Origin of the sequence: Gilvibacter sp. (assembly GCF_013214815.1) — a bacterium.
Lineage (GTDB): Bacteria > Bacteroidota > Bacteroidia > Flavobacteriales > Flavobacteriaceae > Gilvibacter.
In genome coordinates, this window is record NZ_JABSPU010000005.1 from 1 (window position 1) to 51,177 (window position 51,177).

Below are 51,177 nucleotides of genomic sequence, written 5' to 3' on the forward strand. Positions count from 1 at the left end.
ATAATAGCTCACTGCAAGCTTTGATGGAAAGGCCGTGCCATTGTCGGGCAGAGCCGTTAAAGAGCTTACTACCTTTAGGGAGATCCAGACCTTTGACCTTTGCATCAAAATTGGCTTTTTCAATCCCTTTTAAAGCGCGATTTAGCAATACTGCAAAACCTAAATTCTGGCGGTAAAGTAAAGAGGAACTATCAATCCATTGCCGTTCACTAGGCCAACCAGCTACAGAAGGAGGTGCAAACAGAACTTGCCCTAAGGAGCGTTGGGCCATAAGCAGGCCAAAACCAGAGTCTGATTTTAAATCAAATCCCTGGCAGACGCCTACTAATAATTCTATGGGGGATTTTATCCGTGCAGCTTGATGCTCCTTATTGTAGAACCAATCGGATCGGAAGATCTCTTGCAACAATTGACCTATATGCAAATCGCTGCGGCTAAACGATTCTGTCAAGGCCTGTCGCTTAGCCTGATCCAATTGAGGTCCGACTATAAAATTGACGATCTTATCCACTATGAATTTTGCAGTTTGCGGCTGTTGCAAAACCAGATCGATCACTTCCTCGCCTGTAAAACTTTTGCGCTTTCCAAAAACGGTCTTGGAACCGTAATCATGCTGAAATCGCACAAAACGAAAAGCACCCTGACGATCGGTTTTCCAACCGGTAAATGCTCGGGCGGCTTCTTTAATATCTGTTTCTGTATAGTGTCCCTCGCCTAAGGTGAACAATTCAAAGAGTTCCCTTGCAAAGTTTTCATTAGGTGCTGATTTTTTGTTCTGCTGATTGTTTAGAAACAAAAGCATAGCTGGATCTTTAGCTACGGCGTGCAACAGATCTCCAAACTTGCCCAAGGCATGTTTGCGCAATGTATTGTTGTGGATGGCGGCTAAAACGGGCAACTTGGCTTTAACTCCAAAATGATCGTGCCAAAAAAAGCACATCTTTTCTTGCAATGGCGAGGTAGACTCGGCCATCCCGATAAGCCACTCCAAATTCATAGCCGCTGTCTGTTCCCGGATCTTGGATTTATCCACCTTGGACATATCCGATCCTGTTCCTTTAGGAAGGCTAATTGAGAAATCATTGGTTTTAAGAAGTGATGGCAGGGCATCTTCTGGAGTCTTCCAACCCAGTTGGTCAAGCATCTCAGGTTGTGCTCCAAAGCCAGCGCGCAATAAAAGGTGTCTCAATTTGGGATCCATAGTTGTGTATTGATGAACACTTCTTGGACTCCAGATACGACCAATGGTTTAGTTGATCTCGATTTTGTAGGCTAATGTTCGCGCTCTCGCGGTTTTATGATCATGCGGAAGTATTGATCTTTATAAATATAATATCCGATCCAATTGTAAAAGGTACGGACACGGTTCTTAAAGTTCACCAAGCCCATAATGTGAATGAAGATCCAGATCAGCCAAGCAAAGAACCCTTTAAAAGTTGTTTTTTGACCCGGAGTATCCATGACCGCTTTATTACGACCTATAATGGCCATCGCCCCCAAATCCTTATAGGTAAAACGCTTCCAATTCTCTCTTGGACGTTTAAGATTAGCAGCTAAATTCTTGGCTTGTTGCAAAGCGGGCTGCGCCAATTGCGGGTGGCCTTTAGGATATTCCGCGTCATCGGCAATGAAGGCGCAATCGCCTAGGGCAAAAATATTTTCAAAGCCCTCTACTTGATTGAACCCGTTGGTTTTCATACGTCTTCCCGGACCGAGCACCTCGGTAGGTATCCCTTCAAAGGTTTTGGCGGAGACACCAGCGGCCCAGATCAAATTAATGGATTCGATGGTAGTTCCATCCGAGAGGTAAACCACATTGTCTTTAAAATCATCCACACGGGTATTCAATCGAATCTGCACGCCGAGTTCTTCCAATTTCTTGTGAGTATAGCGCTGCGATTCCGAAGACATTGGCGCTAAGACCGTATCGTTTCCATCCAACAAATAGATCTCTCCCAAATCTTCTTTGGTCAATTCCGGATAATCCTTTTGCAGAATGTGCTCGCGCATCTCGGCGAAAATACCAGAAAGCTCTACCCCTGTTGGACCAGCCCCAGCAATAACAAAGGTCAAGTGACGCTTGCGATGCACCGGGTCTTTCATACGCGTAGCTCGATCCAAACGCGTAAAGATCACATTGCGCAGCGATAGGGCATCACTGATGGTTTTCATGGGCAAACTGTATTTGGCAATATTCTCATTACCAAAATAATTGGTTTGCGCACCAGTGGCTAAAACCAAGTGATCGTAAGGCAGTTCACCATTGTTTAGCAGTATTTTATTCTCCTCTGGATGGATGGCTTGCAATTCTCCCAAACGGAAGCGCGCATTCTTGTGCTTTCGCAGAATTTTCCGAAACGGATAACTGATCGCAGAGGGCTCCATAAATCCAGCAGAAACTTGATAGATCAGCGGAGGAAAAAAGTTGTAATTATTGGCATCGACAAGAATGATTTTGTAGCGTTTGTCGTTGCTTAAACGCTTGATGAGTTCCAGGCCGGCAAAGCCTCCACCCACTATGACGACGGTTTGGGTATCGTCCATAAAGTAGTCCTTTGTTTGGACAAATAAAGATACGAAGAATCGGGCGTTTTCTTATGAAAATTCGCCCGATTTAGATAGAATTTAACGCTTGAAAGCGCGTGTGTTTTTAAGTCCTTAAATGCTTGTTGAAAAACGCCAAGGTGCGTTCCCAAGAAAGTTGGGCCGCAGGCTCATCATAACGGGGCGTCGTATTGTTGTGAAAGCCGTGATTAACGCCTGGGTACATATGTGCAGTGTACTCAATATTGTTCCCCTTAAGTACGGCCTCATAGGCAGGCCATCCCGCATTTACGCGAGTATCCAGTTCAGCGTACTGCAATAATAAAGGAGTCTTTACTTTGGCAGCGTCCTCATCGCTGGGTTGTCTGCCGTAATAAGGCACGGCTGCTGCCAAGTCTGGCACACGCACGGCCATCATATTAGAAATATATCCTCCAAAACAAAAACCAACCACGCCGATCTTCCCACTGCAATTAGGATGCTGTTTCAAATATTCAAAAGCGGCAATAAAGTCCTCAAGCATTTCCCCCCGATCTCTCTTTCGTTGCATAGTCCGACCGTCGTCATCATTTCCTGGATAACCTCCGAGTGGCCATAAGGCATCCGGAGCGATGCTTATAAAATTGGCTTTAGCCGCACGACGCCCGACATCTTCAATATATGGGTTCAATCCGCGGTTCTCATGCACCACCACAATACCGGGCAGTTTCTCATCGGCATCTTTAGGAATTGACAACAAACCTCTAATGGTTCCACCACCCTTGGGTGAATTATACTCTACATAGTCCGAATTCAAGTCAGGATCATCTGCAGCAACCACTTGGGTATTGCGGTAGTTGGGTTCCATAAAGCTCAAGAGCGAGCCAACGGTCACCGATCCCGCGGCATACAGCCCCAAGCGCTGCACAAAGCCGCGTCGGTCTATTTTATCATGGGCGTAATCATCATAGAGATCAAATACTTCCTGAGGGATATCTTCTTTTTTGAGAGGTTTGTTGGTTTCCATGTACTGTTCTTTAAAATTTTAATACTTCCAGACTAAGCCCTATTCCTAGGAAATACGACTCTTAATAAACTTAAATTGCCCGTTGTGATTGGATTCGTGTTCCACCACATGAAACCACTTACAATAATTATTAGTAGGTCCCCACGGCCAATCTTGATCAACGCTTAACAACCAGTCGTCATCCCGTTTGGCCAATTCAATTAATGAATGCTCACGGACACGGTCTAGTTTTTCCATATAAAACTCCAGCGGATTGCCTTTAATGCTGGCTCTAGCAGCGTCTCCAAGTCCCATGGCAACACCAAACTCTTCAGCATCTGCAGCGTCCCAATCGTCCCAGGCGCGGTTCTCAAAAGTGTCGACTTGATAAAATCGCTCCGTCGCAGCTAAATGATACAACATAGCACCAATAGTCTTTGCTTTATCATCTACCAAATAGTCCAAGTCCTTGGTGCTCATTCCCTGAACAGGTCTTAAGATCACGTAGCGCATCCAATTCATCATGGAAACCAAGGTTCCCACTTGTGGACTATAACCGTCTTTTGGCCCTACAATGTTAATGTCATTCAAGCTACCTCCAGAGGGCTGCAAGGGCGGCGTACTCCAAGATAAGAGCGCCCCAGAAGCCAGGGTAGCCAGGGATGCCTGCTTGATAAATCTTCTGCGGTCTACTGCATTACTTTTTTGTTCCATGATTGTATTGTGTATAGTTTGTTATTGATTGAATCTTTTGATCATATGATAGGAAAAGGTCACGATCTCTAAATAATTTTCTTTGCTGATCTTCTCATCGATTCCGTGGAATCGAGTCAAACTAGTAGGATCAAGTCTGATGGGGTAAAAGCGATAGACATCATCAGAAATATCATAAAAGTACCGAGCGTCTGTTCCTCCTCCCACTAAACCAGGCACTACGATGCTGTTGGGATAGATATCCCGTATAGTTTGTTCCAGAATTTTAAAGTTCTCCGATTCTACACTGGAAACCGGAGATGGGTTGGTCAAAAAGCCAACAGACTCTACCCGCACTTTGTCAGAGACCGTAGCAATGATATGTTCTTTAACAGACTCAATGGTCTCTCCGGGGAGTATTCTAAAATTGATAGTCGCTTCTGCTACCGTAGGAATCACATTGTTTTTCACTCCACCCTCAATAATAGTTGGCGCAGTGGTGGTATGGGAATTCAAGGCCTTTAAAATTGGTTTCTTAAATAGCCAAGGATTGGCAAAGGCCACGCGTTGCATAAAAGGCAATTCTGGCCCCATATATTCTAATTGATAATCAACTGGGTTTACGAGTTTGTACGGACGCTGATTGTCCTCTAGGTCAACAATTGCTTGAGCTAGGATTCCTATGGTATTCTCTTCTGGTGGAGCCGAACTATGCCCACCGTTGGTCTCTACAATCAGTCTAAAGGAGGCGAAACCCTTTTCAGACAAATTGATCATGGCAACAGGGCGATCAATACCTGGCACCAAACCTTCTGCTAGGAAACCACCTTCATCAATGGTTATGGCCGCTTGTACTCCTTTGCTTTTTAGACGAGCAGCGATTTGTTTTGCTCCTCTGGGCCCTCCGACTTCTTCATCGTGACCAAATGCCAAATAGATGGTCCGTTTAGGACTAAAGTTTTCTTCTAACATCTTTTCAATGGCTTCCATTACAGCCATCAAGGTTCCTTTATCATCCATAGTCCCGCGACCAATGATGTCCGTCTGGGTAATGGCTCCTTCAAAAGGGCCAGCCTCCCAATCTGATAGCGTAGGCTCATCCACAGGGACTACATCCATATGAGACATTAAAATCATCGGCTTTAAAGAAGAATCACTGCCCTGCCAAGTGTATAACAGACTGTAATCATTGATCTTTTCTAGTTCGAGCTGATTGTGAATGCGTGGAAATGTTCGCTCTAAAAAACGGTGAAACCCAAAGAAAGCCGTGGAATCTGGAGGAGTATCCTCGCTGAATGAAATGGTTTTGTAAGTCACGGCATCGGCAAGGTTTTGAAACACATCGTCAGACACTGAGACTGACTCGATGCTTCCTGCCGGCACTTGTCTAGAACCTAAGCTAAAAGTCTTTATAAGCACTATGGCGATCAATACCAATAAGGCAAGACCGAGGAAACGGAAAAATTTCTTCATGTAATTGAATGGTTGTTAGTGAAATGTAGGATTCCTAAGGTACTAAATTTAAATGCGCTCCGGCGATTTTTAACGTATGGTTCTGTCTTTTAACACGGTTCCCACACAGCAAAAACTTGCAATTCGATCTAAAATGTATCTTTGAATCTAGCAATCCTGTTTTATGGCCATCTCTAAACTCCGCAATTTTCTCTTTGCATCCATTGACCCGAGCGCCTTGGCAATCTTTAGAATTGTATTTGGCGCATTCATGATGTATCAAACTATTTACTATTTGAATATTGACTATGCGCGCCAGTTTATGAGCGGCCCAGAGTTTTTGTTTGCCTATGAAGGTTTAGCATTTATAAAACCGATGTCTTATGGGATCCTCAAGGCCATAAATATTGGAATGATTGTCGCGGCTGGTCTAATTGGTTTAGGGTTTCTATACCGTTGGGCTAGTATCTTTTTCTTCTTAGGATTTAGCTATTTCACCCTGATTGACAAAACCATCTACAACAACCATCTTTATTTGATCATGCTTCTGGCTCTGGTGATGATTTTTATGCGTGCGGATGAAAAATACAGTCTTAAACGGATAATCAAAAAATCATCGGTCAAGGCCATACCAGCCTGGAATCAATATCTGTTGGCCTTTTTAATTGGACTGCCCTATTTTTTTGGAGGTATTGCAAAGCTTTCTCCAAACTGGCTACAAACCGATCTGGTAAACCAAATCGTTTCTAAAACTCAAGACACTTTTATAACGGGAATATTTTCAGACTCAATTTTGATTCCCTTCTTTAAATACGGGGGCCTCGTTTACGACCTTGGTATAGTCTTTTTATTGTGCTTTAGAAAAACACGGTGGTTTGCCTTTGGCTTGGTGGTCCTTTTTAACTTGACCAATCACGCAGTTCTTTTTAACGATATAGGACTGTTTCCCTTCTTGATGATCTTCAGTACTGTTTTATTCTTTGATGGTGCTCGATTAGGAGCTTATTTGGATAAGCTTTTAGCCAAATTAAAGTTTAGTGGCGTCTCAGAGCTCCAACATTCTACAAGCAGCAATGCAGGAAATGGATTGACCTTTGGCTTGTTGCTTTTCTTTATAATCTTTCAATTACTATTTCCTTTAAGGCATCATTTACTGACCTATAACCCAGAGTGGACTGGCGTGGCGCAACGCTTTTCTTGGCGCATGAAGTTACAGTCTAAAACGCCCGTAGTTATGCAAATGGAACTCCAGGATCCCACTACAAAACAAGTTATACCTGTAGATGTTCAAACCTTTATGACCGCTAACCAACGCATCCACTTTTTGGAGGATCCGTTCAATGTGGTGGCCTTGGCCAAATACATCAAAAGCAAGGCAGAAGAGCAAGGCGTTGGAAAGGGTTTACAACTAAAAGCTGATATTCAAGTGATCTTCAATGGCAAAGCTATTCAGCCTTATATTGAACCCAATAAGGACTTAACTGCCATTTCCAACAGTAAAATTGGAAACGATGATTGGATAAAGCCCTTGAGGTAATTTCCAAGGAAGTTTCTAGGCTGAATTACGAGCCGCGTTAATATTTCCGAATAGTGAACGCGTCACCATCTTTTCAAAAACTGCCAATTCGTTTTCATCGGCTCCAGATGCTCTGAGATTTTGAATTTCCCGTAAGGCAAACTGCTGAATAGTCAAGAGCGGTAAAACGATCTTTTCTCGCATGCCTATGGAAGCTCTCATCACAGGAGCATCTTCCATGAGTTGCTTCATTCCTGTTAAGTCAAGAAGCAGATCACGGGTACGCTCAAACTCCTCATAGATCATTTTCCAAAAGGCGCCAAATGCTGGATCGTCTTGCATATAGGCCGTTAACGGGAAGAAGGATTTAGACATACTCATCATGGCATTCTCTACCAAGGTTTTAAAGAAAACTGAGTTTTTGTAAAGAGATTCTGCTGCCTCCCATTGCCCTTCTTGTTTGATGGCCTCAAGAGCCGTTCCGAGCCCATAGAATCCTGGAACATTCTGTTTGAGTTGACTCCAACTCCCTACAAACGGAATGGCACGCAGATCGCTAAAGACCAGCTCGGATTTTCCTCCCCTTTTAGAAGGACGGCTACCGATGTTCGTCTTAGCGTAGTACTTGAGCGTACTCATTCGCTCTAGATAAGGCAAAAAGCTCGGATGGTTTTTAAAGGCTTGATAAGCCTCATAACTGCGCTGCCCCAATTGCTCCATGGTTTCTCTATCTGCCTCAGAGATCAAATTCTTATCTGCAGCAAAGACCTCTCCACTGATTCCAGAACTAAGTAGCTGTTCTAAGTTGTATTGACAACTCTCTGGCGTTCCAAAGTTTGAGCTGATTGTCTGGCCTTGAATGGTCAATTCCACCACATTGTGTTCAATATTTGGACCGAGAGATGCATAGAATTGATGCGTTTTTCCACCTCCGCGAGCTGGAGGTCCTCCGCGACCGTCAAAGAAAGAAACACTGATCCCGTGCTGTCTGGAAACACGTGTAATATTTTCCTTAGCACGATAAATAGACCAATTCGCCATCAAGTAACCACCGTCTTTAGTACCGTCACTAAAGCCCAGCATCACGGTTTGTTTCATGCCGCGACGCTTTAAATGTGCTAAATAATCAGGATGTTGATATAAAGTGGCCATGACTTCATCAGCCATAGCAAGATCGTCTATGGTTTCAAAAAGGGGAACTACATCCACTGTTGGGGTTGGCCAATCACACATAAACAACATGGCAAAGGCTTCCATTACGTTGAGTACTGAGCCGTTATTTGAGATGATGTATCGGCTACATCCTACCTCGCCATTGGCCTTTTGGATGGTCTTCATCGCGTAAATGGCACCGAGTGTTTTCTGAGCCATTTCATCCTCTAATTGCTGCGGATCGACTTGCGCTTGGATCTGTACGAGCGCCTCGATTTTTTGCGCATCGCTCAAAGCGGCATAATCTTCTGGCAATACTCCCGTAGTCTGCGTGGCAATAGCTTCTACTACCCGCGAATGCACTCTGGAATCCTGGCGAATATCCAAGCTCGCAAAATGACAGCCAAATAAACGCACCTTCCCAATAAAGGCATCGAGCTGATCCAAATACAAGCTTTGGTGTTGTTCTATTAGAATGGAACGTACTGCGTTGAGTTCACTGAGCAAATACTCAGGAGTCAGCGTGACTTGATCATGAGGTAAAAAGATATGATCGTAAAGGGCCTGCTGCAGCTCTGCGGTACGCGCATCTATCCCTTTAAAGGTCAACCTGCGTCTTAAAGCACGCATATCTCGGTAATAATTCTTGAAGAGGGTACTGCGCAAGCGCTGTGCTACATCGAGGGTTGTTTGCGTGGTGACAAAGGGATTTCCGTCTCTATCACCACCCGGCCAAAACCCGACAGAAACTATAGGGTTATCCAAGGTCTCCCCTTCAAAGATGTGGGTATTGATGTATTTGTAAATATTGGCCACTGAAGGATAAAAGACATTCTCTAAATACCAAATAAGACGCACAGCCTCCTCATAAGGTGTGGGTTTTTCTTTTTTAAAGAATGGGGTCTTGCCCAATTGTCCCAACAATTTTTGGATATCGTCTAAGGCGTTATGCTCAATAGCCTTGGCCAAATCGGTGATGATGCCTAAAACTTGCCCAGGATAGAACTGCGTAGGGTGCGCAGTTAGTACAGTGCGTACCTGAAAGCCTTTCATATACTCCTTCAAAGCCTCCGTGGCATAGGTCTGCTGGGCTTCTTCTTTAACGCCTCTTAATGTTCCGCGGCCGTCAAGGTTGTAAATTACAGGAAAGGCAGCATCCTCAATTGCATCAAAAAGCACCACTTGACGCTCAATATATTGAATGAACCTAAAGAGTAGATCCAAGCGTTGCTTATCGTTAAGGTCTTCTGCATAGCGCGCAAAAAAAGTCGCTACGATCTCAGTAGGGTTCTTTTTATGCGCATAACCCTGCTCACAGATCTTAGCGAAAAGTGGCAACAACACCCCAGTGTTGGTGATCAAATCAAAAGGTAGGGTGGTAAATATACTGTTGTAAACGTTGTAGCGAGATCTAACATAGGTGTCAAACCGCTCCATTTTGGTCTGTTGCATAAGCCGAGATTTAACACTTAAAATTACGGAATTCTAAGCACAGCACCCCTATCTGCAATGCAGCAACAAAGAAAGAATCTACGCGAACGTTTTCGTGAGATCTACTCGGTCTCTTTTACCTTACAGGTATTTAATCCAAACGGCAAGTAAAGTGGACAAAAGGCTACAAAGCTTGTAAGTAAAAAGACCGCGGCTAGAACCATAACGGCTATTCCTAAGGTTCCACTGACTACATCAAAATAATACAAGGCTACTGCAGCAGCTGCAAGAACAAAACGCAATAGACGATCAAGGCTTCCCATGTTTTTTTTCATGACGAGAGATTTTAGTTGTTGAAAAATTCAATCAGTAAGGCCAATAGATAAAAGATGCCTAGACAAATAGCGCATACCATTAAAAGTTTGACCCACTTCTTATTCATCTGTGAAAAGTATTGATTTTGAACGTTTTGAAAAGTGACCTAGGTCACATTCGGGAAGAATCTACCTAAATAAACACGGTCCTATTCCAAAAACATAAAGCGACGCTTGGAGCGCGAATCGCTGATCATGATAAACTTTCCATTGACATAGGCGCCATATCTGGGTAGGTAAAAGTCGTCTTTGTTATCCTGGATCTTTTGTACTTTCTGAGTACCATCTAAGGTATAAACGACGCGGTATAGTGCCGAGCCCTCTAAGAAACCTTGCCTCAAGTTGGGGTCGCCATTCTTGGTAGTATCGTAATTCCTTCCTCCATTAACTAAGATATTCAGCTGATCATTTTCAATAAAAGCATTGTAAGCTCTTGGGGAAGATGCTACGCCTTTTTCAACATGATCTGCCCATACCACCTTACCGCTATTATCAATGTAAAACACCAAGAGGTCTGAATAGATTGTGCGCGTAGTAGAACCGGCCATACCGTTGACACCTCCACCGGACATGGTGACAATTATTTCTTTCAGCTCGGCCAAGACAAAATACCCCTTATCTGCTGCGGGTACTATATAGTTAATATTAAACTCGCCTAAACCCTTGCTCTTCTTTTTCTTTCGATTACCTCGTTCTGTTCCAAAAAAGGCCTTATAAACTCCTTGATCAAAGGTATAGACCAATTGCTCAGAGGGCGTAAAACTGCTTCTATCAAATACCGTGGTCTCAATTTGATTAACACCTCCAGTCTCTGCCTCTATAAAGGTATTCATGTAAATGGAAGTGTCCGTAGCAATAGGTTGGATTCCGTTGGGAAGCGCTTTTTCAATCTCAAATTCCTTAGAGACAATTCCGTTTTCATCAATGACATCTAAAGTGGCGACGTAGAAAGCCTTATCCGACTTTTTAGCTTGCAAGGATTCTGCGGTAAACTGACCGATTACCTCTAATTGCCCTTGCTGGTTCAGCAGTACGTCCAAAATGACATAATTTCGAAGATCTTGTCTTTGTAAATCCTGTGAGTAAAGCTTTTCCAGGGAATTGGCGTCAAAGGTTATAAAGCTGTATTGGATCAAATCCTTACGCTTAAAGGTAGTTACAATACTGAATGTGGCTTTCGCATCATCAATGATAAATTCTGAGTTTTTCTTGGTAGAAAACAGCCCCAATCGCTTATCTATGGGAGTTGCGATTAATTCTTTCTTATCGAGTTTTTTGGTGTTGATATCATAGACATAGGCATAAAGCGTACTGAAGCCACGACCGGCAAAGGAGTGGGTCAAGGCTATAACACGATCGCCTAAAATATACTCGCCCAAATAGACCTCCTTCTGGCTTTTTTTGACCTTTTGATCGTCCACCAGATTCATTGAGGTGTTGAAAAGATTAAAGGAGATATAACTCTTTTGCGCACGAATTAAGACCGCTTTTTGACTGGAGTGAAACTTCAAAGCGGTAATGCTGTCTGCCTTGACTTTATCGTAATAGGGCCTGGTAGTTGTTGCCTTAAGGTTTTGAAATTCTTGTCCTATTACAGGAGTTGACAACACAATAATAAAAATAGAACAAGGCTCTTTAAATTTAAAAATCGATTTAAATCCATTCGAGACCAAATTTATGATTGATGCGTTAGTTGATCATAATATCTTTTTAAAAGCAGATCTCCGAATCCGTATTGAGGTTCCTGTTGCATGAAGGCTCGAAAGACGGACGGAAAATCATTCAAAGCTGGATCTGCGATCAGTCTTTCAAGTACTTCTAAATAATGCTCCTCATAAAACTGCTGCATAAAAGACGGCAAGTTTTTCAACCCAGGTACGGCGATAGATAACATCGTGGAAAGAGTATTGACCTTTTTCTTATCGGCTTTTCGCGCAGCCTTCCACAACTCTTGAATGGAAGCCATGAGCAGGGCCGAAATGGGAATCGCATTTTGTTGTAGCGATTCAAGTTCCGAATTCTTCAATCCTGAAAAACCGTATTGATGCGGCTCTGGCGGCAACACTAAGTAATACTCACAACCTGAGCTGGTATCCATAAGGGAAGCGCAAAACCAAAAGTTGAACTGACAGAACAGATCCGCCTCAAACCAAAAATATACCTTGGATTGTTCGGGAATGTTCATCATCAATTCAAACTGAGGCAGCACTGCTTCTAAATAAAACTCACCTCCGGGATCGTCATAAGAAACATCTAAATAAGCCATCCGATTGGCAAAGAAGGTCTCTGGATTCCTTCCCTGCAAAGGCCCGTCAATAAGACATTCTCTGCAGATTAAAAGATCTCCCGAAATGCTTTCTGGAAATCGCTCCAGTAAAGCATCGCCGTTAAGTATGTGTACCGCACACATTAGAACAACTGACTGATTTGTGACTTCGCTTGCTCGTATTCCGTGATCATTTCTGTAACGATCTGCCCAGCAGGTTTTATCTGGTGGATGAGCCCTGAGATCTGCCCGATCTCGAGTTCTCCCTCTACCATATCCCCTTCAAACATGCCGCGCTTTGCGCGAGCACGTCCTAACAATTCTTTGAGTTCTTCTACAGTGGGTCCTGTTTTGTATAAGTCTTTAACGTCCTGATAGAATTTGTTCTTAAGCAGGCGAACAGGGGCCAATTCTTTGAGCGTGAGCTCTGTATCACCTTCCTTAGCTGCCACGACGGCTTCTTTAAACAACTGATGCGCTGAAGATTCTTCTGAGGCTACAAAACGACTGCCGAGTTGTACGCCATCGGCTCCAAGAACCATTGCAGCCAACATGGCTTTACCAGTGGCAATCCCACCAGCTGCAATGAGCGGCACCTTCAAATGTTCTTTAACCATAGGGATCAAAGTCAAGGTTGTGGTTTCTTCACGGCCGTTGTGTCCTCCTGCCTCAAAGCCCTCAGCAACCACAGCATCTACACCTGCATCTTGAGCCTTCAAGGCGAATTTTACGCTGCTGACCACATGAACAACGGTAATTCCTACTTCCTTTAAACGGGCGGTATAGGTCTTCGGATTTCCCGCTGATGTAAAGACGATGGGAACCTTTTCTTCAATGATGATTCCAACGATCTCTTCAATATCGGGATACAACATAGGTACGTTCACCCCAAAAGGTTGATCTGTTGCATTCTTGCACTTCTGAATGTGTTCCCGCAGCACCTCGGGATACATACTTCCTGCCCCAAGCAGGCCCAAACCTCCGGCATTACTTACCGCACTGGCCAAACGCCAGCCGCTGTTCCAGATCATTCCTCCTTGGATTAGTGGGTATTTAATTCCGAATAATGAAGTGATTGCGTTACTCATCTGCAGTTTAATTTTACCTCAGAAAAGTACGAATATTTAAGCCGAATTCAGGCGTAAAAATTTAAGAAATAACACCGCTACCAAGCAGTTCTTCTTGATGATACCAAGCCACAAACTGGCCTTCAGTAATGGCGGATTGCGCTTCTTCAAAGATGACATAAAGCCCGTGCTGGGTTTGATGCAAAGTGGCCTTTTGAAGCGGTTGACGATAGCGAATGCGTGCCATCACCTCTAGGCTTTGATCGGCCTGCAAACGCAAATCCTCACGCACCCAATGCACTTCGGGTTGTTGTACAAATAGGCCTTTACGGAACAGCCCTGGATGGTCTTTCCCTTGCCCGGTATAAATGATGTTGTTGGTCACATCAGTATCAATAACAAAAAGTGGTTCTTTGGTTCCACCAACAGCCAATCCTTTGCGTTGCCCTTTGGTAAAATAATGCGCTCCTTGATGATTGCCCACTACCTTGCCGTCGGTAAGTTCATAGGCATGCTTTGCAACCAAAGCCTGCAAGGTATCTTCGGTTTTAAGCGCCTCTTCGTAGACTGGATGATCCGCTGGCACTTCCACAATTTGACCCTCTTTTGGCGCCAATTGTTGTTGTAAAAAGTCCGGCAAGCGCACTTTACCAATAAAGCACAAGCCTTGAGAATCGCGCTTCTCTGCGGTGATCAAATCTTGCTCGGCTGCTATTTTGCGCACATCTGCTTTTTGAAGTTCTCCAACAGGGAAGAGCGTTTTAGCCAATTGCTCTTGAGATAGCTGACACAAGAAATAGGATTGATCCTTATTCGGATCTGCTCCAGAAAGCAAGGAGTAAACCTCTTGTCCGTCAATGACTTGCGTGCCTTTCCTGCAGTAATGACCCGTAGCGACATAGTCGGCACCGAGATCCATCGCGATCTTTAAAAAGACATCAAACTTGATCTCTCTGTTGCAAAGCACATCCGGATTGGGCGTGCGGCCCATCTCATATTCGCGGAACATATAGTCTACAATACGCTCTTTGTATTGCTCACTCAGATCTACCGTTTGAAAAGGAATTCCCAGCTTATCGGCAACCAGCATGGCGTCGTTGGAATCTTCCAACCACGGACATTCATTAGAAATGGTCACACTATCGTCGTGCCAATTCTTCATAAAGATACCAATGACCTCATACCCCTGCTCTTTGAGCAAGTAGGCTGCTACACTGGAATCCACTCCACCACTAAGTCCTACGACAACGCGTTTCATCTCAAAAAATTCTGGGGTGCAAAAATACGAAAAATAGGCAGATAACTACTGCCCGTTGGGTTTTGGAAAGCGTTCCTCTTTGACCAGCTTTCCTCCTTCAAAATACTGCCAAAGCCCGTGTTTGGCGTCATTCTTATAGTTACCACTGATGATCAGGTTACCTTTAGCATCATAGTATTTGACCGGACCGTTGAGCATATCGTTGGCATAAGTAAAGAATTTGATCTCTACCCCGCTTGGTGAATAATAGCGGCTCTCTCCTTCTCTTTTACCTTGCTTATAGATCAAGGTTTCAGTTTTGTTGCCATTGGCGTAGAAGGTAGTCATTTGGCCCTCTAGTTGATCATTGACGTAGTTCTCTTCCGTCATGACCGTTTTACCGTCCTTGTGAAAATAGATCCAAGTTCCAGTCTTCATCTTACCGCGCATCTGGCCTTGACTGATGGGTTTTCCTCCTTTGTCGTAATAGGTGAGTTGAGCCAGATCAGATCCCGCTTCAAACTCCTTGACCAGTGCAGGTTGGGATCCGCAGTCCTCACAATAGAACTTAAAGGTTCCTACCTCTTTTCCATGTTCGAAGGAGCCTTGATAACGCAACTGTTTGCTGTTGGGAAAGTACTTTTTCCAAGTGCCGTGGCGCTTGCCGGTTTCATCAAATTGATTGACGGCATCCTGAGCCCAAAGGGAACCGGAAACAAATACTGCTAAGACAAAATAGATCGCTTTCATTCGCATGGAATCACTTTTTATAGCAAACGCAGTATTGAACGATTTGTTATGCTATTTCTTCTTTCCTCGCTGTTGCTGTTGTGCCTCAGCCTGCTCCATCATTTCTGACATCTTGCGTTGGAAACGGTTTTGTTTCTTTGGCTTCTTCTTGTTTTCTTGAATCTTCGCGTGGATCTTATCCTCATCAATAATATAATTTTTGATCACCAACATAATTCCAATAGTGATCAGGTTAGAGATGAAGTAATAGAGCGAAAGACCACTCGCATAATTGTTAAAGAATACCAACATGAATAGCGGCGAGATGTACATGATGAATTTCATGTTAGGCATCCCGGGCTGCTGCTGTTGCATGGTCTGTCCCGTGGTCATCGTCATATAGAAAAAGATCGCAATTGACGCAAGGATCGGGAACAAACTGATGTGATCTCCGTAAAGTGGAATGGAGAAAGGCAGTTCGTAGATGGTATCATAGCTAGAAAGATCTTCTGCCCATAAGAAGCTTTTTTGGCGCAACGCAAAAGCCGATGGGAAGAACTGGAACAAAGCGTAGAACACCGGTAATTGCAGCAAGGCTGGAATACAACCCGCCATTGGGCTAGCCCCTGCTTTACGGTATAAGGCCATAGTTTCTTGCTGACGCTTCATGGCGTTGTCCTTGTGCTTCTCATTGATCTCTGTGATCTCTGGACGCAGCACTTTCATCTTTGCTTGAGACAAATAGGACTTATAAGTGACCGGGCTCAATGCCAATCGCACTAAAATGGTCATGACAATGATCGCGATACCATAAGGCAAGAATGACGATAGGAATCCAAAGAGAGGAATGAACAAATAACGGTTGATCCATCCAAAGATACCCCAGCCCAATGGTACGACCTCATCCAAGTTGCGGTCATAGGCGTTTAAGATCTTATAATCGGTTGGTCCGTAGTACCAATCCATATCGTAAGAAAGCTCCCCACCTGAGTATGCCAAAGGCAATTCAGCCTTGAATTTCTTGGTGTAAAGCGTGTCAATATCTTCATCATCTACCAAGTTCTCGCTGACAAAACTGGCCGTTTTCCACGGTTTGTCCGTCAATAAGATCGAAGTAAAAAAGTGCTGCTTAAAGGCTACATAGGTCACATCTATGGACTCGTCAGTAGTGCGCTGTTGCTGGCCGAGGTAATCATCCTTTCCACCTTCATATTCCCAAATAAGCTCCGTATAACGGTTTTCATAGGCGACACTCTTTGCGCGACGGTAACCCGCCAATTCCCAGTGCAGCACGGCATCGTTAGAAGTATCCATAACGTTGGAAAGCCCTTGCGTACGCACCGAGAAATCCATCATATAATCACCCGGCTTAAGCGTATAGCGATACTCCAAATACTGAGTAGGTGAAATTTTAAGCTTCATGGAAAGCACCTTGTTGTCGCCTTCCTTACTTACCGTAGGCTCAAAGAATAATTCTTTGGAATGCAAGGTTCTGTTCTGATGATTGAATACCAAATCCAATGAGGCATTCCCATCTTTGATCAAGTAAACCGGAACATCTTTGTAAGTAACAAACTCTTTGAGTCGTGCTTCTGTGATATAACCTCCTTGATTGCTGACCTTAAGCTCCAAGACATCGTTCTCAAAAACGGTAACCTTATCTGTTGCCGATGGCAATCCAGCAGAATAAGCAAAGGCACCCAAGGCGTTTTGAGCTGCTGCAGTTGCTGCAGAATCCGCGGGGTTAGCCACAATGGCTTCTTGGGTATTTGAGAGGTCAAGGGTAGGCTGACCGGTTTCTTCTTCCTCTTGGTCAATTTGCTCTTGTTTAGCACGCTCCAGCAATTCTTCTTCAGTTGGCGCATTTTGATAGAGCATATAAATAATGATGATCCCTATCAGGATAAAACCGATCAACGAGTTTAAGTCAAACTTCTTTTCTTCCATATGGTGTCTCCCAATTTGGGATGTTTAATTAGTTTTTGGTCGTCTGTGGTATAGCAATTACTTGGCCGAAAGCGGCATTTATGCCATACTGACATCTTTTTTTGCCGATGCGTATCTGTAAGCAGCAGCTACAAAGGCAACAAACAAAGGATGCGGATTTGCTACTGTACTCTTGTATTCCGGGTGGTATTGCACTCCAACGTACCACGGATGTGTTGGCAATTCCACGATCTCTACCAAGCCAGTATCGGGATTCAATCCAGTAGCCTTGAGCCCAGCATCTTCAAGGGCTTGACGGTAGTTATCGTTGTACTCATAACGGTGTCTGTGACGTTCTTCTATCAAAGAATCGCCGTAAACTCCATGCGCAATACTGTCTGGAGTCAATTCACATTTCCAAGCGCCTAAACGCATGGTACCGCCCATATCTGTGATGCTTTTTTGAGCTTCCATCAGGTCAATGACCGGATGGGCTGTGTCAGGATTCATTTCTGTAGAATTGGCACCTGCTAAATTCAGTACATTTCTGGCGTATTCAATAACCGCCATCTGCATCCCCAGACAAATTCCTAAGAACGGAATGCCATTCTCACGAGCCAGGCGAACGGCTTCAATCTTCCCTTCTATTCCACGCTCTCCAAATCCAGGAGCCACAAGGATACCGTCTAAGTTTTCAATCTTTGCGGCAACGTTCTCGGCGGTGATGTGTTCTGAATGAATGGAATGTACTTTGACCTTCAATTCATTGGCAGCTCCTGCATGAATAAAGGATTCCAAAATAGATTTATAAGAATCTTGCAATTCCACATACTTTCCAATAAGACCGATATGTACGGTGTCTTTTGGGTTTTTGTGTCTACTCAAGAATTCGTTCCAACGTTCCAAGTTTGGAGCGCCAGGAGCATCTAAGTTTAATTTTTTCAAGGCGACGCGATCCAAACCTTCTTCCAACATTAGGTTAGGTACGTCATAAATGGTAGAGGCGTCAATCGATTGAATGACCGCTTCAGTCTCCACATTACAGAACAATGCAAGTTTACGCTTGAGATCTTCAGAAAGCTCGTGTTCTGTGCGACATACTAAGATATCCGCTTGGATACCACTTTCCATCAAGGTCTTTACAGAATGCTGTGTAGGCTTGGTCTTCAACTCCCCTGCCGCGGACAGATAGGGAATCAAGGTTAAGTGAACCACCAAGGTATTTTCTTTACCAAGGTCCCACTTTAACTGACGCACAGATTCAATATAGGGTAAAGATTCAATATCACCCACGGTTCCACCGATCTCTGTGATCACAATATCGTAATTGCCAGATTTACCCAACATCTGAACACGCTCCTTGATCTCATTAGTGATGTGCGGAATAACCTGCACGGTTTTCCCAAGGAATTCCCCTTTGCGTTCCTTCTGAATTACGCTTTGATAAATACGGCCAGTAGTCACATTATTATCCTGTGAGGTCGGTACGTTCAAAAAACGCTCGTAATGGCCTAGATCGAGATCAGTTTCGGCACCATCATCAGTCACATAACACTCCCCGTGTTCATAGGGATTTAATGTTCCAGGATCTACATTAATGTAGGGATCCAATTTTTGAATAGTGACTCGAAATCCTCTGGCTTGTAGTAATTTAGCCAAAGATGCCGCAATGATTCCTTTGCCTAATGAGGAAGAAACTCCGCCCGTAACGAAGATATATTTGGTGGTGTCCATGTTTGTGGTGGGTATAACAACTCTACGGGATGTAAAGGTAAGATTTTATTCCCAATCCCAAGGAGTTTTTTACGCTTTCTCCCACTGCGTAATTTATCCTGCCAAAGCGCTTAAATGGATTGCAGTTTTTCTAAGGTTTGATCCTTATAACTTCTGCTGATGGGAATGGATTTACGCCCAATGGTGATTTGTTCATGCGTATAAGAATCAATATGCCTGATATTCACTAAAAACGACCGATGACATCTCAAAAAATCACGCTCAGGCAATTGCTGCTGCATCTGGGCCATAGTTTCACGGGTGACTAAGGCCTGATCTGAGGTGTGAATCTTCAAATAATCTTGAATACTCTCTACGTATTTGATTTCATCCAGCGCTACTTTGATCATTTTACGATCCGCGCGCACAAAAATAAATTCTCGTTTAGATTCCGCAGGAGCCTCTGAGCCCGACTTAGGCTCTTGGGCCTGCTTAGCTATAAAGCGATAGGCCGCCTTTAAAAATCGATCTAAAGAAATCGGCTTTAATAAATAATCTACCGCCATGAGCTCAAAACCCTCAACGGCATACTCGCGATGCGCTGTAGTAAAAATCACCTTAACGCCTTCAGGAATACTCTTGGCCAATTCCACGCCAGAGATACCTGGCATTTGAATGTCCAAAAAAAGCAGATCTATTTGGTGTTTATTGACTAGCTGTAGCGCTTCAACACCATTCTTGCAACAACCTACCAACTCACAATCTGGCAAATGTTCCATATAGTGTTCCAAAAGCTCTCGAGCCTCGGGCTCGTCATCTACTATTACAACCTTATACTTCTTCATTACTTGTATTTTGAGGATCGTCAATATGAAGTTCAGCGGTATACACTCCCTCATTATAGCTTGTTTCCAAGCCGTGTCGCTTCGGATATAGAAGTTCCAAACGCTTGCGCAAATTACTCAGACCTATACCGCCCTCTGAAGTTGTCGTTGGTACTTCAGCAGTATTAGTGACCTGAAATCGGAGCTCATCCCCTTGCATGTTGCAAGACATTTTGATCTGGAGTCTATCATCTTTCATCACTCCGTGTTTAAACGCATTTTCTACCAAGGGTAAAAGCAACATTGGCGGCAATGAGATTGGAGTTTTTGGAGCGTGGTAATCAACATCCACCACTAATGTATCACGGAATCGAACCTTTTCCAAGTCCACATAATCTTTTAAGTGAGCAATCTCACTTTCCAAACTCGTCAAGGGTTTGCTGGCCTGATAGAGCAAATAATCCAGCAAATTGGAAAGCTTTAGAATGACCTCTGGAGTATTCTCCATCCGACGCACAGAAAGGCTATAAATGGTATTTAAAGAGTTGAATAAAAAATGTGGATGAATCTGTTTTTTTAAATAGCTCAATTCCTGATCCTTAACATACAACTCTCTTTGCAACATGTCTTTTTCCAAAGCTTGGGCTTTGTTCAAGCTCCTGTACCCGAGCTGCATGATCCGCACTGCACTCACCGCGCCAACCACCAAATACACCAAGGCCAAAACAAACCAAAAATTACGGCTCAAGGGAGGGACATTGTCCATATCTACCTCAGACAAGATGATAAAGCAACCAAAAATACTGAGCATGATGGCATAGCTGGATATGATCAAAGTGTAGATGAGATACAATGCAAAAAGCCCATACTTTTTAACCACTAAGTACTTCGGAATCAAATAACTGGTGACCAAATAGGTAGTAATCATGGTCACAGGCATTAGGCAAATACTGAACCAAAAAGCGTAGTCCTTATTGTTACTACTGTAACTAAAGAAGTACATAAAATAGAACCAAACCCCAAGCCAGAAAAGGGTTTGAAGTAATATCCGCTTAGCGAAACGATTGGCGATCTTGCCCATGAGGGCAAGTTCTGTAAAAAGTTTTTAATTCCATATTTTTAGCGATGATTTACTGAATTGAGCTTCTAAATAACAGCTTTGAGACCTTAAACCAAACAGGGCGTTTCTCCGGTTAAAAAAGGAGCAAATCAAGGCGGTAATCGCAATTAGCAAAATGATGAGCTCACTGCAATTAGTTTTGGAGGAGTTCAATTAAAAACAACAATCATGTTCAAAATCATTTCAGAAGGCGGTTATTTCTTTATGGTACCGTTGGCCATTTTGTTAATTGCAGTGATCATTTTAGGTGTTCGCGGTAATATCAGTCAAAACAACAGTCAAAAATCTAAAAATCTCCTACAGTCTTTAGGGCTCTTTGCATTAGTATGGGGAATTTTAGGTCAAGTTTTAGGACTGATCGAGGCCTTAGACACCATTGAATTCATTGATGGTGTTACCATGAATATAGTTGCCGGAGGCCTTAAACGCACCTTCCTCCCTACCTTTTTAGGAGCTATTGTCTTCCTATTTGCTCGTACTGGGATCATTCTCATCCAATTGCGAGAACGCCAAGCTGAAGCAGCTGAATAAAGCTGTTCACCACAATTTTTACCTAACCACAAGGGAGTAATTCTGTTTTAGATAGATTAAAGCAGTTCTCCCTTGTACTTAAACTCATTATCATGTTCAGAATTTTTCTCTGTGGCTTACTTATAGCCGGCACTGCCCTTGCGCAAAGTTTTGATCGCGCAAAACTGGATCAATACTTCCAACTATTGGAAGCCAATAATAAAGGGATGGGACAAGTCTCCTTTATGGTTTCTGGCCAAGAAGTTTACCAAAATGCCTTTGGTTTTGCCAATGTCCAGACCAATCAAAAAGCGAACACACAAACCAAATACCGCATCGGTTCGATTTCCAAAAGTTTTACGGCTACCCTAATCATGCAATTGGTAGAAGCTGGGAAACTCAGTCTTGAGGATCCGCTAGCCAAATATTTCCCGGAGATTCCAAATGCGGGCGAGATTCGTATTAAGGATCTCTTGCAACACAGCAGCGGCATTTACAACATTACTGATGATCCTGAATTGAGAACTTGGATCTACAGCGCCCAATCCCGTGAGCAAATGATCAATAGAATTGCCGCTGGAACTCCGCAATTCGATGCTGGAGCGCAAGTTTCTTATTCCAATTCTAACTACATATTGCTCTCGTTTATTTTGGAGGATGCCTACGGAATGAACTACGGAGCTGTTCTGGAGAAGCAAATTATCATTCCGCTCGGTCTAACAGAAACTCGTTTTGGAGGAAGTATCCAAGCAGACAATAATGAAGCGCTACCCTATTATTATGAGGATGAGGCTTGGCAGCAGATAAGTCCACACACCCACTTAAATGCACCCATGGGTGCGGGAGGGATCGTTTCTACTGCAAAGGATGTAAGTCGCTTTTACGCACAACTTTTTAGTGGTGCTCTGGTTAGTGAAAATACATTGAAAATGATGATACAAACCAGAGAGGATGTTGGTTTGGGAATCATGGGTTTTCCGTTTGAGGGGATTCAGACTTATGGCCATAGCGGCAGTATAGATGGATTTCAAAGTTTGGTAGCCCATTTCCCAGATCAAAAAATAACGATCAGTGCGGTGAGCAATTATATGTACACCAATTTAACCCAGGTAATGATTGGGGCGGCAAAGATCTTCTTTGGAATGGAATACGAGCTCCCAGAATTTGAGTCTAAACGAGGCAGTGAGACCTCGCAGCTCTACGCAGGAGCCTATTCAAGCTCTGATTTTCCTTTACCCATTACGATCTTTTGGGAGGCCGATCAACTCAAAGCACAGGCAGAAGGGCGCACGCCAATAGCACTTGTACTCATTGATGAGCATCATTATTTGGCCAAAGACGCTGGTTTAGAATTTATGTTCAATGTGGAAAATAAGACCATGCTGCTTAAGGAAGGTCGTCGCGAGTTCCGATTCAATTTAAACGAATAACGTCTAGAGTCTTTGAAGTTTGCGCAGTAAGGGTTCCAAACCATTGATCTTAAGTTCGTGGACTTCTTCTAAGTAACGCCCCAACTTTCCTGCAGGAAATCCTTTTTGACGAAACCAAACCAAATAGGCCTCCGGCAGATCGATCAAATACCGATCCTTGTATTTTCCAAAGGGCATCTTGTAGTTGGCTAATGCTATGAGGTGCTCTTTTTGCGGATCTACTCTTTCCAAGCTACAGATTGTTTTAGCAGTTCTTGAACACGAGCCACCCACGCAGCTTCTTGATCTCGGATCACAGAATGGTCTGTTTCCAGATCATATCGGGATTGCATTTCACGACGCTCACGTTCAACCTGATCATAGAGCGCGTCTAGCTCGTCTTTAATGTTTGAGGAAAAATTAAACTCAGCAATACGCTTGCGCAACAAGCGCGCGTGTAATTCGGTAATGTCAAAATGAGTTTGTTCGTGCTGCAATACTCTTGGGCTCACACGGTCTGGATCGTACCAGGAGTTCTGCGGATAGAAATAAGCCTCAACTTCAAAGGTGAATTCGTCAGTGGGTACTCCATTAATGGTCTTGAATCCGTAAGAGAATGACAAACCGGAACTGGTACTAGCCACAAAGGTGTTGCCCGTTTTGGGGGTTCCTTTAAAATCGCTCCAAGAAAGTTTATAGGATTCACTCCAGGCAATACGCTCTTCTGCAGTATCTGCAGCAACAAAAAGTAGTAAACAAAGGCTGATTGACAAAAATCTAAGCATACTTCAATAACGTGGAGCAGCTCTCATTATTGAGTTCTCTTTAAAGATCCCAATGAAAATTCACCACTTTGCGGATGTCTGGATGCAAGCTGTAATGCACCGGGCAGGTCTCTCCGGTACGTTGTAAGATAGTTTTGGCCTTGTCATCCAAGTCAGCAGGTAGGTGCAGTTGTACATGAATTTCAGAGATACGACGCGGGTCACTGGCCATTACCTTAGTAACCTCAGCATAACTGCCTTCCATATTGACCTCCATTTGATTCGCCTTAATGCCCATAACGGTAAGCATACAATTGGCTAAGCCAGTGGCAACAGTATCTGTAGGCGAAAAGGCCTCGCCCTTACCGTGATTGTCTACAGGAGCATCGGTAAAATATTCTCCACCTGATTTTATATGCTGATTTTGGGTTCTCAAACCACCCAAATAGGTCACTTTAGCTGTGCTCATTCTACTTCGATAAGTTTTAGGTCTTCTCCGTACATCATGATATAACCAGCATTGTTGGCATAGCCGCTTCCGCTTCGAACATAATAGAACTTATTCCCCACATACTGCGTTTCTCCATCCAAGTCAATCGCATCATAGAGGGATTCTGACATACCTAAACGCAATAAACAATCGTAGGTCACGTCAAATCCACGTATCGCAAAACGGTTTGGATACACCCCGTATTTGTTTTTATAACTGGTTACAAAAGCCTCCGGATTGTCATAGTCAAAACTGCGATACACAGAAGGATAAGTAAACTTCAAACGCGCCAAATTTGAGTTTTGAATATCTTCAAACTCATAGGCATCGGATTTGTCCAAAGTAAATAAGCGCACAGTCTTGTCTGGAGGAAGCCCATTGAGTAAACCAATCACATTACTGACCAGCACTGGATTATCTGAAGCTAAGACCACCCAATTGTCTGCAATCGGATCTAGCTGATCTTGGATATCCACCACGTAAAGGAATTGTTCCTCACGCGGGTCAAGCACCTTGGCGTTTGGAAATGCATTGCGCAGCATATTCTTTTCACGCGCCTTTTTAGCATCGGCAATGATGATCATATTTTTCCCTGCACTATTGGCTTGTAAGTACTCCATCATTCGCGCTTCTAAGAAAGCCTCAGAAGGTACTGTATTGAAAAAATTGCGGCCGCCATTAGCTTGTTGATTGCTCAACGGTGAAAGTACAGGAACATCTGCTCTGCGTAGGGCGTTACTCGCGCTGGTTGCGTTCTTTTGAAAGAGTGGACCAATTACAGCATCCACCTCATCAAAATTCCCTTGCGCGATCAATTGACTGACCTTAGACGATTTGCCTTCCGTATCGAGTATTTGCAGATCCACAGAAAGTCCTTTGTCCTTTGCAAAATCAGCAGCCATTAAAACCCCGCTGTAGAAATCTAAAGCAATATTTAAAGTACGGCTGTTGATGAGCAAATCTTCATTGGCCTCTACAGAATCTCTCGAGACTTTGGTCAAGTCAAAAGGCAACATAACCACTAATTTTTTGGTATCGTAATTGGAGATCTGATATTCCAGATTGACCAGATTGGCACTGGCCTCTGTACCAGCATCACCCATTTTAGGTAATTTTAGGATCATCCCAGCTTTTAGGCCATCTTTGGCGTATGGGTTCAAAGCAACGATCTCATCCTCTGTTAATCCGAACTTCACCTTTAAGCGGTAAAATCCTTCTTTGGGTTGTACCTCGTAAAAATCATAGAGGGAATCATCTACAGTAGCATCTGCAACCACTTCATTTTGCGGCACTTTTAGTACAGCTCCCATTTGTAGGGTGTCACCGATCTGCGGATTTAATGCTTCTAACTCTGCAATACTGATTCCATATTTGCGAGCGATACCATATTTGGTTTCCTTGGGCAAGACCGTGTGAACTTTGGTCGTATCCTTAACGGTAGTATTGTCTGGTAAAGTTCCTGTATTTCCAGTATTGCCCGTGTTGGTATCCGTAGTGACCACAACTGTGCGGGTAAGCACAGGAATCATGATCTTGTCGCCTTTTCGAAGCTCTTCAGAATAAAGACGCTTATTGTATTTTTTGATGTCGTCTACCGTGACTCCATATTTCTTGGCTATGCTAAAGAGTGTCTCTTTACGCTTTACGCGGTGCCTTTTAAAATCGACAACTTGTTCGCTGTAGTTCGTTTGATCTGATTCTGATGGAATGATCAAAATATTGTTCTCCTGTATGCCTTGACGAGCATCTGGATTCAAACGATAAATAGCTTCCTCGGTCACTCCGTATTGCTTGGCAATACTGTAAACCGTTTCTCCTTGTTTTACGTTGTGACTTTTGTAACTGGTCTGTGCTGCAGCTGCAGTAGTGAGGGCTACAAAGAACAGCAAAAATCCAATTTTAATTCCTTTCATTATTCCCATTCAATAGTTGCTGGCGGTTTAGAACTGATGTCATACACTACTCTATTAACGCCTTTCACTCGATTTATTATGCTGTTGGAAGTTTCCTGCAGGAAGTCATGTGGTAAATCCACCCAATCGGCAGTCATTCCGTCTGTAGATTCTACAGCGCGCAATGCAACTACCTGTTCATAGGTGCGTTCATCTCCCATTACACCAACAGATTGTATGGGTAACAGAATCGCTCCTGCTTGCCATACCTTATCGTAGAGACCCCATTTTTTCAAACCGTCGATAAAGATGTGATCTACTTCCTGTAAGATACGTACTTTTTCTGAGGTGATATCGCCCAGAATACGGATCCCCAAACCAGGTCCCGGGAACGGGTGACGCCCCAAGATGTCTGGAGAGATCTCTAATTGAGATCCTACCCGACGCACTTCATCTTTAAACAACATGCGTAGCGGCTCTACCACTTTTAATTTCATAAAATCCGGCAAGCCACCCACGTTGTGGTGTGATTTAATGGTCACAGAAGGACCGTTTACTGAAACGCTTTCAATAACGTCAGGATAAATGGTTCCTTGTCCGAGCCAATTAACGCCTTCTACCTGGTTGGCCTCATCGTCAAAAACTTCAATGAACACGCGTCCAATAGCCTTGCGTTTGGCCTCCGGATCGGTTACTCCTTTCAAGGCATCCAAAAAGCGTGCCGAGGCATCAACTCCTTTTACGTTGAGTCCCATCCCTTGATACTGCTCTAGGACACTTTCAAATTCATTTTTACGCAAAAGACCGTTGTTCACAAAAATGCAATAGAGGTTCTTCCCAATGGCCTTGTGCAATAAAACTGCAGCAACACTGGAATCCACACCTCCAGACAATCCTAACACAACTTTATCCTCTCCCAACTTCTCTTTGAGCTCTTCAACAGTAGTTTCTACAAAGTGCGCAGGAGTCCAATCTGGATTGATCCCTGCAATATGGATCAAGAAATTCTCCAAGAGTTGCTTTCCGTCTGTACTGTGATACACCTCGGGGTGAAACTGGATAGCATATGTAGGTTCTCCTTGAATCTTGTAGGCAGCATTGGCCACGTCATGCGTAGAAGCCAAGCGCACACCTCCTTCTGGAAGTTCTGCAATGGTATCACTGTGACTCATCCAGACTTGTGAACCGGTTTCAATATGGGTAAACAAAGCTTCGATATCTGTGATCTCTGCTAAGCGCGCGCGACCGTATTCACGGGTATTTGAAGGTGCTACATTACCCCCGTGGAAATGCGCCAAATATTGCGCTCCATAGCAAACCCCTAGTAAGGGTTTGTGCCCTTTGATCTTAGAGAGATCCGGATGCGGGGCATCTTCTCCACGAACCGAAAACGGACTCCCGGAAAGGATTACGGCTTTAAAAGGATCTAAATTCTCTGGAACCTTGTGATACGGGTGGATTTCACAGTAAATATTAAGTTCGCGAACTCTACGTGCGATGAGTTGTGTATACTGCGAACCAAAATCGAGGATAAGTACGTTGTTTTGCATGTGCAAAAGTAGTTGAAATTTGACGACTCGCTAAAAAAGTCTGTCAAAAAAATTAACTACTCATCAACACTTACAGACGAATTACAGAAAATTCCGATTTAAAGGGATCCAATTGCTCCAAGAGCAGTGGAATAAGCCCATCACCGGCCTCCAAATAGAATTCAGAAAAGTTGGCTTTGCGTTCTTGCAGATTGTTCGCAGGAAACACGGCATCTCTTAATTCTTGAGCCCGTGCAATGCGATCGTTGTGGTTTCGTTTTTCCGCCTTACGGAGTCGCTTTTCTAAGTTTTTTAGCCCATTGATCTGTTTTTTCTCCTGAGCAGCAACAGCACCTTCAAAGGAAGGATCGGTCTGTTTTACAAGTTCGTAAAGGGCTTCAAACTGTTTTTTCAAATGCGCCTTCTGCGGCTCAAAATCCAAGGGCAAACCGCTGTGTTGTTTGACCAGATGAGAAGCCAAAGCCTCTGGCTTTTTAAAGAGATCGGCAACGTCTAGTCCCAAACGCTCCCATTTACCCATTTGTTTTTCTGTGATGAGTAAGGCCGAATTTCTCAACATCAGCATTGGGAAAGTCACACCTACAGCTTCAAAATAATCTTTTAACTGCAGCCAATAGGCCAATTCACCACCCCCTCCAATATAACAGAGGTTGGGCAAGATCACTTCCTGATACAATGGACGCAAGAGCGCATTGGGAGAAAATTGCTCCGGATGCTGTTCTAACTTTGCCAAAATTTCTGCTACTGAGAAAGACAAATCGGTATCGTTGATCACGTACTGATCGCCAACTTGAACTATTCGCTCGCGCAAGCCTTGGTCCAAATAGAATAAGTTGATTTCCCGAGGATGCACCTGCTCCTTATATCCAGCAGCAACTAGATCCGTAGTGGTAGCACTAATAACCTCATGTCCCTTCTGCGCTAAGAGTTCTTGCTTAGCATAAGGTACAAAAGCAGCTTTTAGTCTTGGGTCATTACCATCTACGATTACCAAACCTTGATCGGCAAATAAGGCATTGGCTAAGTATCGTGTTGCCGTGGCCAGATCGTCATGTTTTAAATATGCGTTTTCAAAGAGCTCTCGCAAAAAGCTTGCTTGAATACTCGTTCCCAGGGCCGCTCCAATCACCTCACTGACTTGCTGAAGTCCTTCCGTAGAAAGATCGCCTACGGCTCCACCATCTTGGCGATTCCACGCCACTTTACTCCCTCTAAAGTTGAAGTAGTTGATCTCATCAAAATCGTGGTCCTCCGTGGCCATCCAATACACAGGAACAAAATTGTGCTCAGGATACGTCTGTTTAGCTTGCTTACAGAAGTTGATCACCGAAACGATCTTGTATAAAAAATACAAGGGCCCAGTAAATAGGTTTAACTGATGCCCCGTGGTAATGGTAAAGGTATTTGATTGCTTGAGTGATTCTATATTATCAGCGGTAGCCTCGCTAATCGAGACAGATCCGTAGGCTGCCATCAAGCTTTCAGAAAGGGTTTTACGCCAGTTTGGTTCACATACCGCTGTTGCCTGTTTTTCTTGAATCTGATCGGATAAAGCCTCAAGTGACGGGAATCTGTGGTAGAACGGTCTTACGGCCTGTTCTTGCCCCAAATAATCACATATGGTCTTTGAAAAATAACCAGTCTGGGAATAGGGTACGTAAACTGCGGACATATGGGTTGGCTCCAATTGGAGGGTAAAAATACGAACTTCACTTCTATCGATTCTAAAAGATTCGTTAATGTTCCCTTTAGAGCCCATTTGCTTTGCCCCAATTTTCGTAGCTTTAAAGCTTATTTTAACAACCAATCAATGCAACGCATCACCCTATTATTTTTATTGTTTGTGGGCCTAATTGGACAGGCTCAAGTGCAATCCCCAGAAGAGTTTTTAGGTTATCCCGTTGGGACACAATTTAGCAGACATGCCGATGTTGTGGCCTATTTCAACCATGTGGCAGATCAAAGCCCTATGGTGCAATACGACACCTACGGAAAAACCTATGAACGCAGACCGCTCACTTATGCCGTGGTCTCTACACCTGAGAATTTGGCAAAGATCGATCAGATCCGAACCGATAACTTAAAAAGTATTGGTCTGGCTAGTGGAAGTGCAGATCCAGAAGTTGCCATTGTTTGGCTGAGTTATAATGTTCACGGGAACGAAGCCTCCAGCACAGAAGCAGCTATGTTGACCCTTTACAAGCTCATTACCGAAAAGCAAGATTGGCTACAAAACACCATCGTTATTATAGATCCCTGCGTCAACCCTGATGGCCGTGATCGATACGCGAACTGGTACAACCAAGTAAAGGCCACACCGTATAACAGCGCTCAAATTGCTACCGAGCACAATGAGCCTTGGCCAGGAGGACGCCCAAACCACTACCTTTTTGATTTGAACCGCGATTGGGCTTGGGCCTCGCAAATAGAATCTCAAGAACGTCTAAAAATATACAACCAATGGATGCCGCACATTCATGTGGATTTCCACGAACAAGGCATCAACGAGCCATATTACTTTGCTCCGGCCGCTGCGCCTTATCACGAGATCATTAGTGATTGGCAGTACGACTTTCAAGAAGCCATCGGTAGAAACCATGCCAAGTACTTTGACCGTGAAGGTTGGCTATTCTTTTCAAGAGAGCGATTTGACTTGCTTTACCCAAGTTATGGAGACACCTATCCTACCTTTATGGGTGCCATTGGAATGACTTACGAGCAAGCCGGTCACGGACGTGCTGGGTTGGGGATTGATACTGATGAAGGCTATGAACTCACTTTATTAGATCGCGTTATGCACCACACCACTACAGGGCTTTCTACAGTGGAAATGGGCGCTAAAAACGCAGCCAAACTCAACGATGAATTCCAAAAGTTCTTCAACAATTCGAATTTGAAATACAAGAGCTTTGTGCTCACCGGTAATGCGGATAATATAAACGCCCTGACTCAGTTGTTGGATCGTCATGAAATCAAGTACAGCTTTGGAAGCAGTGGTTCGGCTACAGGTTATCGATACAGCACTCAAGGCAAAGGCAGTGTGAGTAACCAAGGTGCCTTGATCATCAATACTGATCAGCCTAAGGGCAAAATGGTCAAAGTACTTTTTGAGCCTGATGCGGCTTTAGAAGAACCTTTGACTTATGACATCACGGCCTGGAACCTTGTACATGCATACGGCTTAGATGGTGTAGCGAGCACGGTAAAAGTTAACGGAAGCGGAAGCGCTCCTGGATCGAACTTTGAAACCGTTAATACTGTTGCGGCTGGATACATCGCCAAATGGAACAGTATGGAAGACGCGCGTTTCTTATCAGCCTTATTGCAAGCCGGGGTTCGAGTACGTTTTACAGAAAAGCCTATGCAACTGAACGGCAATAACTTTGATCGTGGAAGTTTAGTGATCACCAAAAGTGACAACAGAAACAATCCAGATTTTCCACAAAACCTAATTAAAGTTGCACAGCAATACGACCGTTATTTATACAGTTCCAATTCCTCTTTTGCGGATAGAACTCCTGATTTTGGATCGCCAGACATTAAATTGATCAATCCTCAGCGTATCGCCATGTTGCAAGGCGATGGAACTTCTTCATTGAGCTATGGAGCGCTTTGGCACTTCTTTGAGCAGCAGCTCCACTACCCGATCACTTCTATCAATACGGAAAGCTTTAGACCTTCTGTACTTCAAAATTTTGATGTGCTGATCATGCCAGAAGGCTGGTACGGAAGTGTGACCAATGGTAATACCTTGGACGACCTGAAAAGTTGGATTCGAGGCGGAGGAAAGGTCATTGCTTTAGGTCGAGCAGTTAATGCCTTTAGCGGCAAAGATGGTTTCGGACTCAAAAATAACACCAGCGATTCTGATGACGATTCTAGCAATTTAACCCCTTACGATCAACGCGAACGCGAGAGTTTAAAGAACTTCATCACTGGTGCTATTTACAAGATCAAAATGGACGATTCCCACCCGATGGCCTTTGGGTTTGGAGATACTTACTACAGTCTCAAACTAGGCAGCAGTTCATTCCAACACTTAGACAATGGTTACAATGTAGGTTATATAGAAGGCGATGCGGTAAGCGTCGCTGGATTCTCTGGGGAAGCAGCTAAGGCTTCGCTTAAAAACTCTTTGGTATTCGGAGAGGTTAGAATGGGACGCGGAAGCGTAGTTTATATGGTTGACAACCCCATGTTCCGTTCCTTCTGGGAAAACGGAAAGCTACTTTTGGTCAATGGGATCTTTATGGTCAACAGCAACGTTTTTAGACTGTAGCCAACAAAACAGAAAACTAAAAAGCCGAACAGCAATGTTCGGCTTTTTTTATAATTCCTGTTTGCTTAATCTATTCTCTTAGCGGGTAGGACTTGACCGCCCTGCTTTAAAACAAGTCCTGTAGCCTTACCATCTCCATCCACATTAAAAGTTAGGGCGCCGGGAACTACCTTTAAAAAGAACTCATGAGGGGCACTCGGATAGATCTGTGCTGCACTTTGCCCTGTGGCTTGAACCATGAGCTTCTCATCTTCTAAAAACACGCGGATCTCAAACCCCGGTTGTAACTCATAGGTTCCTTGATAATTAGCCAATACAGCGGCAGGAACATCAATCTCTTCTGGAGCTGTAGGAGCTTGCTTTGCCGTTTCCACACCAACTGCTTTGTTGATTCGATCTTCAAACACGGCCTGTTTGCCTTGGTCTCCCATGGAGAAGGTGTACTTGATAGTACTCCCTTCAAAATAAAACTCGTTAGCAGACGCTGGGATCAAAGGGAGTTTTGAACTTCCCTCGCGCTGACTGAACAATTGTCCATTCTCCAAAGTCACAAATCGAACTACGTCAGCATCAAAAAGATAGGCACCCACCCATTTTTGCAGTTCTTGTTCTGAAAGAGATACTCCCTGCGAATTATCGGGATAAGGCTTGCCAATAGCCATAGCAGCCATCTTTATGGCTACATCGGTAGGAGAGTTTCCATTGGAGTTGCACAGGGCAATAACATAAACATCCTCGTCTGGTAAATAAAGTCCGTAGGTGTTGTATCCAAAAATTCCACCTCCATGTTCTACACTTGGACTCCCATTAACTTCATTGACTTGCCAGCCATATCCGTAATAGGTAGGGGCTCCATTGTTCAAGCTTGTATTGACGAAAGCTACAGCCAGTTTTTCTTTGGGCAGCAACTTTCCATCATTCAAAGCCTCTTGCCAAATCAGCATATCCTCCACATTGCTCATTAGAGAACCAGCAGCATAAGGAAGACTCATACTCAAGTAATCTGCATTACGCCATCCGCTATCCGTAGGTTGATACCCCCAAGCTCTGTTTGGGATCAACTTTGTTTTGCTGCCGTAGTACGAGTGCTTCATACCTAAAGGATCAAAGATGTTCTCCTGAATGAAAGCTTCATAAGTTGTGCCGCTAACCTGCTCAATGATGGCACCCAAGATGATATAACCCGAATTGTTGTAAAGCCATTGATCTCCGGTCTTGAAGTCCATGGGCTCATTTTTAAAGAAATCAATGATCTCTGTTGGAGTCATATCCTTGCGCGCATTGTATTGAAAAGATTGCATGCCGGTATAACTCTTAATACCAGAGGTATGATTGAGCAAATGATGAATCTTGATCGCGTTTCCGTCTGTTGGATAATCTGGAAAGAACTTGGTGATCGGATCTTGAACATCGAGCTTACCGGCTTCTTGCAACATTAAAATGGCAACGGCAGTAAACTGTTTGGTTATAGAACCCAGCTCAAAAACGTTTTCTGGATTCAAAGGTACCGAGAGTTCCATATTGGACAAGCCAAAGGCGTTTTTATAGATGACCTTTCCGTCTTTAGCGATTAGTGCAGAGATTCCAGGAGCATCCGCAGGATATTGCGCCGCGAGCATTTTATCTACGCTTGATTTCAGGTCTTGGGCATGAAGTTTTAAGCCTCCGCAAGCAACGATTGCCAAGCACAACAAAGCAGTCCGGAAAGTATGTTTTAGATTTTTCATGTTTAGTGATTGTTTGATGTATATCTGACGCCAAGTGGGGAGGCTGAGTTACAGCTGAGGCGAGAATTTTTTTTAAGGTATTTAAAATTAACGACATAACTCATACTTCTGGGAAGAGCTTAGTATCTTAGAGCTATGAAAATCCATCAACTACTAATTGCCTTTGGCACTGTCCTGCTCGTTTGGGCCTGCAATGACCAACCAAAAAACGTAGAGAAACCTATAGAAACTGAACCCAAAGAGGCTTTTTACCAAGCCATTTCATTTACTGGAGATACGCTGTACGCGTCAGCAGTTTCAGAAAAGCTACAAGCACAATTCATTGAAAAGCAGCAGGCGTATTTAGCAGATTCAACAGACTTGGAAAAGCTGATCTGGTACGGGCGATTCACTGCTTATACTGGTGATTACCGAGGTGCGATTGACATTTATTCTGAGGGGCTCAAACAGTTCCCAAACAATTCCCGACTGCTGCGTCACCGTGGACATCGTCAAATTTCTATTCGGCAATTAGACAAAGCAATTGCAGATCTCGAGCGGGCAACAAACGTCATTTTGGATGAAACCAATTCCTTGGAAGATGACGGCATGCCTAATGCTGAGGGAATCAGGCTCACCACCAAACACGGAAACATCTTTTATCACTTGGGGCTAGCCCATTATTTAAAGGGCAACTATGAAAGCTCCTTGATGGCCTACCAGAAATGTTTAGAGCTTTCCCAAAACAATGATGGTTTAGTTTCTGCCACGCATTGGATTGTATTGTCTCTAAAAGCACTCGGGCGTGATGATGAGATCGCTGCTTACTTAGAGCCGATCAAACAAGAATTAGAAGTCATCGAAAATGCTTCTTATTTAAATGCCTGTTTGTTTTACAAAGGAGTTAAACCGCTGGATGAGCTCTATAATCCTGAGGCGGAGATCAATTCGAGCAATTCTGCCCTGAAATATGGTTTAGCCCGATGGAGCTATCTCAATGAGAAGCAGGAGCAGGCCATGATGATTTTAAAAGATATTTTAGACGGAGATGATTGGGCCAGTTTTGGATATATCGCTGCGGAAGTGGATTTGTCGCGGATGCAATAGTTAGCGATTCTTCGCCTCAATCCATTTGGAAAGGTATTTACTGCTTTGCAAACTTTGATGCCAAAGCATTTGCCCTACAGGATTTTGCGCGCTGTACTCCTCTTTGTTTAAAGCGTAGGATTCAATCGTCTCTAAAACTGCTGACGCTCGCTGTTCCCAACTGAAATACTCGGCAATCAAAGCCAATCCCTCTTTGCAATTTTGATCCCACTGGGATTCCTGAGCGTAGTTTGAAACGGCTAGATTGATAAAGTCGGTTTCTAAGTCATCGGCAACCATAAAAGGCAGCTTATCGGCCTCTCCAATCCCTTCTATTCCAACTGGAGTGGTCACCACAGCACAACCCGCCAACCAAGCGTCAAAGAGCTTGCGCTTGAGTCCTGCGCCAAACTCCAAAGGCGCTAGCAGTACGCGATGTTGCTTTAGCATTGTTTGCACATCCTCCACAAAACCATGCACAAAAAAGCCAGTATTTGGTTTATGCAATTGCTTGAGCTCATCGGTAAAATAGGAACCGTATATGTGCATTTTTGCCTCGGGAAGTCTTTTAGAAATTGACGGCCAAAGCTTCGCCAATTGTTTAATGGCAGCGACATTGGGTTTGTGTTTGGCTGTTCCCACAAAACAAAAGTCCTTTCGATCCTCGTAAGCTGTTAATTCTGTATGCTGAGGAATGTATTTCTCAAGAAATGGTAAATGCAGCAATGCGGCCTCTGGGACCTGATAAGCTCTGGTCAAGATGTCGAACTCTGGTTTGGATAGGATCAAACTTAAATCTGATCTAAAAATAGCGGCCAACTCTCTTTTGGCCAGATCAGAAAGTGTTGCTGGCGGTTTAGGGTCATTGCTTGTTCTGCGATGCTCGCGTAAAAAATGCAGATCTTCCGTATCTAAAATACGCAACGCATCAGGGCAAGCTTCACGCACGCGCCAACTGTATTGCTCCTCGGTCATAAACCGATCAAAGACCACGATCTGCGGATCCAATGCTTTGATGAAAGCATTAAAGCTGTCTGAATTCAATTGAATCTGAGTGTAAGGAATGTTCTTTTCAATGAGAAGGCCTTCGGCAGTGGCCTCAGCCGCCGAACAAAAATGAAGCTCATAATTACCTTGCAAAAAGAGATCGATCAACTGTGCCATATAAACCCCTGCCCCAGTGCTTTGCGGTTCAGGAATTCCGTGGCCGATGATGATTACTTTGATCATGTGCGCTTTAAAAACTCCACTTGATTCAAAGGAATCCTAATCATTTTTATATCAGAGCTTTCTTGATCTGTTTCCGTGTAAGAAATGTACAAATAGTCTTTAAAAACGGCTATTTGAGGAAAACCGCTTGCTCTTTCTGCTGAAAAATAAGTCAATTGGGTATTGATAATAGTGCTTTCCTCATAAGATTTAGCATTTAAATTTAAAGAGGAAGATAAGCCGTTATCGTCAACACAAATAGTATAGGTATTCCCAAGCGTATCTGATGCTACATCAACCCTTCCTATTGCCTCTCCGCGGTTCACAGGATAAGCTAATCCAAACTCTTGGCTTGAATTAATTGAGTAAGAAAGCCTTACCTCGGGTTCGTTATTTGCCGCTGTAAACCAAGCCACTGCAAGTTGATCTCCAGCCATGGTCACCGCTGGGCCATTGACTGGGCAGCCATGAATCTTCCAATTGTCATTGTGCACAGTCTCAGGAATTGACCAAGATTCTTCATTAATCATTCGCACTATAGAGATATCACGGACCTCATCTTCTGATCGGTCGCGATAGACCACTACAGGACCATCAGGAGTATTGGCAATATCAGTATTACAACAATCACAAACTCGATCGTCTAACTCCCACTGCTGGCCCAAGGTTCCATCTGTGTTAATAATTCCTGCGCGAACCGTCATCTGCCTCAAAGAATCCGGACGATTCACCGTAGTTCGCCCATCCAACCAACTCGCCATAAAGCCAGACTTGTAGGGAACCACTGAAACAAACCCGTGTTCGCTTTGCGTACTATCTGTATGCAGCTTTCTGGGCTCAGACCACAATCCCGTCGTAGGGTTTTTGATCTTAAAAACAATATCGTAAGCATAAGTATCTGGCGCAGATTTCTGCAAGTAATGTGTAAACACATAGCCATTGTTTACCGCAATCTGGGGAAAGTCAGCCCAATTGACAAACCAATCAGTCCCTTGAGCAATGGTTTCGGCCGCTGACCAACTAGTTCCGTCTAAAGTTGCGTATTTTAAGATAGCCAAGGTATCCACTTGCTCCACCCAACTCATATAGAGTAGACTATCTGTTGCAAACATTCTGGACATGCCTGCATAGCCTTTACTGCGGTTTTCTACCGTATAGATATAAGATTCTTCTTCTATGGCTTGAGGCTCTTGTACTTCAGTTTCTCTACAGGAAAAGCAGCACAAAATCACCATGAATAGCGATGTACAAAGTTGCAAGGCATGTTTATACCACTTCCCCATACAAATCAAAGTCTGTGGCTTCTGTGATCTTGACCTGAACAAAGTCTCCCGTCTTTAAATATTGCTGAGTAGCATCTAACAAGACTTCGTTATCCACATCTGGAGAATCAAATTCCGTGCGGCCTATGTAGTTATTACCTTCCTTTCTGTCTATAAGCACCTTGAACTCCTGCCCGATCTTTTCTTGGTTGAGTTCCCAAGAGATCTGCGACTGTAGCTCCATAATCTGATTGGCGCGGTCTTGCTTAACATCTTCAGGGACATCGTCCACTAAATTGTAGGCATGCGTATTCTCTTCATGAGAATAGGTAAAACAACCCAAACGTTCAAAGCGCATATCAGCCACCCACTGCTTGAGCTCTTGGAAGTGCTCTTCCGTTTCTCCGGGATACCCAACGATCAATGTGGTACGAATAGCCATTCCCGGTACTTTTTCTCGGAACAACTTGAGTAGCGCATTGGTCTTTTCAAAAGTCGTCCCGCGGCGCATCGACTTTAAAATGTCCGAAGAAATATGCTGCAACGGAATATCAATATAGTTACACACCTTAGGCTCCTGCTTAATAACGTCAAGGACATCTTCTGGGAAGCCTGTTGGGAAGGCATAATGCAAACGGATCCATTCAATTCCATCAACCTGCACCAAAGCCTTAAGCAAGTCTGCCAAACGGCGTTTCTTGTATAGATCCAATCCGTAGTAGGTCAGATCTTGAGCAATCAGAATAAGTTCTTTTACACCATCAGCCGCTAATTTCTCTGCCTCAACCACCAAGTCCTCAATCGGCGTAGAACGGTGTTTACCGCGCATCAAGGGAATCGCACAGAAGGAACACGGACGGTCACAGCCTTCAGCGATCTTTAAATAAGCATAGTTCTTTGGTGTGGTAGTAAGACGCTCTCCAATGAGTTCGTGCTTGTAATCGGCTCCTAAAGCTTTTAGTAGGCCGGGAAGCTCGGTGGTACCAAAATATTGATCCACATCTGGAATTTCTTGTTGGAGGTCTGGTTTGTATCGCTCGGAGAGACAACCGGTCACAAAGACCTTGTCTACCAAGCCATCTTCTTTTTGCTGTACAAAATCTAAGATGGTATTCACGCTTTCTTCCTTAGCGTTTGCAATAAAACCACAGGTATTGATCACTACAATATTCCCTTCTTCCTCATGAACAACCTCTTTGTTATTGGCACGAAGCTGGCCCATCAATACTTCTGAATCGTAGACGTTCTTGGAACATCCAAGGGTGACTACGTTGATCTTATTATTCTTTCTGCTTTTGGTGCGCATACAGTTTCTTTTGTTTTGCAAAGGTACATCGAATTAAACCAAATCTTAATACATTAGTCTAAGCAAAAAACAATTTTCAAAATGAAGCCATTTGCTGCCCTAATTCTGTGCTTTGCTCTTATTTGTTGTTCAAACAATAGCGATGAACCGATATCAACTACCGATGAGGAGATAATCCAGGAAGATAATGGCGATACAGATTCTGAACCCCAACAATCACTTTATTTTCCTCCGGTCGGATCTAATGATTGGGAAATTGAATCTCCTGAAGACATAGGCTGGAACGAAACAGCCATTACAGAGCTGCTGACTTTTCTTGAAGAGAAAAACACCAAGGCTTTTATGATCCTTAAGGATGGAAGGATCGTTTTGGAGAATTATTTCAACGGAGGTTCTCAATTTGAATCCAATCCCTGGTTCTCTGCAGGCAAGACTTTGACGGCCTTTGTTACTGGAATGGCGCAAGATTCAGGATATTTAGACCTTTCAGATGCTACTTCTGACTATTTGGGAGAAGGCTGGACTAGCATGCCGTTGACTCAAGAAAGTGCAATAAGCCTAAAAGACCAGATCACTATGACCACAGGAGCAGATTACACCGTTGCGAATACCAATTGTACGCTACCTGAATGCCTTTTCTATTTAAATGATCCTGGTTCTTTCTGGTATTATCACAACGCGATGTATACTTTAATACAGCCTGCCTTGAACGCAGCAATACCAGAAGGTTTCGATACTTATTTCGAACAAAATCTGAAAACTACAATTGGAATGGACGGAGCATGGATCGATTTTAAGTTTCCAAGAGTCTATTTCAGCACTGCCCGATCAATGGCTCGATTTGGCCTTTTGTGTTTAAACGAGGGAAACTGGGATGGAAATCAACTCGTTTCAGAATCCTATTTTTCAGCAATGACCCAAACCTCCCAAGAGCTTAATTCAGCCTATGGATATTTATGGTGGCTAAATGGAAAGGATCAATATCGACTCCCTGGGAGTACTTTAGAATTTGACGGAGCTTTAATCCCTGATGCCCCACACGATCTCATTGCAGGATTAGGAGCAAATGATCAAAAGCTATATGTGGTGCCCAGCAAAGGTCTGGTTGTCATCCGAATGGGTGAGGCAGCTGGCGAGCCAACCGGAGGACCATCGGGCTTTGACAACCTGCTTTGGCAGAAGATCAACGCCGTTATTGATTGAAGAATGAATCCACAAATTCCAAACGGTCAAAGATCTGAAGGTCTTCTATCCCTTCTCCAACCCCGATATATTTTACCGGCACTTGCAACTGATCGCTAATACCGATAACCACACCACCTTTGGCGGTACCGTCAAGCTTGGTAATGGCCAGAGCCGTTACTTCTGTAGCTGCGGAGAATTGCTTAGCTTGTTCAAAGGCGTTTTGCCCGGTAGATCCGTCAAGGACCAATAGCACCTCATGCGGAGCACCAGGAACAACCTTTTGCATCACGCGTTTGATCTTCGTCAACTCGTTCATCAAGTTGACTTTGTTGTGCAATCTACCCGCAGTATCAATGATCACTACATCGGCTCCATTGGCTTTTCCATTCTCCACAGAATCATAAGCCACAGAAGCCGGGTCGCTTCCCATATTTTGTTTTACGATAGGTACATTCACACGGTCTGCCCAGATCTGTAATTGATCAATAGCCGCTGCTCTAAAAGTATCCGCAGCGCCTAAAACCACTGATTTCCCGGCAGCCTTATATTGGCTGGCTAACTTCCCGATGGTGGTGGTTTTACCCACACCGTTTACGCCCACTACCATAATCACGTAAGGCTTCTCTTCAGACTCCAAGCCAAAAGGATCATTCTTTTGGTCGTCATGGGTCTCTGAAAGCAAACCAGCGATCTCTTCTCTTAAGATCTGGTTGAGTTCGTCGGTGCCTAGGTATTTGTCTTTAGCGACGCGCGCTTCAATGCGCTCAATGATCTTCAAAGTGGTGTTCACACCAACATCAGATCGAACCAAAACCTCCTCCAGCTCATCCAGGACATCATCATCTACTTTAGATTTCCCGGCTACAGCCTTAGAGAGTTTATCAAAAAAGCTGGCTTTAGACTTTTCCAGTCCTTTGTCCAGATTCTCCTTTTTTTCTTTGGTAAATATTTTCTTGAAAAAGCTCATGAATGCTTCTGATTATTGACTTTAAGAGCTAGCAAAGATACAAAAAACAAAGGGCCGTCTTTTTGAAAAAGACAGCCCTAAATATCGTTACGCTAAAAGCGCTGATTACTTTTTTAACCAGTCGTTTACGGCGTCTGGAGACATGATAGACTCAACAAAGGTGTAAGCTCCAGTCTTAGGAGACTTTACCATTTTTACCGCTTTGGTCAATCGCTTTGATCCGGTCTGTAAGGATGCTACTGATTTCTTTGCCATAATTAATGTTTTAAGGTGCCAGCGGCTCCGTGCTTACTTAATTTCTTTGTGAACAGTCATGCGCTTCAAGATCGGGTTGAATTTTTTCAATTCGATACGATCTGGCGTGTTCTTTTTATTCTTGGTAGTGATGTAACGAGAAGTTCCAGGCATTCCTGACTCCTTGTGCTCTGTGCACTCCAAAATAACCTGTACTCTGTTTCCTTTCTTTGCCATGGTTAGAGACCTTTAGGTGTTATTTTTTAAGAAATCCTTTTTCGCGGGCTTCTTTAAGCACAGCAGAGATTCCTCGCTTGTTAATATCTTTCAAAGCAGAAGTAGAGATCTTAAGTGTAATCCACTTATCCTCTTCTGGGATGTAAAAACGCTTTTTGATCAAGTTTACATCAAACTTGCGTTTTGTTCTGTTCAAGGCGTGAGAAACGTTATTCCCTACCATTGCTTTCTTTCCAGTAAGCTCACAAACTCTTGACATCGGTGCTTTCCTTTAAAATGTTATTTTTAAACAGGGTGCAAATTTAGAAAAATTAAATCTCCTGAGCAAAAGAGAATTCAGTGTTTTTTAAGAAAGTTTCTCTTTTTTTTCTTCGGATGGGATTTACTGCTCTACAACTGCGGCTTTAACCAGTTGCTTTCTAAGCAGCTCCAAGGCTTTATTAGTAGCCCTTTGAATGACCTTTTCGCGGCTCTTTCCAAAACGATGTTCTTCGGTCACAACGCCCTCCGGACCAGCGATTCCAATGAACACGGTTCCCACAGGGGCTGCGCTGTCTCCCAAGGAAGGACCGGCATTTCCCGTGGTGCTTATGGCGTAATCGCTACCGAATAACTCCCGCACTTGCGTCGCCATAGCCGCAGCCACTTCTGCGCTCACTACACTGTGCTCATTAATGATTTGTTCAGGTACGCCCAAGAGCTTTACTTTCATCTGTGTTTCATAAGGTGTGATTCCACCTTTGAAATAAGCCGAAGCTCCAGAACGCGAAATAAAGGTTTGCGCAATGCGGCCTCCAGTACAACTTTCTGCTATACTCAAGGTATTACCGCCTTCAATGAGCAATTTAGCTACAGATTCCTCTATGGCTCCATCTTCCTCAAACCCGACAAAGATGTGCTCCACCATAGGCATTAAGGTTTTGATCTGAGCCTCAACCTCTGCAATGACTTGCTGCTGCTCTTTACCTTTGGCTGATAAGCGCAGTCTTACCCGCCCTAAAGAAGGCAAATAAGCCAATTTGATATGCGTAGGTAAAGCGTCTTCCCAAGCCTCTATTCTATCGGCAATGGTGCTTTCGCCTTCGCCATAGGTCAATAAGGTCTTGTGATAAATAAAAGGCCTATCAAAGGTCTGTTGCAGTTTGGGCAATACAGAATCCTGCATCAAACCTTTCATTTCATAAGGAACACCTGGCAGGGAAATAAAAACAGCACCATCTTGCTCCATCCACATTCCCGGAGCGGTTCCGTGTTGATTAGGTAGAATGACTGCTTTTGAAGGCACCAAGGCCTGCGTTAGGTTTGCCGGCAAAGGCTTTCGCTTCACATAGGTGGAAAAAAGCTCGTGGATTTGCTTCACAACGGCTGCATTCTCAATGAGGTGATCATCAAAGAATTCACAGAAGGTCTGTTTGGTAATATCGTCTTTAGTTGGCCCCAATCCGCCAGTAACAATCACTACTTGGGAGCGCTCCTTAGCCTTGGCTAGGGCGTCCAATATGTGTTGGCGTTCATCTTGTACTGAGGTGATCTGATATACCTGAACTCCAATTTTGTTGAGTTCCGTAGCGATATAGGCAGAATTGGTATCTACAATTTGTCCAATAAGGATCTCATCGCCTATGGTGATGATCTCTGCTTGCATCTAAATATTGAAATCTGCTTTGAGTTCGTCAAAAACGGCATTGAGAATACCGCTTACCTTGTCTAAAATATCTTCTACTACGGATACAGGCTGAGACGCTTTGGTCCAAGCCTCGATGGCGCGAATGTCCTCTACCACTTCTATACCGAACATTTCCAAGTTCGGTTTCATTTTGTGGGCAAACTGATAGGCCAGCTCTTTGTTGTTCACAGCAATAGCTTCTTCCAAAGCTCGAAGATCAGTAGGTATCTCCTCTAAGAAGGTTTGAGCCACAACAGCTTTAAATTCGTCGTCTCCACCCGCGAGGGCATCAAGACTTTCGGGAGAATAGTGCTTGTTCATTTATTTTACTTTTACCTCGAATGCTGGTTGGTCTTCCAAAAATCCAGCCAAACGATCATTTGGGGCTACTGGACCGACGCCAGCAGGAGTGCCGGTAAATATAATATCTCCGATCTTCAAAGTAAAATATTTAGATACATATTCGATGATCTCATCAATCTTCCACAGCATTAAGGAGGTATTTCCGTCCTGGACGAGGGTATCATTCCTTAACAAACTAAAATTCAGGTCGTTCAAGTCACCAAACTGGTTTTTATCAAACCATTTACCAATAACGGCCGATCCGTCAAAAGCTTTGGCCTTTTCCCAAGGCAATCCCTTTTCTTTTACTTGCGTTTGAATGTCGCGCGCTGTAAAATCGATTCCCAAACCGATCTCATCAAAGTATTTGTAGGCAAATTTTTTGTCGATATGCTTCCCAATGCGGTTGATCTTGATCAAAACTTCCACCTCGTGATGTACTTCCTCAGTAAACTCGGGAATAATAAAAGGATTCTTCTTTAATAAGATGGAGGTGTCTGGCTTCATGAACACTACCGGATGTTCCGGACGTTCATTGGCAAGCTCCTCAATGTGTTTGGTGTAGTTTCTACCGATACAGATGATCTTCATGACCTAAAGCAATTTATTATTGAATCGATTGAGTTTGATACGGGTAAGCACTTTTTTAGTGTATAGTGGAAAGTCCGCATTAAGCAGCCAGCCAAAATAGCCGGGCTCCTTGTCCAAGACATCTTCTACTAAAGTGCCTTTGTATTTCCCAAAGGTGAAGATCTCTCGACCTTCTTTATCATATCCAACAAAACCAGCAAAGTCTGCAAAGTTTTTATGGGAAGAGAATTCCGCCAACTGCTTCACATCATTTTCCAAACCTTCATAGCGATCCAATTGGGCCAATAGGACCTCATAGGTCGCATTGGTGTCCGCCTCTGCAGAGTGCGCATCTTCTAGATTCTTACCGCAGTAGAACTGATAGGCTGCCCCTAGGGTTCGCTTTTCCATTTTGTGGAAGATGGTTTGCACATCTACGGACTGGGCTTTTTTCAAGTCCAGATCTATCTCAGCACGCAACAATTCCTCAGCTAACAAAGGAATATCAAAACGGTTGGAATTAAACCCGCCAAGATCACTATCCTTAAGCAAGGCCATGACCTTAGGCGCCAACTCTTTAAAGCTGGGCTCATTGGCAACCATCTCATCAGTGATACCGTGAATGTCTGCTGCCTGTTTAGGAATAGGCACGCCCGGATTGACCTTCCAGGTGTGGCTTTCTTTATTGCCGTTAGGAAATACTTTTAAAATGGAGATCTCTACGATTCGGTCTTGAGCCACGTTGGTTCCTGTGGTCTCCAAATCGAAGAAACAAATGGGTTTATTAAGGTTTAGCTGCATTGGGAAATATTATCCCACAAAGTTACTTATAATTTGAGGGAAACGCCCACTAAAACCAAACAGAAAAAGCCTTAAAGAATGGTCTAAATCTCGCGATTAGTATCCCAAGCCTCTAGGTACTCCGCTACGCGCTTTACAAACATTCCGCCCAAAGCTCCGTTGACCACGCGATGATCGTAGGAGTGCGACAAGAACATTTTATGACGAATCCCGATAAAGTCACCTTCTGGTGTTTCAATAACTGCAGGCACTTTACGAATGGCACCCAAAGCCAAGATACCCACCTGAGGTTGGTTGATAATTGGAGTTCCCATCACGCTACCGAACGTTCCAACATTGGTCACGGTATAGGTTCCGTCTTGGATCTCGTCTGGTTTTAAAGCGTTGTTACGCGCACGTCCTGCAAGATCATTGACAGCTTTGGTCATTCCCACCAGGTTGAGTTGATCTGCATTCTTGATCACAGGAACGATCAAATTCCCATCAGGCAAGGCCGCAGCCATACCCAGGTTTACATTTTTCTTTTTGATAATGCGATCTCCATCTACCTGAATGTTCATCATTGGGAAGTCGCGTAAAGCTTTAGCAACAGCTTCCATAAAGATCGGTGTAAAGGTGATCTTCTCTCCTTCGCGAGCCTCAAAGGACTTCTTAACCTTGTTTCTCCAATTCCAGATATTGGTCACATCTACCTCAACGAAAGATTGCACGTGGGCAGAAGTTTCCACACTAGCACGCATGTGATGCGCAATAAGTTTGCCCATACGGGTCATTTCAATAACCTCATCTTCTCCGTTTACAGAAACAGGCGCAGCTTTAGCAGCTGGTTTCTTTTCAGCAGGAGCGGCAGCAGGTGCTGCGGGTTTTGCTGCTGGTGTTGCAGCAGCAGTTCCACGGCTTTTTAAGTAAGCCATGATATCGTTTTTGGTCACGCGACCTTCCAAACCAGATCCCGGAATGGCATCTAATTCAGATTGAGAAATACCTTCGGTTTGTGCAATATTCTTTACCAATGGCGAGTAGAATCGATCACCATCATTGCTGATCTGTGCCGGAGCAACAGCCGCTTGAGCGGTGACAACAGTCTCTTCTACTGTAGCAGCCTCAACAGGCGCAGCAACTTCTTGTGCAGGCTCTGGTGTAGCCGCAGGAGCATCATCACCATCTACTTCAATGATCGCGATGGTCTGGCCTACTTGAATCACTGCATCTACCTCGAAAAGTTTTTCCACTAAAACTCCGTCCACTTCACTGGGAACCTCAGAATCGACCTTATCGGTGGCGATCTCCAACACTGGCTCATCCGCCTCAATGGTATCTCCGACCTCTTTAAGCCAAGCGGTCAATGTAGCTTCGGCTACACTCTCTCCCATTTTCGGGAGCTTTAATTCAAACTTTGCCATATTCTCAAAAAATAGAGTTGAAAGGTGTATTGCGTTGCAAAATTAATCAAAAAAGCGGGCTGTCACTAAATAGTTTGCAATATTTTACCATTGCGCAACTTCCCCTTTTTGGTCGCTATAATCGCTTCCGATGATAAAATTAGTGCGTTTAGGATGTATTCTAAAACGATTCCCGGAATTTTTTAATTCCTGCATCAGCCTGATAATCTGTTGGTAATCCATATATGAGGTATCCATAACCAACATACATTGCTTTAGGGCACCGTCAAAAGCTCTGGATTTAGACAAAGTGCTCAAATTTTCGAATTCTGACAAACCTTCAAGTTTTTCTCTGAGACTTAATTGTTCTGATAGCAAATAATGCTGTTTGACAGGAAGTACTTTGTTCTTTTTGGCCCTAAAGCTCCAAGCCGCTATATGCTTCAATACAAATAATCCCATCTTCAAAAAGCCCTGTGCCCATGCTTTGTTGGGAAAATGCTTTTTATAAAAGATCTCCATCGCGCCATAGAATCGGTTCCAATAGGCCTTGTCTTTTGCGGTACTCTCCCCTTTGTAATGGATCATGGTAGCGCTACCGTAATAATAGTTCACATAGCCAGCTTTGGTGAAACTGTAGGATAGATCTATATCTTCTCCGTACATAAAATAGGATTCATCCAAACCGCCTACCTCCAAATAGCGTTCTTTTAAAAAGATCATAAAAGCGCCCACCAATACTCCTACTTCGCCTTCTTCATCTTCATCGATATCGTTTTGGTAATAACCACGTCCACCTCCCAAACCGATCACTTTTTTAAGTGCGGCCGAAATCAAGGGAAGTTCGCGTTTAGATTCAGGAAGAAAAGAACCTGTACCATCGATCATCTTGATCCCTAAAGCTCCAAGGTTATCCAAAGATTGCGCCTTTTCTAGAGCTTTTCTTAAAGTTTGCTCTCCCAAGACGGTATCTGGATTCAACAAGCAAATATATTGTCCTTTAGCCTCTGCGATACCCAAATTATTACCCGCACTAAAGCCGTCATTATTGGGACTGACAATAAGTTTAACCTGCGGAAACTTCTCACGCACCATTTCTGCAGATCCATCTGGAGAGGCGTTATCCACCACAATGATCTCAGCATCCATACCAGAGGTTGCCTTCACAACACTGTACAGACAATGCTCCAAAAAGAACTGGACATTATAGTTTAGGATGACAACCGATAGGGTCACGAGCCGTTATTTTTTAGCGAAGATTCAAATGGAATACGTTGGAGTATACTGCGCCCCAAGGTTACTTGATCTGCATACTCCAATTCATCTCCAACAGAGATGCCCCGTGCAATGGTTGTAGTAGTGACTCCGTAAGGTGCCAATTGCTTATAGATAAAAAAGTTGGTGGTATCTCCCTCCATGGTAGAACTCATAGCAAAGATCACTTCTTTGACGATTCCATCTGCCACCTTTTGTACCAGAGATTCAATGTTCAGATCTCCGGGGCCGATACCTTCCATGGGAGAAATCTTTCCGCCGAGTACGTGATATTTTCCACGGAACTGTGCTGTGTGCTCTATGGCCATCACATCTCGAATATCCTCCACAACACAAACTACACTATCATCCCGATTGGGATTGGAACAAATATCGCAGAGTGGACTGTCTGAAATGTTATGGCAGTTATCGCAAAACTGAATCTGGCTGCGCAAGGCCGTTAAACTTTCTGCTAAGCGCAGGGTTTGACCTTGCGGCTGCTTTAAAAGATGCAAAACCAAACGCAAAGCCGTGCGCTTACCAATACCCGGCAAGAGCGACACTTCGTCAACGGCTTCGGCCAATAATTTCGAAGAAAAATCCACAGCCCTAAAGATAAAAAAGCTCCGAGAAACGCAGGGGCCTCTCGGAGCAATTTATTTATGATTTAAGTGATTCGTCTTAATTAACGATCAGCTTTTTCACGATCATTTTCCCTTCACTTGAAATTCTCACAAAATGAACTCCACTGTTCAAGCGAGAAATGTTCAAGTTATAGGCACCTTGTACGTTGATGTCTTTTTGATTGATCAGCAAACGTCCGTTGATGTCAAATACCTCAATATCAACCTCACTGCTTGTTGGCCAGTTGACAGTTACCTCATCACGTGCAGGATTAGGATATAAAGTCACCAAGTTCTCAAAAGTGTTATCTGCCACGTTAAGTGGGTTATCATATACTGGTGAAGACCAAACTCCACGTCCATAAGTAGCGGCGTAAATACGATCATTCACGTTGTTGATCTCCAACTCGCTTACACGTACGTGAGGCATGTTGGTATCGTAAATTTGCCAATCAGAGAACGTATCATCAATGTAGAACAAACCGTAGTTCATACCTACATAAAGTCCGTTTACAGAAGTATTATCCCATACTACAGAAAGTGCAGCAAAGTTAGGAAGGTTCTTCTTGTAGTTTTGCCAAGTTGCTCCTCCATCTGTGGTTACGTATACGCGAGCACTTCCGTAAGTAGTTGCAACAGCAACTTTGTTAGGATCTGTTGGGTGGATTGCGATATCATTAATACTTCCAACTGTTCCAGTAACGGTGCTCCAAGAAGTAGCTCCTCCGTCTTCTGTTTTATATATTGATCCCGCTCTTGAAGCCCACATAATGTCACTGTTTCCTGGTGCGATCTTTAGATTATCCAAGTTTCCTGGGAATGTTTGAGAGATCGCGGTCCAAGAACCACCAGAGTTGGTTGACTTATTCACACGGTTGTATCCTACGTAAATCGTGTTAGTTACGTTAGGATCTTGCTCAAATGGCGATACCCAGTTTCCTCCACCTGGAGAAGGTTCGTTCAAGTTAAAGTAAGTTACCCCACCAGTTGTAGATCGGTAAAGCTGACCTCCTTGGGTAGTTCCGTAAAGGAAATTGTTGTTGTCTTTATCAACGAATCCTTCCATACCATCGGCACCAAGCCAATCGCGCCATTCACCGGCAGTTGTATAAACGGAAGTACCGTTGTCCTGAGAACCTCCAGTAATGATCACAGGATCACTTTGAGAGATTCCAATTTTATAGAATTGACGAATACCCAATCCAAAAGAAAGGTCTGTCCAAAAAGTCTGAGACATGGTCGCTTGAGGATCTTCAGCGATAAACAATCCACCGTCAGTACCAGCAAATACTTTATCTCCAACGTATTCTAAAATGTCAACATCTGCGTGACAGTATCCCACGTTAAACGAGCTTGATTCAAACAAAGCCCATCCAGAAGTACATTCAAAATCTGCACCTCCATTAAATGAACGCCAAACTAAAATACCAGCGATCAATACCTCATCAGCATCTGTTGGGCTTACAGTGATATCCATATCACGTGGCGCTTGCCCTGCAGTATCTGATCCGAATACACTGTATCCGAAGTAGTTTGTAGATCCGTGAGGAAGATTGGTGAACGTTGTTCCGTCATCATCAGATCTAAAGAAACCACCAAATCGGTTTCCGTTGGATTGAACAACGTATACTCTAGCAGGATCTGCAGCAGAAACTCCGATCATAGTCGGATTAAAAGTAAATCCTCCACTGATCGTGCTAAAAGTAGCACCACCGTCGGTAGACTTGTAGAAACGGTTACCTGAAGCGTATACCACAGAAGGATCACCAGGCTTGAATTCTACATCGTATCCACGGCTAGCCGCAGGAATTACGTCAGACCAAGTTGCTCCACCATCCATTGAACGGTAAACACCTTGATTCTGTACTGAAGCAAACATAATGTTTGAATTAGTTGGGTGAATCAAGATCTTGTTCACTACAGAACTACCTCCAGCAGTACCTATTTGTGCCCAAGTTGCCCCACCATCTGTTGACTTGTAGATCAATCCAGAGTAAGATCCGATGAAATAAGTTTGGGAATCTTGTGGATCCATTGTCACTGAATACACATCAAGGTTCACAAAGTAATCTGTTAATGGAATCCAGTTCGCTCCACCGTTAAGTGTCTTCCACACACCACCAGTTGGTGAACCAATCACAATGTGATCGTTATCTGTAGGATCGACAGCAAAACCGGTCACACGACCAATTCCAGGGTTCCACCCTTGGTAATCATCCCAAGTAGTAGGTCCTTCTTCCACCCAGTTGCCGGTTCCGCCACTAGCAGAACGCGCAGATGGATTTTCGTTTAAATACGCCTCAAAGCGTTGAAGTTCTTCGATGTACTCAGTCTCTTGAGTTAGGTACCCTTCATCATTTTGCAAACGCAATGCTTGATACTCCCAACGTTTGAACTGCTTGTAGCCAGTTCCACGTCCGGTTCCCACTTCATCAAAATGAGATTGCGCACTGTCTTGAATTTCTGCAATGGTAAAGGTTCCAGCCTCGATCATGTCGAGATACTCCTGAGCCTGTACTGTAGATGTGCCCCACCCAACGATCGCGAATGCGGTAAGTAGTAGTAGTTTTTTCATGGTTGATTTTTTTGAAGACTTTCAAATATACGAATCGAAATTTGGATTTGTTATACATTTTAAACAAGTTAGCGCTTATGAACCCTACCCACATTCTTCTTTTAATTGCCGGATACTTTGGAATTTTGATTCTGATCTCCTTTTTGACCAACAAAGGCGGCAGCAATGCAGACTTCTTCAAAGCCAGTAATAAATCGCCTTGGTATGTAGTCGCCTTTGGCATGATAGGCGCCAGTTTAAGCGGCGTTACCTTCATTTCAGTACCTGGACAAGTAGCGGCTTCACAGTGCAGTTATTTTCAAGTTGTACTGGGTTATACGGTGGGTTATGCCGTGATTGGAATGATCCTAATGCCTCTGTATTACCGCCTTAATTTGACTTCAATTTACGGCTATTTAAAAGTGAGATTTGGGGAAAAATCCTATAAAACAGGAGCCTCTTTTTTCCTGCTTTCACGTATAGTGGGTGCAAGTTTTAGACTTTATCTGGTTGCGAACGTGCTCCAATATCTCGTTTTTGACAAGATGCCGTTCATGGGTGGCACCGGAGTTCCCTTTGCCGTAACCGTGGCCATTACCATACTTCTGATCTGGCTTTACACCTTTAAAAGCGGTATTAAAACCATTGTATGGACAGACACCTTGCAGACCTTATTCATGTTGATTGCGGTAGGAGTTGCCATTTATATCATTTCTTCGGATATGGGCTTGTCCTTAGGCGGGCTCACCAACACCATTGCAGAAAGCGATCTTTCTAAGATGTTCTTTTTTGACGACTGGAAATCGGGTCAGCATTTTATCAAGCAATTCATTAGCGGCGGTTTTATTGCGAGTGTAATGACGGGCTTGG

General features: G+C 43.7%; 44 protein-coding genes and 1 pseudogene. 7 read left to right on the forward strand and 38 right to left on the reverse strand.

Features of this window, described 5'->3' with window-relative positions:
- The 5 genes from HRT75_RS01885 to HRT75_RS01905 all read right to left on the reverse strand — a co-directional run.
- Window positions 1–1,201, reverse strand: a 1,201-nt coding sequence (locus tag HRT75_RS01885) for a DUF1800 domain-containing protein (RefSeq protein ID WP_291182314.1), incomplete at its 3' end; no start/stop codon positions are given.
- Between the two features lie 71 nt (window positions 1,202–1,272).
- Window positions 1,273–2,544, reverse strand: a complete 1,272-nt coding sequence (locus HRT75_RS01890) for an NAD(P)/FAD-dependent oxidoreductase (RefSeq protein WP_291182315.1) — start codon at window positions 2,542–2,544, stop codon at window positions 1,273–1,275.
- A gap of 106 nt (window positions 2,545–2,650) precedes the next feature.
- Window positions 2,651–3,550, reverse strand: a complete 900-nt coding sequence (locus tag HRT75_RS01895) for a dienelactone hydrolase family protein (protein ID WP_291182316.1) — start codon at window positions 3,548–3,550, stop codon at window positions 2,651–2,653.
- Window positions 3,551–3,595: 45 nt separating this feature from the next.
- A complete protein-coding gene (locus HRT75_RS01900; RefSeq protein WP_291182317.1) occupies window positions 3,596–4,243 on the reverse strand; it encodes a DUF664 domain-containing protein in 648 nt (215 codons plus the stop codon).
- Window positions 4,244–4,264: 21 nt separating this feature from the next.
- Entirely contained in the window at window positions 4,265–5,695 is a 1,431-nt protein-coding gene (locus HRT75_RS01905) for a M20 family peptidase (RefSeq protein ID WP_291182318.1), read from the reverse strand.
- A gap of 163 nt (window positions 5,696–5,858) precedes the next feature.
- Here HRT75_RS01905 and HRT75_RS01910 point away from each other — a divergent pair, with 163 nt between their 5' ends.
- Window positions 5,859–7,211 (forward strand): HTTM domain-containing protein, encoded by a 1,353-nt coding sequence (locus HRT75_RS01910; protein WP_291182319.1) that lies wholly within the window; start codon window positions 5,859–5,861, stop codon window positions 7,209–7,211.
- Window positions 7,212–7,226: 15 nt separating this feature from the next.
- On the opposite strand, the gene HRT75_RS01915 is transcribed toward HRT75_RS01910, so the two are convergent.
- The 11 genes from HRT75_RS01915 to HRT75_RS01965 form a co-directional block, all read right to left on the reverse strand.
- Window positions 7,227–9,794, reverse strand: a complete 2,568-nt coding sequence (locus HRT75_RS01915; RefSeq protein WP_291182320.1) for a phosphoenolpyruvate carboxylase — start codon at window positions 9,792–9,794, stop codon at window positions 7,227–7,229.
- Window positions 9,795–9,895: 101 nt separating this feature from the next.
- Window positions 9,896–10,108 (reverse strand): DUF2892 domain-containing protein, encoded by a 213-nt coding sequence (locus tag HRT75_RS01920; RefSeq protein ID WP_291182321.1) that lies wholly within the window; start codon window positions 10,106–10,108, stop codon window positions 9,896–9,898.
- Window positions 10,109–10,296: 188 nt separating this feature from the next.
- Window positions 10,297–11,757, reverse strand: coding sequence for a hypothetical protein (locus HRT75_RS01925; RefSeq protein WP_291182322.1), 1,461 nt, complete (start codon window positions 11,755–11,757; stop codon window positions 10,297–10,299).
- 65 nt (window positions 11,758–11,822) lie between these two features.
- A complete protein-coding gene (locus tag HRT75_RS01930; protein ID WP_291182323.1) occupies window positions 11,823–12,557 on the reverse strand; it encodes a hypothetical protein in 735 nt (244 codons plus the stop codon).
- Window positions 12,557–13,501 carry a nitronate monooxygenase gene (locus HRT75_RS01935; protein WP_291182324.1) on the reverse strand — a complete coding sequence of 315 codons (945 nt, stop codon included), beginning with the start codon at window positions 13,499–13,501 and terminating at the stop codon, window positions 12,557–12,559. Before HRT75_RS01935 ends, HRT75_RS01930 begins: the two co-directional genes overlap by 1 nt.
- Window positions 13,502–13,562: 61 nt before the next feature.
- Window positions 13,563–14,738 (reverse strand): tRNA 2-thiouridine(34) synthase MnmA, encoded by a 1,176-nt coding sequence (gene mnmA / locus HRT75_RS01940; RefSeq protein ID WP_291182325.1) that lies wholly within the window; start codon window positions 14,736–14,738, stop codon window positions 13,563–13,565.
- A gap of 45 nt (window positions 14,739–14,783) precedes the next feature.
- Window positions 14,784–15,473, reverse strand: a complete 690-nt coding sequence (locus HRT75_RS01945; protein ID WP_291182326.1) for a toxin-antitoxin system YwqK family antitoxin — start codon at window positions 15,471–15,473, stop codon at window positions 14,784–14,786.
- Window positions 15,474–15,518: 45 nt separating this feature from the next.
- Window positions 15,519–17,393, reverse strand: a complete 1,875-nt coding sequence (yidC, locus tag HRT75_RS01950) for a membrane protein insertase YidC (RefSeq protein ID WP_291182327.1) — start codon at window positions 17,391–17,393, stop codon at window positions 15,519–15,521.
- Between the two features lie 78 nt (window positions 17,394–17,471).
- Complete coding sequence (locus tag HRT75_RS01955; protein ID WP_291182328.1) at window positions 17,472–19,106, reverse strand: CTP synthase; 1,635 nt, start codon at window positions 19,104–19,106, stop codon at window positions 17,472–17,474.
- A gap of 110 nt (window positions 19,107–19,216) precedes the next feature.
- Window positions 19,217–19,930: a LytTR family DNA-binding domain-containing protein gene (locus HRT75_RS01960; protein ID WP_291182329.1), complete on the reverse strand. Its 714-nt coding sequence runs from the start codon at window positions 19,928–19,930 to the stop codon at window positions 19,217–19,219.
- Entirely contained in the window at window positions 19,917–20,990 is a 1,074-nt protein-coding gene (locus HRT75_RS01965) for a histidine kinase (protein ID WP_291182330.1), read from the reverse strand. Before HRT75_RS01965 ends, HRT75_RS01960 begins: the two co-directional genes overlap by 14 nt.
- A gap of 207 nt (window positions 20,991–21,197) precedes the next feature.
- Here HRT75_RS01965 and HRT75_RS01970 point away from each other — a divergent pair, with 207 nt between their 5' ends.
- Both HRT75_RS01970 and HRT75_RS01975 read left to right on the forward strand, forming a co-directional pair.
- Window positions 21,198–21,560 carry a MotA/TolQ/ExbB proton channel family protein gene (locus HRT75_RS01970; protein WP_291182331.1) on the forward strand — a complete coding sequence of 121 codons (363 nt, stop codon included), beginning with the start codon at window positions 21,198–21,200 and terminating at the stop codon, window positions 21,558–21,560.
- A 92-nt stretch (window positions 21,561–21,652) separates the two neighbouring features.
- Window positions 21,653–22,969: a serine hydrolase domain-containing protein gene (locus HRT75_RS01975; RefSeq protein WP_291182332.1), complete on the forward strand. Its 1,317-nt coding sequence runs from the start codon at window positions 21,653–21,655 to the stop codon at window positions 22,967–22,969.
- A 3-nt stretch (window positions 22,970–22,972) separates the two neighbouring features.
- On the opposite strand, the gene HRT75_RS01980 is transcribed toward HRT75_RS01975, so the two are convergent.
- The 6 genes from HRT75_RS01980 to bshC all read right to left on the reverse strand — a co-directional run bounded on the left by HRT75_RS01980 (window position 22,973) and on the right by bshC (window position 29,403).
- Window positions 22,973–23,200, reverse strand: a complete 228-nt coding sequence (locus HRT75_RS01980; RefSeq protein ID WP_291182333.1) for a DUF3820 family protein — start codon at window positions 23,198–23,200, stop codon at window positions 22,973–22,975.
- Window positions 23,188–23,733 carry a DUF922 domain-containing protein gene (locus HRT75_RS01985; RefSeq protein WP_291182334.1) on the reverse strand — a complete coding sequence of 182 codons (546 nt, stop codon included), beginning with the start codon at window positions 23,731–23,733 and terminating at the stop codon, window positions 23,188–23,190. Before HRT75_RS01985 ends, HRT75_RS01980 begins: the two co-directional genes overlap by 13 nt.
- 40 nt (window positions 23,734–23,773) lie before the next feature.
- The gene (locus tag HRT75_RS01990) at window positions 23,774–24,181 is read right to left on the reverse strand and encodes an OsmC family protein (RefSeq protein WP_291182335.1); all 408 of its coding nucleotides are present in this window, start codon (window positions 24,179–24,181) and stop codon (window positions 23,774–23,776) included.
- The gene (locus tag HRT75_RS01995) at window positions 24,178–26,115 is read right to left on the reverse strand and encodes a LysM peptidoglycan-binding domain-containing protein (protein ID WP_291182336.1); all 1,938 of its coding nucleotides are present in this window, start codon (window positions 26,113–26,115) and stop codon (window positions 24,178–24,180) included. The genes HRT75_RS01990 and HRT75_RS01995 overlap by 4 nt, the downstream gene beginning before the upstream one ends.
- Window positions 26,115–27,644, reverse strand: coding sequence for a glutamine-hydrolyzing GMP synthase (guaA, locus tag HRT75_RS02000; protein ID WP_291182337.1), 1,530 nt, complete (start codon window positions 27,642–27,644; stop codon window positions 26,115–26,117). The genes HRT75_RS01995 and guaA overlap by 1 nt, the downstream gene beginning before the upstream one ends.
- Window positions 27,645–27,714: 70 nt before the next feature.
- Window positions 27,715–29,403, reverse strand: coding sequence for a bacillithiol biosynthesis cysteine-adding enzyme BshC (bshC, locus tag HRT75_RS02005; protein ID WP_366665007.1), 1,689 nt, complete (start codon window positions 29,401–29,403; stop codon window positions 27,715–27,717).
- Window positions 29,404–29,454: 51 nt separating this feature from the next.
- Here bshC and HRT75_RS02010 point away from each other — a divergent pair, with 51 nt between their 5' ends.
- Entirely contained in the window at window positions 29,455–31,923 is a 2,469-nt protein-coding gene (locus HRT75_RS02010) for a M14 metallopeptidase family protein (RefSeq protein WP_291182338.1), read from the forward strand.
- 65 nt (window positions 31,924–31,988) lie between these two features.
- On the opposite strand, the gene HRT75_RS02015 is transcribed toward HRT75_RS02010, so the two are convergent.
- A complete protein-coding gene (locus tag HRT75_RS02015; protein ID WP_291182339.1) occupies window positions 31,989–33,650 on the reverse strand; it encodes a serine hydrolase in 1,662 nt (553 codons plus the stop codon).
- A 135-nt stretch (window positions 33,651–33,785) separates the two neighbouring features.
- Here HRT75_RS02015 and HRT75_RS02020 point away from each other — a divergent pair, with 135 nt between their 5' ends.
- A complete protein-coding gene (locus HRT75_RS02020) occupies window positions 33,786–34,736 on the forward strand; it encodes a tetratricopeptide repeat protein (RefSeq protein ID WP_291182340.1) in 951 nt (316 codons plus the stop codon).
- Here HRT75_RS02020 and HRT75_RS02025 read toward each other — a convergent pair whose 3' ends face one another.
- From HRT75_RS02025 to rimO, 3 genes are read right to left on the reverse strand one after another with little or no spacing between them, the layout of a single operon-like run.
- The gene (locus HRT75_RS02025) at window positions 34,737–35,945 is read right to left on the reverse strand and encodes a glycosyltransferase family 4 protein (RefSeq protein WP_291182341.1); all 1,209 of its coding nucleotides are present in this window, start codon (window positions 35,943–35,945) and stop codon (window positions 34,737–34,739) included.
- Window positions 35,942–37,207 (reverse strand): hypothetical protein, encoded by a 1,266-nt coding sequence (locus HRT75_RS02030; RefSeq protein WP_291182342.1) that lies wholly within the window; start codon window positions 37,205–37,207, stop codon window positions 35,942–35,944. The genes HRT75_RS02025 and HRT75_RS02030 overlap by 4 nt, the downstream gene beginning before the upstream one ends.
- Window positions 37,191–38,492, reverse strand: a complete 1,302-nt coding sequence (rimO, locus tag HRT75_RS02035; protein ID WP_291182343.1) for a 30S ribosomal protein S12 methylthiotransferase RimO — start codon at window positions 38,490–38,492, stop codon at window positions 37,191–37,193. Before rimO ends, HRT75_RS02030 begins: the two co-directional genes overlap by 17 nt.
- A gap of 81 nt (window positions 38,493–38,573) precedes the next feature.
- Between rimO and HRT75_RS02040 the strand changes: the two genes are divergently transcribed.
- A complete protein-coding gene (locus tag HRT75_RS02040) occupies window positions 38,574–39,695 on the forward strand; it encodes a serine hydrolase (protein ID WP_291182344.1) in 1,122 nt (373 codons plus the stop codon).
- Here HRT75_RS02040 and ftsY read toward each other — a convergent pair.
- The 12 genes from ftsY to HRT75_RS02100 all read right to left on the reverse strand — a co-directional run bounded on the left by ftsY (window position 39,685) and on the right by HRT75_RS02100 (window position 50,328).
- Complete coding sequence (gene ftsY / locus HRT75_RS02045) at window positions 39,685–40,644, reverse strand: signal recognition particle-docking protein FtsY (protein ID WP_291182345.1); 960 nt, start codon at window positions 40,642–40,644, stop codon at window positions 39,685–39,687. The genes HRT75_RS02040 and ftsY overlap by 11 nt on opposite strands.
- A 105-nt stretch (window positions 40,645–40,749) precedes the next feature.
- A complete protein-coding gene (locus HRT75_RS02050; protein ID WP_291182346.1) occupies window positions 40,750–40,899 on the reverse strand; it encodes a DUF4295 domain-containing protein in 150 nt (49 codons plus the stop codon).
- Between the two features lie 33 nt (window positions 40,900–40,932).
- The gene (gene rpmG / locus HRT75_RS02055; protein ID WP_087523039.1) at window positions 40,933–41,115 is read right to left on the reverse strand and encodes a 50S ribosomal protein L33; all 183 of its coding nucleotides are present in this window, start codon (window positions 41,113–41,115) and stop codon (window positions 40,933–40,935) included.
- 19 nt (window positions 41,116–41,134) lie between these two features.
- Complete coding sequence (rpmB, locus tag HRT75_RS02060) at window positions 41,135–41,374, reverse strand: 50S ribosomal protein L28 (RefSeq protein WP_291182347.1); 240 nt, start codon at window positions 41,372–41,374, stop codon at window positions 41,135–41,137.
- Window positions 41,375–41,497: 123 nt separating this feature from the next.
- Window positions 41,498–42,760: a competence/damage-inducible protein A gene (locus HRT75_RS02065; RefSeq protein ID WP_291182348.1), complete on the reverse strand. Its 1,263-nt coding sequence runs from the start codon at window positions 42,758–42,760 to the stop codon at window positions 41,498–41,500.
- A complete protein-coding gene (locus HRT75_RS02070) occupies window positions 42,761–43,102 on the reverse strand; it encodes an Hpt domain-containing protein (RefSeq protein WP_291182349.1) in 342 nt (113 codons plus the stop codon).
- The gene (locus HRT75_RS02075; RefSeq protein ID WP_291182350.1) at window positions 43,103–43,714 is read right to left on the reverse strand and encodes a fumarylacetoacetate hydrolase family protein; all 612 of its coding nucleotides are present in this window, start codon (window positions 43,712–43,714) and stop codon (window positions 43,103–43,105) included.
- A 3-nt stretch (window positions 43,715–43,717) separates the two neighbouring features.
- On the reverse strand, window positions 43,718–44,494 hold the full coding sequence (locus tag HRT75_RS02080; protein ID WP_291182351.1) for a 3'-5' exonuclease: 777 nt from the start codon (window positions 44,492–44,494) through the stop codon (window positions 43,718–43,720).
- An 83-nt stretch (window positions 44,495–44,577) separates the two neighbouring features.
- Complete coding sequence (locus tag HRT75_RS02085; RefSeq protein ID WP_291182352.1) at window positions 44,578–45,897, reverse strand: dihydrolipoamide acetyltransferase family protein; 1,320 nt, start codon at window positions 45,895–45,897, stop codon at window positions 44,578–44,580.
- Between the two features lie 84 nt (window positions 45,898–45,981).
- On the reverse strand, window positions 45,982–47,112 hold the full coding sequence (locus tag HRT75_RS02090) for a glycosyltransferase family 2 protein (RefSeq protein WP_291182353.1): 1,131 nt from the start codon (window positions 47,110–47,112) through the stop codon (window positions 45,982–45,984).
- Window positions 47,109–47,735 carry a recombination mediator RecR gene (recR, locus tag HRT75_RS02095; protein WP_291182354.1) on the reverse strand — a complete coding sequence of 209 codons (627 nt, stop codon included), beginning with the start codon at window positions 47,733–47,735 and terminating at the stop codon, window positions 47,109–47,111. Before recR ends, HRT75_RS02090 begins: the two co-directional genes overlap by 4 nt.
- Before the next feature lie 76 nt (window positions 47,736–47,811).
- On the reverse strand, window positions 47,812–50,328 hold the full coding sequence (locus tag HRT75_RS02100; RefSeq protein ID WP_291182355.1) for a T9SS type A sorting domain-containing protein: 2,517 nt from the start codon (window positions 50,326–50,328) through the stop codon (window positions 47,812–47,814).
- Window positions 50,329–50,405: 77 nt separating this feature from the next.
- On the opposite strand from HRT75_RS02100, the pseudogene HRT75_RS02105 reads away from it, so the two are divergent.
- Window positions 50,406–51,177: pseudogene (locus HRT75_RS02105) on the forward strand (sodium:solute symporter); the annotation flags it as partial.

Bases quoted from the DNA above. Each gene is read 5' to 3' on its own strand.
- HRT75_RS01890 (WP_291182315.1), bottom strand. From the start codon at position 2,544: ATGGACGATACCCAAACCGTCGTCATAGTGGGTGGAGGCTTTGCCGGC.
- HRT75_RS01895 (WP_291182316.1), bottom strand. From the start codon at position 3,550: ATGGAAACCAACAAACCTCTCAAAAAAGAAGATATCCCTCAGGAAGTA.
- HRT75_RS01900 (WP_291182317.1), bottom strand. From the start codon at position 4,243: ATGGAACAAAAAAGTAATGCAGTAGACCGCAGAAGATTTATCAAGCAG.
- HRT75_RS01905 (WP_291182318.1), bottom strand. From the start codon at position 5,695: ATGAAGAAATTTTTCCGTTTCCTCGGTCTTGCCTTATTGGTATTGATC.
- HRT75_RS01910 (WP_291182319.1), top strand. From the start codon at position 5,859: ATGGCCATCTCTAAACTCCGCAATTTTCTCTTTGCATCCATTGACCCG.
- HRT75_RS01915 (WP_291182320.1), bottom strand. From the start codon at position 9,794: ATGCAACAGACCAAAATGGAGCGGTTTGACACCTATGTTAGATCTCGC.
- HRT75_RS01920 (WP_291182321.1), bottom strand. From the start codon at position 10,108: ATGAAAAAAAACATGGGAAGCCTTGATCGTCTATTGCGTTTTGTTCTT.
- HRT75_RS01930 (WP_291182323.1), bottom strand. From the start codon at position 12,557: ATGTGTGCGGTACACATACTTAACGGCGATGCTTTACTGGAGCGATTT.
- HRT75_RS01935 (WP_291182324.1), bottom strand. From the start codon at position 13,501: ATGAGTAACGCAATCACTTCATTATTCGGAATTAAATACCCACTAATC.
- mnmA (WP_291182325.1), bottom strand. From the start codon at position 14,738: ATGAAACGCGTTGTCGTAGGACTTAGTGGTGGAGTGGATTCCAGTGTA.
- HRT75_RS01945 (WP_291182326.1), bottom strand. From the start codon at position 15,473: ATGCGAATGAAAGCGATCTATTTTGTCTTAGCAGTATTTGTTTCCGGT.
- yidC (WP_291182327.1), bottom strand. From the start codon at position 17,393: ATGGAAGAAAAGAAGTTTGACTTAAACTCGTTGATCGGTTTTATCCTG.
- HRT75_RS01955 (WP_291182328.1), bottom strand. From the start codon at position 19,106: ATGGACACCACCAAATATATCTTCGTTACGGGCGGAGTTTCTTCCTCA.
- HRT75_RS01960 (WP_291182329.1), bottom strand. From the start codon at position 19,930: ATGAAGAAGTATAAGGTTGTAATAGTAGATGACGAGCCCGAGGCTCGA.
- HRT75_RS01965 (WP_291182330.1), bottom strand. From the start codon at position 20,990: ATGGGCAAGATCGCCAATCGTTTCGCTAAGCGGATATTACTTCAAACC.
- HRT75_RS01970 (WP_291182331.1), top strand. From the start codon at position 21,198: ATGTTCAAAATCATTTCAGAAGGCGGTTATTTCTTTATGGTACCGTTG.
- HRT75_RS01975 (WP_291182332.1), top strand. From the start codon at position 21,653: ATGTTCAGAATTTTTCTCTGTGGCTTACTTATAGCCGGCACTGCCCTT.
- HRT75_RS01985 (WP_291182334.1), bottom strand. From the start codon at position 23,733: ATGCTTAGATTTTTGTCAATCAGCCTTTGTTTACTACTTTTTGTTGCT.
- HRT75_RS01990 (WP_291182335.1), bottom strand. From the start codon at position 24,181: ATGAGCACAGCTAAAGTGACCTATTTGGGTGGTTTGAGAACCCAAAAT.
- HRT75_RS01995 (WP_291182336.1), bottom strand. From the start codon at position 26,115: ATGAAAGGAATTAAAATTGGATTTTTGCTGTTCTTTGTAGCCCTCACT.
- guaA (WP_291182337.1), bottom strand. From the start codon at position 27,644: ATGCAAAACAACGTACTTATCCTCGATTTTGGTTCGCAGTATACACAA.
- bshC (WP_366665007.1), bottom strand. From the start codon at position 29,403: ATGGGCTCTAAAGGGAACATTAACGAATCTTTTAGAATCGATAGAAGT.
- HRT75_RS02010 (WP_291182338.1), top strand. From the start codon at position 29,455: ATGCAACGCATCACCCTATTATTTTTATTGTTTGTGGGCCTAATTGGA.
- HRT75_RS02015 (WP_291182339.1), bottom strand. From the start codon at position 33,650: ATGAAAAATCTAAAACATACTTTCCGGACTGCTTTGTTGTGCTTGGCA.
- HRT75_RS02020 (WP_291182340.1), top strand. From the start codon at position 33,786: ATGAAAATCCATCAACTACTAATTGCCTTTGGCACTGTCCTGCTCGTT.
- HRT75_RS02025 (WP_291182341.1), bottom strand. From the start codon at position 35,945: ATGATCAAAGTAATCATCATCGGCCACGGAATTCCTGAACCGCAAAGC.
- HRT75_RS02030 (WP_291182342.1), bottom strand. From the start codon at position 37,207: ATGGGGAAGTGGTATAAACATGCCTTGCAACTTTGTACATCGCTATTC.
- rimO (WP_291182343.1), bottom strand. From the start codon at position 38,492: ATGCGCACCAAAAGCAGAAAGAATAATAAGATCAACGTAGTCACCCTT.
- HRT75_RS02040 (WP_291182344.1), top strand. From the start codon at position 38,574: ATGAAGCCATTTGCTGCCCTAATTCTGTGCTTTGCTCTTATTTGTTGT.
- ftsY (WP_291182345.1), bottom strand. From the start codon at position 40,644: ATGAGCTTTTTCAAGAAAATATTTACCAAAGAAAAAAAGGAGAATCTG.
- HRT75_RS02050 (WP_291182346.1), bottom strand. From the start codon at position 40,899: ATGGCAAAGAAATCAGTAGCATCCTTACAGACCGGATCAAAGCGATTG.
- rpmG (WP_087523039.1), bottom strand. From the start codon at position 41,115: ATGGCAAAGAAAGGAAACAGAGTACAGGTTATTTTGGAGTGCACAGAG.
- rpmB (WP_291182347.1), bottom strand. From the start codon at position 41,374: ATGTCAAGAGTTTGTGAGCTTACTGGAAAGAAAGCAATGGTAGGGAAT.
- HRT75_RS02065 (WP_291182348.1), bottom strand. From the start codon at position 42,760: ATGCAAGCAGAGATCATCACCATAGGCGATGAGATCCTTATTGGACAA.
- HRT75_RS02070 (WP_291182349.1), bottom strand. From the start codon at position 43,102: ATGAACAAGCACTATTCTCCCGAAAGTCTTGATGCCCTCGCGGGTGGA.
- HRT75_RS02075 (WP_291182350.1), bottom strand. From the start codon at position 43,714: ATGAAGATCATCTGTATCGGTAGAAACTACACCAAACACATTGAGGAG.
- HRT75_RS02080 (WP_291182351.1), bottom strand. From the start codon at position 44,494: ATGCAGCTAAACCTTAATAAACCCATTTGTTTCTTCGATTTGGAGACC.
- HRT75_RS02085 (WP_291182352.1), bottom strand. From the start codon at position 45,897: ATGGCAAAGTTTGAATTAAAGCTCCCGAAAATGGGAGAGAGTGTAGCC.
- HRT75_RS02100 (WP_291182355.1), bottom strand. From the start codon at position 50,328: ATGAAAAAACTACTACTACTTACCGCATTCGCGATCGTTGGGTGGGGC.